50 protein-coding genes, 1 tRNA gene and 1 rRNA gene are annotated in these 57671 nt (G+C 45.0%); 20 read left to right on the top strand and 32 right to left on the bottom strand.

Annotated elements, in window-relative coordinates:
• The first annotated feature begins 56 nt into the window (after positions 1-56).
• The 3 genes from R7Z47_RS04245 (at position 57) to R7Z47_RS04235 (ending at position 3033) form a co-directional block, all read left to right on the top strand.
• On the top strand, positions 57-1445 hold the full coding sequence (locus R7Z47_RS04245) for a cytochrome ubiquinol oxidase subunit I (protein ID WP_318129841.1): 1389 nt from the start codon (positions 57-59) through the stop codon (positions 1443-1445).
• 10 nt (positions 1446-1455) lie between these two features.
• Positions 1456-2454, top strand: coding sequence for a cytochrome d ubiquinol oxidase subunit II (gene cydB / locus R7Z47_RS04240; RefSeq protein ID WP_005374173.1), 999 nt, complete (start codon positions 1456-1458; stop codon positions 2452-2454).
• Between the two features lie 174 nt (positions 2455-2628).
• Positions 2629-3033 (top strand): cystatin, encoded by a 405-nt coding sequence (locus R7Z47_RS04235; RefSeq protein ID WP_213903180.1) that lies wholly within the window; start codon positions 2629-2631, stop codon positions 3031-3033.
• A gap of 47 nt (positions 3034-3080) precedes the next feature.
• Here R7Z47_RS04235 and lhgO read toward each other — a convergent pair whose 3' ends face one another.
• The 3 genes from lhgO to R7Z47_RS04220 all read right to left on the bottom strand — a co-directional run bounded on the left by lhgO (position 3081) and on the right by R7Z47_RS04220 (position 7538).
• Positions 3081-4307, bottom strand: coding sequence for an L-2-hydroxyglutarate oxidase (gene lhgO, locus R7Z47_RS04230; RefSeq protein WP_262606726.1), 1227 nt, complete (start codon positions 4305-4307; stop codon positions 3081-3083).
• An 8-nt stretch (positions 4308-4315) separates the two neighbouring features.
• Positions 4316-6439, bottom strand: a complete 2124-nt coding sequence (locus tag R7Z47_RS04225) for a TRAP transporter permease (RefSeq protein WP_262606727.1) — start codon at positions 6437-6439, stop codon at positions 4316-4318.
• A gap of 88 nt (positions 6440-6527) precedes the next feature.
• Entirely contained in the window at positions 6528-7538 is a 1011-nt protein-coding gene (locus tag R7Z47_RS04220; RefSeq protein WP_017635521.1) for a TAXI family TRAP transporter solute-binding subunit, read from the bottom strand.
• Positions 7539-8373: 835 nt separating this feature from the next.
• Between R7Z47_RS04220 and brnQ the strand changes: the two genes are divergently transcribed.
• Both brnQ and R7Z47_RS04210 read left to right on the top strand, forming a co-directional pair.
• Positions 8374-9684 (top strand): branched-chain amino acid transport system II carrier protein, encoded by a 1311-nt coding sequence (brnQ, locus tag R7Z47_RS04215; RefSeq protein WP_104980348.1) that lies wholly within the window; start codon positions 8374-8376, stop codon positions 9682-9684.
• A 103-nt stretch (positions 9685-9787) separates the two neighbouring features.
• Complete coding sequence (locus tag R7Z47_RS04210) at positions 9788-10996, top strand: GGDEF domain-containing protein (protein WP_262606728.1); 1209 nt, start codon at positions 9788-9790, stop codon at positions 10994-10996.
• 43 nt (positions 10997-11039) lie between these two features.
• On the opposite strand, the gene R7Z47_RS04205 is transcribed toward R7Z47_RS04210, so the two are convergent.
• Positions 11040-12389 (bottom strand): sigma-54 dependent transcriptional regulator, encoded by a 1350-nt coding sequence (locus R7Z47_RS04205; RefSeq protein ID WP_318129839.1) that lies wholly within the window; start codon positions 12387-12389, stop codon positions 11040-11042.
• A 178-nt stretch (positions 12390-12567) separates the two neighbouring features.
• On the opposite strand from R7Z47_RS04205, the gene R7Z47_RS04200 reads away from it, so the two are divergent.
• The 3 genes from R7Z47_RS04200 to R7Z47_RS04190 all read left to right on the top strand — a co-directional run bounded on the left by R7Z47_RS04200 (position 12568) and on the right by R7Z47_RS04190 (position 17566).
• Positions 12568-14640 (top strand): sensor histidine kinase, encoded by a 2073-nt coding sequence (locus R7Z47_RS04200; RefSeq protein WP_262606730.1) that lies wholly within the window; start codon positions 12568-12570, stop codon positions 14638-14640.
• A 215-nt stretch (positions 14641-14855) separates the two neighbouring features.
• Entirely contained in the window at positions 14856-15983 is a 1128-nt protein-coding gene (locus R7Z47_RS04195; RefSeq protein ID WP_262606731.1) for a conjugal transfer protein TraF, read from the top strand.
• 191 nt (positions 15984-16174) lie between these two features.
• Complete coding sequence (locus R7Z47_RS04190) at positions 16175-17566, top strand: glycoside hydrolase family 1 protein (protein WP_262606732.1); 1392 nt, start codon at positions 16175-16177, stop codon at positions 17564-17566.
• A 99-nt stretch (positions 17567-17665) separates the two neighbouring features.
• Here R7Z47_RS04190 and R7Z47_RS04185 read toward each other — a convergent pair whose 3' ends face one another.
• The gene (locus tag R7Z47_RS04185) at positions 17666-19702 is read right to left on the bottom strand and encodes a PhoX family protein (protein ID WP_005384183.1); all 2037 of its coding nucleotides are present in this window, start codon (positions 19700-19702) and stop codon (positions 17666-17668) included.
• Between the two features lie 266 nt (positions 19703-19968).
• Between R7Z47_RS04185 and R7Z47_RS04180 the strand changes: the two genes are divergently transcribed.
• Together R7Z47_RS04180 and R7Z47_RS04175 are read left to right on the top strand one after the other, a co-directional pair.
• A complete protein-coding gene (locus R7Z47_RS04180; RefSeq protein WP_005374208.1) occupies positions 19969-20307 on the top strand; it encodes a YggL family protein in 339 nt (112 codons plus the stop codon).
• A 1337-nt stretch (positions 20308-21644) separates the two neighbouring features.
• Positions 21645-22544, top strand: coding sequence for a LysR family transcriptional regulator (locus R7Z47_RS04175; RefSeq protein WP_053349393.1), 900 nt, complete (start codon positions 21645-21647; stop codon positions 22542-22544).
• Here R7Z47_RS04175 and R7Z47_RS04170 read toward each other — a convergent pair.
• Together R7Z47_RS04170 and R7Z47_RS04165 are read right to left on the bottom strand one after the other, a co-directional pair.
• Positions 22512-22856, bottom strand: coding sequence for a DUF5329 family protein (locus R7Z47_RS04170; protein ID WP_033906240.1), 345 nt, complete (start codon positions 22854-22856; stop codon positions 22512-22514). The two genes, R7Z47_RS04175 and R7Z47_RS04170, sit on opposite strands and share 33 nt — an antisense overlap.
• Positions 22857-22951: 95 nt before the next feature.
• Entirely contained in the window at positions 22952-23965 is a 1014-nt protein-coding gene (locus R7Z47_RS04165; RefSeq protein ID WP_213879698.1) for an MBL fold metallo-hydrolase, read from the bottom strand.
• A gap of 155 nt (positions 23966-24120) precedes the next feature.
• Between R7Z47_RS04165 and R7Z47_RS04160 the strand changes: the two genes are divergently transcribed.
• From R7Z47_RS04160 to R7Z47_RS04150, 3 genes are all read left to right on the top strand, one after another.
• Positions 24121-24735, top strand: coding sequence for a TetR/AcrR family transcriptional regulator (locus R7Z47_RS04160; RefSeq protein WP_025768062.1), 615 nt, complete (start codon positions 24121-24123; stop codon positions 24733-24735).
• Between the two features lie 329 nt (positions 24736-25064).
• The gene (gene rimK / locus R7Z47_RS04155; RefSeq protein WP_005374224.1) at positions 25065-25970 is read left to right on the top strand and encodes a 30S ribosomal protein S6--L-glutamate ligase; all 906 of its coding nucleotides are present in this window, start codon (positions 25065-25067) and stop codon (positions 25968-25970) included.
• Between the two features lie 65 nt (positions 25971-26035).
• Positions 26036-26464, top strand: a complete 429-nt coding sequence (locus tag R7Z47_RS04150; protein ID WP_005374226.1) for an ATP-dependent zinc protease — start codon at positions 26036-26038, stop codon at positions 26462-26464.
• 66 nt (positions 26465-26530) lie between these two features.
• Here R7Z47_RS04150 and R7Z47_RS04145 read toward each other — a convergent pair whose 3' ends face one another.
• Positions 26531-27256 carry an MBL fold metallo-hydrolase gene (locus tag R7Z47_RS04145; protein ID WP_213972892.1) on the bottom strand — a complete coding sequence of 242 codons (726 nt, stop codon included), beginning with the start codon at positions 27254-27256 and terminating at the stop codon, positions 26531-26533.
• 323 nt (positions 27257-27579) lie between these two features.
• Between R7Z47_RS04145 and speA the strand changes: the two genes are divergently transcribed.
• The 4 genes from speA (at position 27580) to R7Z47_RS04125 (ending at position 34504) form a co-directional block, all read left to right on the top strand.
• On the top strand, positions 27580-29490 hold the full coding sequence (gene speA / locus R7Z47_RS04140; protein WP_411913051.1) for an arginine decarboxylase: 1911 nt from the start codon (positions 27580-27582) through the stop codon (positions 29488-29490).
• Between the two features lies 1 nt (position 29491).
• Complete coding sequence (speB, locus tag R7Z47_RS04135) at positions 29492-30412, top strand: agmatinase (protein WP_053307121.1); 921 nt, start codon at positions 29492-29494, stop codon at positions 30410-30412.
• A 409-nt stretch (positions 30413-30821) separates the two neighbouring features.
• Positions 30822-32027, top strand: coding sequence for a multidrug efflux MFS transporter EmrD (gene emrD, locus R7Z47_RS04130; RefSeq protein WP_213867529.1), 1206 nt, complete (start codon positions 30822-30824; stop codon positions 32025-32027).
• A 311-nt stretch (positions 32028-32338) separates the two neighbouring features.
• On the top strand, positions 32339-34504 hold the full coding sequence (locus R7Z47_RS04125) for a S9 family peptidase (protein WP_213867528.1): 2166 nt from the start codon (positions 32339-32341) through the stop codon (positions 34502-34504).
• 218 nt (positions 34505-34722) lie between these two features.
• Here the strand turns inward: R7Z47_RS04125 and R7Z47_RS04120 are convergent, their stop codons facing one another.
• The 19 genes from R7Z47_RS04120 to R7Z47_RS04030 form a co-directional block, all read right to left on the bottom strand.
• On the bottom strand, positions 34723-35718 hold the full coding sequence (locus R7Z47_RS04120) for a porin (protein ID WP_017635534.1): 996 nt from the start codon (positions 35716-35718) through the stop codon (positions 34723-34725).
• A gap of 215 nt (positions 35719-35933) precedes the next feature.
• Positions 35934-36803: a metal ABC transporter solute-binding protein, Zn/Mn family gene (locus R7Z47_RS04115; RefSeq protein WP_033906236.1), complete on the bottom strand. Its 870-nt coding sequence runs from the start codon at positions 36801-36803 to the stop codon at positions 35934-35936.
• A gap of 22 nt (positions 36804-36825) precedes the next feature.
• Positions 36826-37701 (bottom strand): metal ABC transporter permease, encoded by an 876-nt coding sequence (locus R7Z47_RS04110; protein WP_005393560.1) that lies wholly within the window; start codon positions 37699-37701, stop codon positions 36826-36828.
• Positions 37701-38429: a metal ABC transporter ATP-binding protein gene (locus tag R7Z47_RS04105; RefSeq protein ID WP_017635536.1), complete on the bottom strand. Its 729-nt coding sequence runs from the start codon at positions 38427-38429 to the stop codon at positions 37701-37703. Before R7Z47_RS04105 ends, R7Z47_RS04110 begins: the two co-directional genes overlap by 1 nt.
• The gene (locus R7Z47_RS04100; protein ID WP_062730845.1) at positions 38429-39355 is read right to left on the bottom strand and encodes a metal ABC transporter solute-binding protein, Zn/Mn family; all 927 of its coding nucleotides are present in this window, start codon (positions 39353-39355) and stop codon (positions 38429-38431) included. Before R7Z47_RS04100 ends, R7Z47_RS04105 begins: the two co-directional genes overlap by 1 nt.
• A gap of 22 nt (positions 39356-39377) precedes the next feature.
• Positions 39378-39929 carry a DUF6162 family protein gene (locus R7Z47_RS04095; protein WP_318129837.1) on the bottom strand — a complete coding sequence of 184 codons (552 nt, stop codon included), beginning with the start codon at positions 39927-39929 and terminating at the stop codon, positions 39378-39380.
• A complete protein-coding gene (locus R7Z47_RS04090) occupies positions 39926-40246 on the bottom strand; it encodes a hypothetical protein (protein ID WP_005374251.1) in 321 nt (106 codons plus the stop codon). Before R7Z47_RS04090 ends, R7Z47_RS04095 begins: the two co-directional genes overlap by 4 nt.
• Before the next feature lie 42 nt (positions 40247-40288).
• On the bottom strand, positions 40289-41119 hold the full coding sequence (locus R7Z47_RS04085; RefSeq protein ID WP_025768070.1) for a DUF4198 domain-containing protein: 831 nt from the start codon (positions 41117-41119) through the stop codon (positions 40289-40291).
• 15 nt (positions 41120-41134) lie between these two features.
• Entirely contained in the window at positions 41135-41674 is a 540-nt protein-coding gene (locus R7Z47_RS04080; protein WP_033906231.1) for a DUF2271 domain-containing protein, read from the bottom strand.
• Between the two features lie 21 nt (positions 41675-41695).
• Positions 41696-42325 carry a PepSY-associated TM helix domain-containing protein gene (locus R7Z47_RS04075; protein ID WP_171345940.1) on the bottom strand — a complete coding sequence of 210 codons (630 nt, stop codon included), beginning with the start codon at positions 42323-42325 and terminating at the stop codon, positions 41696-41698.
• A gap of 133 nt (positions 42326-42458) precedes the next feature.
• On the bottom strand, positions 42459-43631 hold the full coding sequence (locus R7Z47_RS04070; protein WP_017635539.1) for a tetratricopeptide repeat protein: 1173 nt from the start codon (positions 43629-43631) through the stop codon (positions 42459-42461).
• Positions 43628-44248 carry an energy transducer TonB gene (locus R7Z47_RS04065; protein ID WP_005374256.1) on the bottom strand — a complete coding sequence of 207 codons (621 nt, stop codon included), beginning with the start codon at positions 44246-44248 and terminating at the stop codon, positions 43628-43630. The genes R7Z47_RS04070 and R7Z47_RS04065 overlap by 4 nt, the downstream gene beginning before the upstream one ends.
• Positions 44248-44652, bottom strand: a complete 405-nt coding sequence (locus tag R7Z47_RS04060; protein ID WP_005374257.1) for an ExbD/TolR family protein — start codon at positions 44650-44652, stop codon at positions 44248-44250. The genes R7Z47_RS04065 and R7Z47_RS04060 overlap by 1 nt, the downstream gene beginning before the upstream one ends.
• Positions 44649-45203, bottom strand: a complete 555-nt coding sequence (locus tag R7Z47_RS04055) for a MotA/TolQ/ExbB proton channel family protein (protein WP_017635540.1) — start codon at positions 45201-45203, stop codon at positions 44649-44651. The genes R7Z47_RS04060 and R7Z47_RS04055 overlap by 4 nt, the downstream gene beginning before the upstream one ends.
• Positions 45203-46570 carry a MotA/TolQ/ExbB proton channel family protein gene (locus R7Z47_RS04050; RefSeq protein ID WP_053304674.1) on the bottom strand — a complete coding sequence of 456 codons (1368 nt, stop codon included), beginning with the start codon at positions 46568-46570 and terminating at the stop codon, positions 45203-45205. The genes R7Z47_RS04055 and R7Z47_RS04050 overlap by 1 nt, the downstream gene beginning before the upstream one ends.
• On the bottom strand, positions 46571-47338 hold the full coding sequence (locus R7Z47_RS04045) for a DUF3450 domain-containing protein (RefSeq protein ID WP_053304675.1): 768 nt from the start codon (positions 47336-47338) through the stop codon (positions 46571-46573). It abuts the gene before it with no gap.
• A 74-nt stretch (positions 47339-47412) separates the two neighbouring features.
• The gene (locus R7Z47_RS04040; protein WP_053304676.1) at positions 47413-49512 is read right to left on the bottom strand and encodes a TonB-dependent siderophore receptor; all 2100 of its coding nucleotides are present in this window, start codon (positions 49510-49512) and stop codon (positions 47413-47415) included.
• A 207-nt stretch (positions 49513-49719) separates the two neighbouring features.
• The gene (locus R7Z47_RS04035; protein WP_005374264.1) at positions 49720-51093 is read right to left on the bottom strand and encodes a sensor histidine kinase; all 1374 of its coding nucleotides are present in this window, start codon (positions 51091-51093) and stop codon (positions 49720-49722) included.
• Positions 51093-51758 (bottom strand): response regulator transcription factor, encoded by a 666-nt coding sequence (locus R7Z47_RS04030; RefSeq protein ID WP_005386018.1) that lies wholly within the window; start codon positions 51756-51758, stop codon positions 51093-51095. Before R7Z47_RS04030 ends, R7Z47_RS04035 begins: the two co-directional genes overlap by 1 nt.
• 229 nt (positions 51759-51987) lie before the next feature.
• Between R7Z47_RS04030 and R7Z47_RS04025 the strand changes: the two genes are divergently transcribed.
• The gene (locus R7Z47_RS04025; RefSeq protein WP_054576200.1) at positions 51988-52698 is read left to right on the top strand and encodes a glycerophosphodiester phosphodiesterase family protein; all 711 of its coding nucleotides are present in this window, start codon (positions 51988-51990) and stop codon (positions 52696-52698) included.
• A 35-nt stretch (positions 52699-52733) separates the two neighbouring features.
• On the opposite strand, the gene R7Z47_RS04020 is transcribed toward R7Z47_RS04025, so the two are convergent.
• Entirely contained in the window at positions 52734-53216 is a 483-nt protein-coding gene (locus R7Z47_RS04020; RefSeq protein ID WP_005374271.1) for a murein L,D-transpeptidase family protein, read from the bottom strand.
• Positions 53217-53457: 241 nt separating this feature from the next.
• On the opposite strand from R7Z47_RS04020, the gene R7Z47_RS04015 reads away from it, so the two are divergent.
• Both R7Z47_RS04015 and R7Z47_RS04010 read left to right on the top strand, forming a co-directional pair.
• Positions 53458-54453 (top strand): 2-hydroxyacid dehydrogenase, encoded by a 996-nt coding sequence (locus tag R7Z47_RS04015; RefSeq protein ID WP_033906222.1) that lies wholly within the window; start codon positions 53458-53460, stop codon positions 54451-54453.
• 85 nt (positions 54454-54538) lie between these two features.
• Entirely contained in the window at positions 54539-54895 is a 357-nt protein-coding gene (locus R7Z47_RS04010; protein ID WP_005374274.1) for a YibL family ribosome-associated protein, read from the top strand.
• 163 nt (positions 54896-55058) lie between these two features.
• Here the strand turns inward: R7Z47_RS04010 and R7Z47_RS04005 are convergent, their stop codons facing one another.
• From R7Z47_RS04005 to rrf, 4 genes are all read right to left on the bottom strand, one after another.
• Positions 55059-56090 (bottom strand): hypothetical protein, encoded by a 1032-nt coding sequence (locus R7Z47_RS04005; RefSeq protein WP_005393521.1) that lies wholly within the window; start codon positions 56088-56090, stop codon positions 55059-55061.
• A gap of 103 nt (positions 56091-56193) precedes the next feature.
• Entirely contained in the window at positions 56194-56955 is a 762-nt protein-coding gene (locus R7Z47_RS04000) for a cytosolic protein (protein WP_151515845.1), read from the bottom strand.
• 277 nt (positions 56956-57232) lie between these two features.
• A tRNA-Ser gene (locus R7Z47_RS03995) sits at positions 57233-57323 on the bottom strand.
• A 100-nt stretch (positions 57324-57423) separates the two neighbouring features.
• Positions 57424-57540, bottom strand: a 5S ribosomal RNA gene (gene rrf / locus R7Z47_RS03990).
• Positions 57541-57671 lie beyond the last annotated feature (131 nt).

Here is a 57671-nt window from a genome sequence, read left to right as displayed (position 1 = left end):
TTCTGTCTCCTCTTTAAATCCGGCGAACAGTTTATCCAACGAAAAAGGGACCGCTCATGGACACACTCGCCATTGACCTAGCTAGATTCCAATTTGCCTTTACTGTCTCTTTCCACATTATTTTTCCAGCTTTTACGATTGGTTTGGCAAGTTATCTCGCTGTATTAGAGGGCTTGTACTTAAAAACGGGCAACAAACAGTACATGCAAATCTATAAGTACTGGCTCAAAATCTTTGCCATCAGTTTTGGTATGGGTGTGGTGAGTGGCATCGTGTTGAGCTATCAATTCGGTACTAACTGGAGCGTGTTTGCCGACAAAACAGGCCCAATCCTGGGCCCGCTAATGGGTTATGAAGTTTTTACTGCGTTTTTCCTCGAAGCGGGGTTTTTAGGCGTGATGCTTTTCGGTATGGATAAGGTGGGTAAGAAGCTTCACTTCGCCGCGACTTGTATTGTTGCATTCGGGACGTTTTTGTCTGCGTTTTGGATACTTTCGGTTAATAGTTGGATGCAAACACCAGCGGGCTACAGTATCAACGAAGCCGGACAGTTTATCCCAGAAGACTGGTGGGCGATTGTCTTCAACCCTTCCTTCCCTTACCGGCTCGTTCATATGTTGCTCGCCGCTTACCTTACTACTGCCTTTGTTGTAGCCGGCGTTGCCGCTTATCACTTACTAAAAGCAAACCATAACCCTCTAGCCAGAATTATGTTCTCGATGGCAATTTGGATGGCTGCCATCGTGACACCAATTCAAATCGTTGCTGGAGACATGCATGGTTTAAACACCCTTGAACATCAACCCGCCAAAGTCGCCGCGATGGAAGGGCACTATGAGTCTCACCAAGGCGCGCCATTGATCCTCTTCGGTATCCCTAACGATGAAGAAAAACGCATGGAATACGCACTGGAAATCCCCAAACTCGGTAGTTTGATTTTAACTCATGACCTCAACGGTGAAGTGAAGGGATTAGATGCTTTTCCAGAGGAGGAACACCCTCCTGTCTCTATCGTTTTCTGGTCTTTCCGAGTCATGGTCGCGCTTGGTTTTGGCATGCTTGTTATTGGTTTGTGGAGCCTTTGGCTAAGAAAACGTCGCAAACTTTTTGATTCGAGGGCACTTCAACGTATTTGTGTGCTGTTTGCCCCAGCGGGGTTCATTGCAGTTTTAGCAGGCTGGATAACTACCGAAGTAGGTCGACAGCCTTACACCGTATACGGTCTTTTAACCACAGCCAATTCGGCATCGCCTATTGATGCCGCCGCGGTGAGCGTCTCCCTGACGGCGTTCATCGTGGTTTACTTTGTGGTTTTTGGAGCTGGCTTCTTCTATCTCCTACGTTTGATGCGCAAGTCTCCAACTCGATATGAAGAAGGTCTAGATAGCCGACTTCCTGATGGCACGAAAACTGATGCCATCACACATTCTAACCATCTAACCTAGGAGCTAACTCATGGATTACGCATTAATTTGGTACGCTTTGATTGGGCTCGCCGTTCTGATTTATGTCGTGTTAGATGGCTTTGATCTCGGTATTGGTATCCTATTCCTCAGCGCTAATGACGATGAAGAGCGCGACATGATGATGAACAGCATCGCTCCTGTTTGGGATGGGAATGAAACTTGGCTAGTTCTTGGCGGAGGTGGGCTTTTTGCCGTGTTCCCCCTCGCCTACGCGGTCATTATGCCAGCACTCTATGCTCCTCTGATTTTAATGCTGCTCGGATTAATTCTGCGCGGGGTTTCTTTTGAGTATCGCTTCCGAACACAACGCGGAAAGTTTTTATGGGATAGCGCTTTTTTCATTGGTTCACTCACCGCAGCATTGATGCAAGGCATTATGCTCGGAACCCTGCTCCAAGGTATAGAGGTTAGTGAACGAGCATACGCAGGTGGATGGTTTGATTGGCTTTCACCATTTAGCGTATTTTGTGGCTTGGCGCTTGTTTGTGCTTATATTCTGCTCGGTTCATGCTGGTTATTAATCAAGCTTCCAGAAGAGCTGATGGGGCGCTATTACGTGGTCGCGCGACGATGGGGGCTAGCGATGGTAGCCTGTATATTCATCGCCAGTTTGTGGCTGCCATTGAGCCAAAATATCGTATTTGAACGTTGGTTCTCATTACCAAACTCGCTACTGTTTTTCATATTACCAATTATTGCAGCGGCACTTATTTGGCAGCTATTCAAAGCCTTACTCGACCACAAAGCCGTCCGAGCCTACGTTCTTGCGATCGGCCTGTTTCTTGTGTCCGCGATGGGTTTCGGTGTCAGTACATTCCCTTACTTGGTCCCATTCGCACTCACTTATCAAGACGTCGCCGCGCCAGATAAGAGTTTGGCATTTTTACTTGCCGGTGCGGTGGTATTACTTCCTCTGATCATAGCCTACACGGCTTATTCGTACTGGGTTTTCCGCGGCAAGATGAAACGTGGAGAAGGATATCACTGATGAAACTAAAACCCATTTTGTGGTTCATTGGCATTTGGCTGGTAAGCGTGGTCGCCTTGTTTATCATCAGTTCGTTGATACGAACTGCGATATTGTAGGCCCAGAGTCGACTGCACCACATCTGAAGCCATTGAGGTCTATACTCAAGCAAGAGTAAAACAACGGAGTGTTTTTATGACCTTAAAGCGGTTTCTGGTAACTTTGATTCCTTTGACGGTTCCACTGTTTTCACCAAATGCATTGGCCGTAGACAAGCAGATGTCATCCGCCATGAAAAGTAAAATTCGGTCTATTTGCTCCGCAACAGACGAGCAGGGTCATTGGCAACTTGCTGAAGCAACTCCTGACGCAAGACGCTCACTCAACATGGTGCTTTATCAAATGAATGCCGATGATAAATTGAAAGCAATTCATGAGGTGAGAACCAAAATGGTCGGCGGCACCCATTATGCGTTTGAGTTCGAGTTGCAAGATGGTCAAGTCTGGAATGCAATTGTATTGCACAGTGCCCGAGGCGATTACATGATAGAAAGACACGCAAAGAAAGGGGAACTCTGCCCTAAAGATGGCGACTCCTAATCCCCAGATTCAAATAAAACAAAGGCGACAGTTACGTCGCCTTTGTTTTATACCGTTTTCGCTTCTATCTTCTCATTCACTTTATCGCAAATGTACTCTCCAATAGGCATTGCAGATGTCGCTGCAGGAGAGGGGGCGTTGCAAACGTGTAAGCTTCTTGCGCTCTCGGCAAACAAGAAGTCATGAACCAAGGTTCCGTCGGATAACACTGCTTGCGCACGAATACCCGCAGGATATGGTTTGAGATCTTCTACCTTGATGCTTGGGCAATATTTGTTGACCAACTTGAGATAGCCCGGCTTCCACCACGAGTTCTTAAACTCAGCCAATCCGGTTTTTAGATGCTTTTGTGTCACCTTCCAAAAGCCGGAGAAACTGAGCATTTGCATGGTATCTTGCAAGCTGAAGTTAACCTTGTCATACCCTTCTCGCTTCCAGCCTTGCACCGCATTTGGACCTACGGTCACACTGCCATCAATCATGCGAGTCAGATGGACGCCCAAGAATGGCAAGTCAGGGTCGGGAATTGGATAAATAAGATGATTCACCACTTGGTCGTGTTTGCTATCTAAGCGGTAGTATTCACCACGATAAGGGATGACCTGAAAGTCAGTTGGAATACCCATCATCTTAGTCATGCGATCCGCCATCAAGCCGCTGCAAGTAACCAAGAACTTGGTATTAAGTTGCATGGTTTGCCCGTCTGAAATGCAGGTCAGTTGAACTTCTTCATCCTTCTCTTCGGCAGCCACCACTTTGGTTCTCAGACTGATTTGACCGCCAAGCTTTTTAAACTCTTCCGCCATCTGCTCTGTGACCAAACGATAATCGACAATACTGGTGGTTTTGACATAAATCGCACCCAAGCCTGTGATGTTTGGCTCAGCCAGTTTGAGTTGAACTTCATCGAGTAGCTTTACGTCGATGCCGTTGACATGGCAGCGCTCATAGAGGGCATTCATGCGTTCGACTTCTTGCTCATTAGTCGCAACCAACAACTTGCCACAGTTCTCCACCGGAATATCGTGCTCAGCACAGAACGAAATGGTTCGCTCTACCCCACGCTTACAAAAGTCGGCTTTTAAGCTGCCCGGAGCATAGTACACCCCAGCATGAATCACACCGCTATTGTGTCCGGTTTGGTGCTTGGCAAAACCGGACTCTTTCTCAACCAATAAAATGGATTTGTCTGGGTGACGTTGTTGCAGTTGCCATGCTGTCGATACGCCGACGATACCGCCACCGACAATAATGTAGTCATAGATTGATTTCATACGACCTCTTATAAAACCGATAGTTGAGATTGTTGCAATTTGAACTTGCGACCACTGTAAATGAACACCGCGACAAATACCGCGCAGCTTGCCACACGAACCAACATTGGGATGTCGTGCCAAACCAGCAATGTACCCACCACTACCAACAAGAGACGCGTTAGAATGTTTAGAGGACCTTCCAAGTAACCTTCAATCGCACCAATCAATGCATAGGTACCGATGATGGCAAAGAAGCCTACAGTAATCACTGACGTTACATCCCAACTTACTAAGCCTGTGTAAGCAATCAACAGCGGTACAAGATACAAACCTTTGGCGATTTTCCACGCCATCAAACCAGTGCGCATTGGGGGTGTTTTCGCGATAGTTGCCGCAGCGAATGCGGTCAAACACACTGGAGGCGTAACGTTACTGTCTTGCGATAACCAGAAAATGATGAGGTGAGCAGCCAGCAATGCCAAACCTACCGCTTCCATACCCAGGCTTTGCTCCAGTAGAGTTTCCATAAAGTCCGCAGGTACTAGCGCCACCATTTCTTTCGCGGTTTCCAACGCCATTGGCGCATTAAGCAGTTCCAGCTTTTCTGGCGCCGCCAACATAAAGATGGCTTTTGCTTGTTCTGGCAATTGACCCGACACCATCAATTCAAGCAATTGGTTTTCCGCAATCAACTTGTAAAGCGCAGGGGCAGACAGTGTGCCCAACACAATATACGCCGCTGTAACAGGTAAACCCATCCCCAAAACAAGAGAAGCGAGCGCAATCAGAACGATCATGATGAACAAGTCGCCATTCGCCCAACCGTCGATCATCAGTGAGAACGTGTTTCCGATACCCGTTGTGCTGATCACATTGATCACCAAACCAATACCCACCAGCAATACAGCGGTTGTCGCCATGTTTTTCGCGCCTTGCGAAAGTGCTTCGATGATCGCTTTTGGTCCCATCTTATGATCTTTCGAAAACCAAGACGCCACCACCACTGAAATGATCGACAAGCCCGCAGCGTAAGTTGGCGTAAAGCCTTGAACCAACAAAGTGACCAATACCGCCAGTGGGATAAGGTTGTGCCAACCGCTGATCAACACTTTCAGTAGAGATTCATCGCTGGTCGTGATTTTTTGAACGCCGCTGCGTTTGGCTTCGATACGCACAAAGAACGCCACAGACAAGAAATAGATAAGAGCAGGAATGAAAGAAACGGCAATAATATCAACATAAGGAATTTGCGTGTAAGACGCCATGATGAAAGCACCCGCTCCCATCACAGGTGGCATCAACTGACCACCTGTCGACGCTGCAGCCTCAACACCCGCCGCAAAGCGCGAAGGGAAACCTGCTTTTTGCATTAAAGGAATACTGATAACACCAGTGGAAACCGTATTTGCCACACTAGAGCCCGATACTGAGCCCATCAAACCGGAGCCAATCACCGCAATAAAACCGGGACCACCGATGATTTTGCCAGCCGCAGCACGTGCCACATTGATGATATAATCACCGACACCAGAGCGAACAAGAAACGCACCAAACAGAATGAACATAAATACAAAAGTCCAACTGATGCGCGAGATAGAACCAAACATGCCCTCAGAAGAATAGAAGCTGCGGTAGAGCAAGGTTTCCATGCTCAAACCCGGGAAATGGAAAATACCTGTCGCCCACTTACCCCAAAGCACAACGTAGCTTAAACACACCACAATCAGCACTGGAATAAACCAACCCATGGTGCGTCGGATCAGCTCAATCACGATCAAAATTGCCATGATGGCGAAGACCCAATCGCTGGTCACGAACTTCACACCGCGTTCATATAGCGCATCTTCGGCATAGGGAATGTAGAGCAAACACGCGACCGCGCCCATAGCAATCAACACATCGATGCTGAGTGCAATCTTACTCTGCTTGAGAGAGATATGAGCCGGATACCAAAGCGCACAAATCACCGCAAAGCCAGCAAAGTGGGTCGCGGAAATCCATAACTCTGGTAACGTCGATAAGGTATTAAACCAAATGTGCAAAGCAGACAACACCACGCCAAACACAGTGATTGTAGTGGTTACCCACGGAAAATCAGTGCGCGTGGGCAGCTCAAACTTCTGCAATTCCTTTTCTATTGAGTCGCTCATCTCATACTCCAAGCTCTGGCGGCTTTTTCCATCTTAGAAATCGGTAGGGATAAAATGCCCCGAGCCGAAACTCGGGGCGAAGTTGGCGTTATTTCGCCATTAGGTCTGATGGGATTTCGATGCCCATTTCTTTGTAGTAACGCACCGCACCTGGGTGAAGAGGCACTGGCAAGCCAGCGATCGCTTTCTCAATCGCCATTGCTTTTGTTGCTTTGTGGATGCCTTGTAGGAAAGGCAGGTTCTCGTAGATCGCTTTGGTTAGCTGGTAAACGTCTTCTTCCGAGATATCTTCACGAACTGCCAAGAAGTTAGGCTGTGCAATGGTGGTGATCGGCTTATCTAGACCCGGGTACGTGTTCGCTGGGATCTCGTACTTCGTCCATAGGTTGTAATTGCCGTTCGCCTCTTTGATTTGTTCGTCAGTAAACGAAAGAATCGAAATGTCTTTACCCAACGCAGCAAAAGCTTGAGTGACCGCACCAACAGGTACACCCGCAGGCGTGTTCATGCCGTCAATGGTGCCGTTTTGAAGTGCGCTCGCACTGCCGCCGTAACCCATGTAAGCAAGATTGAATTTATCAGGGTCGACCTTCAGACCTTTCATGATTTGGCGACCAGAGTTCTCAGTACCTGAGTTCTTCTTACCGATAGAGAACTTCTTGCCATCTAGGTTGTTCAGATCAGTCACTGTGCCCGTTTTTGCTAGGTCAGAGCGAACAATAAAGTGCTCAACGTTTTGCCAAAGCATAGAGACTGAGCGCAGTTGTTCTTGGCGACCGCTCTTCTCATAAGGACCTTCACCAGACCAAGCCCACGCACCGTAAAGACCTTGTAGAATCGCGAACTGTGCTTCGTTTTCATTCAGCAGTTTAACGTTTTCACCAGAGCCCGCAGAGCTGATTGCAGAAAGGGAGAAGTGGTGCTTTGGTGCCAACTTCACTTTGCTTAACGTCGCCAACGCTACGCCCACAGGGTAGTAAGTACCACCTGTCGATGCCGTTGCAAGAATATAGCTACGATCTTCTGCCGCAGCGTTAGCAGCAATACCAAAAGAAGTCACAGCGACAGCCAAAGCTTTTACCAGCTTATTCATTTTCATTATTACTCTCCGTGTAGTCGTTTCACATTGGGGATTTACATCATGTTAAACCTTTATTAACAACACATTCCCTAGAGCAATTGAAATGCCAACTTTTAGCCCTTTGTATTTATTGAACTAAGTACTGAAAGACATCAAAAATGAGCAAAATCATGCTGATTTGATAGCAAAGTAATGAGCAAGATCTTGCTCATTGAAGAGGAGAAGGTTGCACGCCTAGAACGCAAAAGGTTAATAAAATGTGATCAAGACAAAATAAATGCACGATTCACTAATAAGCAATATTTTGCCGATGCAATTTTGGATTGAATTGCAACTAATGAGCGTCTTAACAATAAGAAGAAAAAGCGCATCATTCTAAACTGCTCAATTTATCAGCTGAGGTTTATAGCCTAAACGACTACAAATAGCACAAAAATACAGCAAAGAAAGCCATGTTACAAAAATGAAAAGTCATTTATTCTAATTTTTAATTTAAAAAGCAGCTCGATCCACCAGTTAAGAAATAAACATTGACCGTATCAACTTATTTTCTACTTCGGGGTTGTGCCAATGGCCCTATGTTCGTTAGTGTAACAACACGCCAAGGCAAACGTATTCCTTGGTATTTTTTCGTCTTTAAGGATCACCCATGTCAGCAACTGCGCAATTACAATTCGCTTTAAAACGCCCATCTGGCGTTGCTGCTGCGATCCTCCTGCTCTCTCTGGAACTGATTCAGAGCTGACAGGCTATATCTAAACTTTCTGTCAGCTTGAGAAGAAGCTGACGGGAACACCACATACTCCTCCCATTCCTTTCAGTTTCTTCCAAGCGAAACATAAGAGGAATAACAATGTTAAGCGCACGCAATATCGCCGCTTTGGGCTTCATGACTTTCGCCATGTACTTAGGCGCGGGTAACCTGATCTTCCCTCCATTTTTGGGTTACCAAGCAGGTGAAAACTTTCTGAGCGGGATGTCTGGCTTCCTCTTAACGGGCGTAGGCCTGCCTGCAATGGCATTGGTGATGGTGGCTATAGTAAACGGTTCAGACAAACTAACCGCCGCCCTACCTAAACCTTTGGCGACCAGTTTTTGGGTGATGGTATTTATTGTGATTGGTCCTGCGTTCGTGATCCCACGTGCGATTACCGTAGCTTACCAATTTAGCTTTGCACCAATGTTTGGTGATGCCGCTTTGGTGCCTTTCACTATTGCCTTCTGTGCTATCACCATTCTATTTGCCCTATATCCGGGTAAGTTGGTCGACAACCTAGGCAAGATCTTAACGCCTGCATTGATGGCGATCTTAATCATCATGTCTGTGACGGCTTTGGTTTCTCCTGCAGGCGAGCTAACTGCCGCAACGGGACCATACGTATCTGGCGCATTTGCTGAAGGCTTGACCCAAGGCTACATGACCATGGATGCGCTAGGTTCTATCGGTTTTGGTTGGATCATCTTCCGTGCGATTCGCAGCATGGGTGTAGATTGCCCGAAAGCGACCGCAAAATACACGCTAATTGCAGCTTTGATGTACGCGGTTGCCATGGCATTTGTTTACATCTCATTGGCTTACATTGGTTCGACAAGCTCATACTTGGGTTCTGAGTTCAGCAATGGTGGCGACATTTTAACGGCATTCACCTTCAGCCACTTCGGCGCATTTGGCTCACTATTACTAGGTGCCGTGATGGTATTGGCGTGTTTGACTACTGCTATCGGCGTAACCACAGCAGGCAGTGAGTTTTACGACAACACTTTCAGCAAAGTGAACTACAAAGGCTGCGTTATCACGACCATGGTATTGGCTGGTTTGATCGCCAACGTAGGTCTAGAGCAACTATTGGCTATCACATTACCAGCGGTTGTGGCGCTTCACCCAGTAGCGATTGCGTTGATGATCATGGCACCGGTGCGCGACAAGATGTCGCAAATCATGGTCGTCGCAACCGCGTTCACTGCTCTAATGTTTGGTTGTGTTGATGCGCTGCACATCCTAGGTTACATGCCAAGTTCCACTGATGAGTGGATGGGTAATTACATGCCTCTGTACAATGACTTTGCTAGCTGGATTGTGCCTAGCGTATTTATGATGATTGTTGGTCTGCTGTTTACGACGAAAACCAACCAAACCGAACAATTCGAGCTGGTGAATGAATAGCCGTTTAACATAAGACATCGCTCAATAAGTGCGTTACTATGTAGCTCGCTTATTGATATCAGGCAAAGGAGTTGCCTGAATGAAAGATTGATATGGGTCGCCTATGGATAATCAGTATCTAGACATCAGAACACTGAACTTTATCGTTATTCTGTTCTCTTGCATTTACTCTATTAGTCTGCTTTGTTATCAATACACTCAGGGTAGAGTCAAAGGCCTAAAAACCTTCTCGATATCACTACTGTTTATTGGTTTAGGCCCTTTTTTACTTGGCTTTAGAGGCTCTGCGCCAGACTGGCTGACCATCGTCATAGCCAACACTCTCATATTAGTCGGCTTCTTGCTTACGCTATATAGCGTAAGCATTTTTCGTCAATACCCTTTAAAATTGGCTCACTGTCTTACCTTGTTAACACCTGTTTTCAGTGGTTCATTTTACTATTTCACCTTCCATGACCCTTCTATCAAAAGCCGCATTATTTATCTGAGCATGTATATTTGTATCGTCACCTTCTTTAGTGGTGTCGCCATGCTTAAAGGTACCCAAAAGGACTTAAAGCTCCCTGTTAAAGCAATGGCTTACTCTTTCTTTGGATTTAGTTTTTTTATGGGATTTAGGGCGCTTTGGAGTACTTTTTCAGGTGAGTTACCAAGTTTTATGGTCGCAGGCCTTATCCATCAGCTGACTTTCTTATTTAGCATCTGCCTGATCGTTGCTTTGAGCTTTAGTATGCTATGGTTAATTAACGGACGCTTGGTGCAATCCATTAATGATCTCTCTCATTTAGATGCACTCACAGGGCTATATAATCGTCGAGCCATGGAAGAAATCGTTCCAAACTTGGTTAGTAAAGCACATAAAAAAAGCCAAGCAATCAGCATTATTATGACTGATGTAGACAAGTTCAAAGCGATTAATGATCACTATGGTCACACGGTTGGCGACTCCGTCATGGCAACGATCTCCACTATTTTTAAAAAGCATCTTCCTGAGTCCGCCTGCATTGTGCGATTTGGTGGTGACGAGTTCATGATTGTTTTGCTCGAAAAAGCACAGCAAGCCAAAATTGTCGCAGAGCAAATTCGCCTTGCGGTCGAAACTGAAACCGCTTTGCAATCATTTAAAACTGAAGTGACCATGAGCGTTGGTATCAGTCAGTTATCTGAAGGGCAATCACTTCAAGAGGCGCTTGCTGAAGCAGACGAAGCGCTATATAGCTCTAAACATACTGGAAGGAACCTCGTTACCTTGTTTGGAGAAGGTAAAGACCTAAATTATAAGTTTGTCCCAGCTCCAGCCAAAAGCGCATAACGTGTTTGTTATGCCAGTGATTTCGAATTAGCTAGAAATCGCACTAAGTATAGTCGGAGCGATTCAAACCAAACTTCTGCATCTTTTGGTTAAGGGTTCGACGTGGTAAATCCAACTCCTGCATCACCTCATTGATGCGTCCATGATGCCTGACTAAAGAATCATGTAGCACCTTACGTTCAAAGTTATGTAGCTGAATCGCCAACGGCACGCCCGCATGCGTCTCTTCGGTCGTAGAAGATGGTCGACTGGAGAGAATTTCCATCACGGAGACGGTTTCATCCAATGCAAAACGCATCGCAACATTCCTAAGCTCACGTACGTTACCGGGCCAAGAGTAAGCAAGAATGGCCTTTCTATCGGCTTCACTCAGCGGACGACTCTCAGGATTACTTTTCAGAGCAAAGTGTTCGAACAAGATCAACACATCTTCTTCTCGCTCACGTAGCGGTGGCAAATAGATCTGCGCCACATTAAGACGATAGTACAAATCCTGACGAAACTCGTCATGATCATTGAGATCTTCTTTCGCGGCGGCGATCACTCTTAAATCAACCGAGATCTGTTGGTTACCCCCAACGCGCTCAACCGTATGTTCCTGTAATGAACGCAACACTTTCACCTGCATCGACAGCGGCATACTCTCGATTTCATCAAAGAATAAGGTGCCTTTATCCGCGTATTCCAATTTACCAATGCGCTTTTTACCCGCTCCAGTAAATGCCCCTGCTTCATGCCCAAACAGCTCACTTTCAAACAAGTTCTCAGGAATAGCACCACAGTTAATTGGCACAAAATGATGGGTTCTACGTTGGCTTTCATTGTGCAAACTGGTCGCTACCAGCTCTTTACCACAACCTGTCTCACCGTAAATGATCACGTTGGTATCAATGCGTGCTAACTTGGCTACTTGTTCTCTAAGCTGTTGCATCACTCGGCTTCGCCCAATCAACACCTCTTCTAAGCCGCTAACGCTAGATAGGTACTCTTGGCGATCTTGAGTAGACGTTTGTGCGCGATAACTCTCGACCGCTTCGGTCATTCGTTGGGATAAACGCTCTGGCTGAAAAGGTTTCTCGATAAAATCGAATGCACCTTTTTGTAATGCGCCTACCGCCATATCGACGTCACCATGTCCGGTGATCAAAATAACTGGCGTTGGAATGTGATTGGCAATCAGGCTTTCTAGTATCGACAAGCCATCGGTGTCTGGCAGGCGAACGTCACTGACAATCGCATCAAATTCTTGGCTAAGAATGGCCGCTTTGCCCTCTTCGCCTAAACTGAATGCGGTCACATCGAACCCAGCCAGTTGCAGCCATTGGCTGGTAGCCTGACGAACAATGTCATCGTCTTCGATAAGTGCAATTTTAGGGGTGTCGTCAAAAGCCATGAGTTACTGCCTGCTTTATGGGGTGGGAAAGAAATCGCTCTTTATTAACGGTAGCAAAAACCACTGAGGAGAAAAGGAGCTAGATCTCACTTCTTGCTTACAAGTCTTTAACATCCAACCAGTTAGGCGCACTCTTTAATGACTGTCGATGAGAACGCATTAGCTGAATGGAGTCAGTATGCAGCGCAAAAGGAATGGCAAAACATGGCTTGTGGTCGCAATTGCGGCAGTGCTGATGTTGTCTTGTTATAGCGCCAGTAGAGAAGTTGCCCGTCAGTGGTTAAGCGTACAAACTCAAATCGAAGCTCAACAAAAACTGCTCGACTATATTGGTGAAGTTCGCCGTGCACTAAAACGCTTCTATCACCTGCCTTACCTCGTCACCAATAACCCTGAAACCATCGCGTTTGTGAAAGGGAATCTGACTTATTACGAGCCATTGCAAACCCAACTGACTCAGCTAGATAAAGCCGCCAATACGGAAGGTTGGCTAATCCTGTCTAACTCTGGCGAAGTATTGGTCTCGAGTTTAATCGAAGAGCGCTTTAGCCTATCTGACCGAAAAGCCATTGTGGAACAAATTCACAATCAAGGCGGCGGTGTTTCCTTGGTGAACAAAACCAAAGGTTCGAGTCCGTTGTATTATCTTGCAGCCCCTATCTACGACGGTCTGGATATAGCAGGCATTGTGGTGGTGCAAATCAACCTCAGCTTATTGACCGAACAGACTATTACTAGCCAAGACATCATTACGTTGCAAAATCGCCAGCAACGCTTTTTCCTATCGAGCAGCTCGCTCTATAACGCTGACTGGTTTAACGAACCGAGCAACACCGTTCAGTTAGAAACGCAGCGCTTATACGACAACACCAATATCAGTGTGTGGACGCTCAATCAGCAACGCTATTTTGCGCACACCGTAAAATTGGATGATTTGAATTGGTACGTAAGCTACCTCACCCCTTCTAAGCCGATTCAGCAAACCATCAACGTAATTGGTTGGAGCGTAGCAGCGCTACTCTTATTGGTTATATTACTCGTCATCATTGGTCTACAACGTCGCCAAAAGCACATCAATCAACAGCGAATTCAAGCCCTGTTGGAAGAGTCTCAACGCCGCTTGAAACAGATGATCAATAAGACCCACGTAGGTTTGTTATTGATTGATGAACAAGGGCAACTATTCGATCTCAACCCAATGGCGAAGCGTTTGTTCTGTTTACCAGAAAGCGTCAATCGACATGCTTTTGCTTGGGAGTTATTCGATGCAGGCAATCCCAATTCCACCACACTCAAGTTGCTTAAGGATTTACCTAAACATAAAGAGCTCGCAGAGATCAGTACGGTCGAAACCATTGCCAGACGCAGCGATGGTAGCGTCTTCCCTGTCTTGTTCTCACTGACCAGTTTCCCTTGGCATGGCGAGCAGTATTTCCTTGCGACGATCATCGACATCAGCAAGCGGAAAAAAGCCGAGCAATCACTGCAACAGGTCAACCAAGAGCTGGCGCAGCGAGTAGAAGAGCGAACTCAAGCGCTAAAAGAAGCGCAAAGCCAGTTAATTGAATCGAGCAAAATGGCCGCTTTGGGTCGCATGTCGAGCGCGATTACTCATGAGCTCAATCAGCCACTGACGGGCTTGCGCACCCTGCTAACCACGAACGAGCTACTAGCAGAACGCGGTGAAACCGAGATGATGAAAGCTAACAACGTATTGGTCCAGAAGCTGATTGATCGCATGGCAAGCATGACCAGCCAGCTAAAGACGTTTGCCTATAACAAACCAGAAAGCTTGCAGGCAATTTCTCTTACCTCCGCACTCGAAGAGACCTTACGCGTTTATCAATCCCAATTAGACAAGGTGGATGTGCGTGTTCGAGTTCCTCATGACTTACCTAACATCATGGGTGAAGAACAACGACTGCTTCAGGTGCTCGGTAATCTTGTCTCGAATGCGCTAGACGCAATGAACAACACCACCAACCCGCAGCTCAACTTGATCGTCAACCCAACTGGCAATCGGGTCGAACTGATCGTCAGTGATAATGGCTGCGGCGTGTCGGATGAGATGCTTGAATCCATGTTCGAACCCTTCCAAACCTCAAAGAAAATTGGTGAAGGATTGGGGCTGGGTTTAGCGATTACGGCCAACAATATGCGTGATATGCAAGGGAAAGTCAGCGCACAGCTCAACACTACTGAAGGAATGTCCTTCATCTTAGTATTTAAACTCGCTCCTCACCGAAGCTGACCTAACTTCTCCCATCTCTCAATCCTTTTCTCTCAATAAGAGAGCAATATAAATCCTGTTCAACTTTATAAAGCGAGTTGCCTAACCTACGCTTAACTTGATGAATCGCCACATACCATTCATCAGAACAATTTTTTTGGTGGTTGACACCAGTTTTAGCTCCCACCGTCTAATTTAATGATAAGTAATTATTTAAAAGTAAGAATGGATGCGTTATGAGAAAAATAACTTTAGCTGCAGCAGGAGCGCTTTTTGTATTATCACCTCACGCTTTTTCTGCACCTTACGCTGCCGACGCTCGAAGTCATGGTATGGGAAATACAGGCGTCGTTTCTGCTGACTATTTGACCGCGCCCCTACATAACCCAGCCTTGGGTGCACTCTATCGAGAAAATGATGATATCGGTCTGCTCATTCCGGCTGTCGGGGTCAATATCCACGACGAGGATGAAGCGTTGTCAGCCGTAGATGACGCCCAAGACCTTTATGATAGTATTCAGGGCATTCCTACTCCAGCGAACGAGGCCGAGCTTAATCGCCTCCTCGATCAGCTGGATAAGAGCGTACCAGTTGTCATTAACGGAGGGCTAAGCCTCGCAATTGCTATTCCGACTCGCTACATGTCTGTAAACCTGTTTAGCACTGGTTATGTGGAGATACTTGCTGCACCCGATATCTCAGATTCAACAAACACCGCAGATCGATACCTCAATTCTGCCGTTAACCTAGCTGCTTTCGGTAATGTGGAATATGGTATTGCTCTATCTCGTGCTTACACTATAGGCGAACAACAATTCGCATTTGGTATTACACCAAAATACCAACAACTTAAAACCTACACACAACGTACAACACTAGACGACTTTGATATCGAGGATTACGACAAAAGTGAAGTATCAAAGAATACTTTCAATATGGATCTTGGGCTCGCTTGGTATCACAACGCATTTAGAGCAGGCCTTTCATTAAAAGACGTCTTCGAGCAAGATATTGAAACAAAACTGGGCAACTATACCTACGAACTCACACCACAAGCGACAGTTGGCATCGGTTATGTCGGGAACTATGTAGCTCTGAGCTTAGACGCCGATCTCACCAAACAAAAGCGCTTTAAAGAGCTCGACGATGACACTCAGTTTATTCGTGTCGGTATCGAGGGGAATGCTTGGGGGTGGGCACAACTTCGCGCTGGTTATGAAATTGACCTAGAAAATAATCTCGATAACTCAGTGACAGGTGGCATTGGCATCAGTCCTTTTGATGTGATCAGTTTAGACCTCGCTGGCTCTTACGCTGGCGATAACCAGTTTGGTGCGGCGGCGAATTTAGCATTTACGTTTTGAATATGAATGCCAATCTAAATTCACTTAGGTTGGCATTGTTAACAACCATCCTATATATCAATGTTTATCATTACTGACGTTTGGTGATGAACTGATAAAAATACGATCTCGATACAAGTATCGAGGTGTCTCCTACACTATTCTCAAGCAATAAATCCACAAACATTTCCTAAATATAAAGAGTGAGAAGCATGATTAAGTTTCCTGAACATTTTCTTTGGGGTGGTGCCATTGCTGCAAACCAAGTAGAAGGGGCGTACAACCTTGGGGGTAAAGGGTTATCGACATCAGACATGCTGCCAAACGGTATTTTGAGTCCGCATCAAACCCGTGAAGAGCGTACACCGGGTATCAAAGACGTGGCGATCGACTTCTACAATCGCTACCCAGAAGACATCGCGCTGTTCAAAGAGATGGGCTTTAACTGTCTGCGTCTCTCTTTGGCATGGAGCCGCATCTTCCCGAACGGGGACGAACTAGAACCTAACGAAGAAGGTTTGGCGTTCTACGATAAAATTTTTGACGAACTTGCCGAGCACAACATCCAACCTTTCGTGACCTTATCTCACTACGAAATGCCTTACGCACTGGTTGAAAATTACGGCGGTTGGGGCGATCGTCGCGTCATCGAATTCTTCGAACGTTATGCTCGCACCGTGCTTGAACGCTACAAAAACAAAGTGAAGCTGTGGTTAACGTTCAACGAAATCAACATGTCTCTACACGCACCATTTACTGGTGTTGGTTTGCAAGAAGACGCCAATGAACAAGAGATTTACCAAGCGATTCACCATCAGCTAGTCGCAAACGCAAAAGCGGTAAAACTGTGTCAGCAAATCGTACCAAACGGCAAGATTGGTAACATGCTGCTTGGCGCAATCAACTACCCATACACCTGCAATCCTGATGACGTGCTGGCAGCAATGCATGAAAACAACAAGTGGTTGTTCTTCGGTGATGTACAAACACGTGGTCAGTACCCTGGCTACATGAAGCGTTACTTCCGTGAAAATGGCATTGAAATTCAGATGGAAGCAGGCGACTTAGAAGAGATCGCATCGGCAAGTGTCGATTTCATCTCATTCAGCTACTACGCAAGTGGCTGTGCAAGTGCAGACCCGAAACAGAAAGAAGTAGGTAACATCGTCGATAGCGTACCAAACCCATATCTTGAGAAGAGCCAATGGGGTTGGTTGATCGATCCAAAAGGCCTTCGCGTTCTGCTGAACTTCCTTCACGATCGCTACCAAAAGCCACTGTTCGTCGTAGAAAACGGCTTAGGTGCACGTGATGAAATCGATGAAAACGGTGAGATTCAAGATGATTACCGCATCGCTTACTTGAACGACCATCTTGTACAAGCACACGAAGCGATTCTGGATGGCGTTGAGCTGATGGGCTTTACCAGCTGGGGGCCAATCGATTTGGTCGCAAACTCAACCGCTGAGATGAGCAAACGTTACGGCTTTATCTATGTCGATCGTCATGATGATGGGCAAGGAACGCTAGAACGTAAACGCAAGAAAAGCTTTTTCTGGTATCAAGACGTGATTCGTACTTCAGGCGGTTCATTGAAAAGCTAAGCCTGTTGTCTAGGTATAAAGTGCAACTAGGCATTCGCCTAAACCATCAAGCCCTGCAATTGCAGGGCTTGAATTTTAAGGTGTTTATTCATTTAGAGATTAAACTGCAATCTCTCCACCGTCTTCACGGCGAATAACCACTGTCGCCGCTCGTGGGCGCACAGAAACACCAGCAGGCGTTTCTTCGGCTGCATCTTCACTGTATGGCCAGTTACCTGGGTGCTGAATATTTACAAACAATGATTTGTAATCAGGGCTGATGGTAAAGCCTGTTACTTCACAACCATTTGGTCCGACAAAGAAGCGTTTCAATTCAGCTTGATTATCCGCACCAATCACAGCTTGATCACCATTCTCATCTGTTAGCTTAGATGGAACAACAGCCAACATTTGATCATTGGTGTAAGACGTGACTTCATCTGCGCCGTTATCAGTCTGAATCCACAAAATACCACGGCCATCAAACGCTAATCCGTCTGGGCTCGCAAACTGGTTTAGCTCATTCAAGCCAGAACGGTTGGTATCTGCATCACCATTTGCTGGCGAACCGAAGACAAAGATATCCCAAGTAAAGTCAGTTGCTGAAGCACCTTCATCCCAACGAATAACATGACCAAACTTGTTATTCAAACGTGGATTCGCAGGGTTGGTTTCATCTGTACGGCGCGTATTGTTCGTCAATGTTAAATATACTGAACCCGTGAATGGATCAACCGTACACCACTCAGGTCGATCCATTGGTGTTGCCCCAACTAAATCCGCCGCGCCAGCAGTATTGATGATAATTTCAGCCAGTGAGTTAAAGTGATCCGCTAACGTACCACCAGCGGTTGTTACGCTATCAAGCGTTAATGGTAACCAAGTACCTGTGCTGTCTTCATTGAAGCGCGCCACATACAGTGTGCCTTCGTCCATGTACTTGTCACCCATCGCCAAGCGGTTATCAGGGTTAGCATCTGCTGGATCCCACGCTGCCGCAGATTCAAATTTGTATAGGTATTCAAAGCGAGAATCGTGACCAGAATAAAATACCACTGGTTTGCCTTCTTCAAGCTTACCGAAAGTACAGCCCTCGTGACGGAAACGACCTAGCGCAGTACGTTTCTTCGCACGTGAGTTTTGCGTGTAAGGGTCAATCTCGACAATGTAACCGTGACCATTGGCTTCATTACGGTAATCATCCATCGCACTTGCTCCTGTTGGAGCCACATTAAAGCGAGAGAACTCATCAAGACGCTCTTCTGCATTACCTGCTAATGTCTCCCACAAGTAGCGTGTGCTTTGGTCATCAACACCAATGCGATCTTGCTCTTCTGTACGAGTCCCGGCGTTAACAAAGTAACCAGGCCAGTTCTCTTCACACGTTAAGTAAGTGCCCCACGGCGTGTAGCCGTTGCCACAGTTGTTTAACGTACCACGCGCTTGGCTGCCATCTGGTGAGAAACGAGTGACAGTTAAAGATGTGTGGGCTACCGGGCCAGACAAATCCATGACTGTCGCACCAGTATAACGACGGTTTAGTGGGTCGGTATCAACCAACTTCCACATGTTATCTTCCAGTTGAATGCGAACCACTGATACACCGTGCGCGTTAATCTCTTTGCGCACTTCATCTACAATGGTACGTACGCCATTTTCAACCGTCGGACCGTTTGGATGCAGTGCTGATGTGTCGATGTACTCGTGGTTAATACATAGCAAGCCATCTGTAGTGCTATCGTTCAATGGGAAAAAATGCATGCCGTCATGGTGCATGCCTAGCGCATTTAACTGATCGGTACTGGTGTTGGTACCATCATTTTGCCATGCGCTGCCTTGTGCATTAAGTGGTGTTCCCCAAGGTACTAGTACTTGTGCGGTGTAGCCTTGTGGAATTGAAACTGCGTCAGTGAGTGAGCCTGGGATAGATTCAAAGTTAAGAACGGCTTTAGATGCGCCCGAACCACTGCTTACTGTACTCCCTGAGTCAGACGAGTTACAACCAGCCAATCCGAAAGCACCAAACGCTGTCATCGCACTGATACCTAAACCACCTTTCAGAATGCTGCGTCGAGATAGGCTCGCTTCTAATACTTCTTCAAATGGTTTGTTTTCACTTTGGTTATAACGCGTCGCGTCAAAGGTTTCCTTGCTCATTTTTACTTTCCCGATCTTATAGTTTAATTAATAAATAAGTGATTAGTTGAACGGCAAGAAGTTTGGATAAGAAAAATGACAAAAGTGCTTAAAACATATGAAACTTGTGTTTCAACAATACTGCAAACCAACCAACACAGCTAACGAAGCAATTAAATTCTGGTCACATAATCACCAACTGTATCGCTTCATTCTGATTTTACTTGGGCTAAAGTGTGATAGAAGGTATAAGGTGTACGAAATCAAATCATCTACGAGAGATAATCATGAAATTAGACAAGATCGATAACAAGAGCCGTCGTATCCGTAAAAAGCTGTTCTTAGGTGAGTTCGCAATCCTAGGTTTCGAGATCAGCTGTGAAACAGACATTAACGACTTCGACCGTTACGATGCATTCGTTGATGACTTTATCGACTACATTGACGAGCTTGGTCTTTGCTTCGGTGGCGGTGGTCTAGAACTGTTTGAAGGCTTCCTATGTTCTACTGACCGTTACGGCAGTGCGACTGAAGAACAGAAAGCGCAAGTTATTAAATGGTTAGAAGCACGTCCAGAAGTGAAAAGCGCGCAAGCGGGCGAACTAGTTGACGCCAACTACCTGTAACTAAAGGGCAACCTGTAATACGCAGAGCTCAGTAAATGGTAGAGAAAGCTGGTCTTAAGACTGGCTTTTTTATTTTTTGAAGAATGCGATAGTAAAAATAGGGGTTTGGGAAGTTGCGCGGAGTGAATGTGATTGTGGTGTTTTTGAGCTGGCAATCAACGGGAAACTGTGTTCCACAGCCAGCTCGTGCCTTTAGGTATAATTAACTATGATTTTTTAGCTGGGGCGTCTTTCGTGTCTTTCCAGTATTGAATACGCACACGATGTAGCTGAGCTCTTCTAGTCTTTTTCATAGTAAAGTCCCTCATCTTATATAAGTAACGCTCCTCATGGAGCTTATTGTCTAAGGTCGTATCCCCTTCAATCTATAAGGGAATCAATCATTTAACCGTGACCAATTTCACAACATAATGATAATTACCGATTTCTTGCAGCCTGTTTTTACTGGCAAACGGCATATTATCTATCTGACACAGTTAACTTACTCACCAGATATGACAGAAAAATGGCAATCAAGTTCCCTACTTATACTGTCATTGAATCTTAATAAGGATTAACAAGGTGGGCATTTCAGATTTACCATACTGTTTATAAAAACCGCAAGAATTTTTATTTCTTTTCAAACAAATCTCTACTCAAGATCAATTCACTTTCATCTTTATCGTCTCCCTTTTAACGCATTGTGATCCAGTTCAATCCACAGAACTCGGAACAAAAAGCGCACATTAATACATTCACCACCAAACTTGTGCGAGATCTCTTACAAGAGTTGTAAGCAAATAGATTAATCACCTCTAAGAGCAATGCCAGAAAAAACATTAAATATATGATTTAAAAGTAATATTTAAATTCACTTAAAATAATCAGTAAAAATAATTTAGAAAAGTTAATTGAGTCAAATCAGCAAAACATCAATACTCAATTTGTCGACAGGATGTTGGCGGGAACAGGAAAAAAGCCTAAAGGATTGGGTATCTTCAGGATGAAGATTTGATAACTTAGGATGAGTTGTCAGCAAGGATGTAGTTAAGCTCTAGGATAGAGTTCGCCCGTCAGGATGATAGGCAAGAATGGACACCGCTAGGAAGGCGATGAACAAGGAACTCGGTTAAAGGACTTAGCCACAATCAAGGATAGATGCAGGGAGCACCTATTAGTAGCTGGATTGCTGCGAAAAAGAATAAGCCCCGTCTGGGAAACCAGGCGGGGTTTTATTTTGTCTGTAATGTATTGATAACGATTCATCTTTTATCGTTTAAGTCTTCTCTGTTTTCATAAAACACCGTGCTATCATTTTCTTTACGTCTCCCAACAAAGCTCTCAGAAAATCACACACTATGCTTAATCCTGTTTGGTTACATACATTTAAGACATTGATTGAAGTCGGTCATTTTACGCAAACGGCAGAAAAACTTTTTATGACTCAGCCTGGCGTCAGCCAACACATCAAAAAATTAGAGCAAAGTTGTCAGCATGCCTTGATCAAGCGCGAAAACAAAAGCTTCGAATTAACCGAGCAAGGCAGGATCGTCTACGCATATGCGCTCGAGTTAGAAGATAGAGAAAAGAAGCTGCTCGAAGAGCTCAGTTTTGATGATGCGTTTTCAGGCCATTGTAAACTGGCTTGTTCTGGTGCAATGGCGTTAATGTTGTATGGGCCCATTTTGGAGAAGCAAAAACAGCACCCGAGCTTATCGTTACATTTAGAAGCCGCGCCAAATCAATCTATTCTCAACGCCATAACGCAAGGGCACATTGATATTGGTATCGTGACTGATGTTCCCAACAAAGGTCTGTTTCACAGTGAGCGAATTGGTAAAGAGAGGTTGTGCTTGGTTCTGCCAAAGCAATATCAAAATAAGCAGATAACGCCACAACTCTTGCATGACTGTGGTGTCATTAGCCACCCTGATGCCGAGCATTACATGACACTTTTTTTTGACCAATGTGAAGAACCACAGCTCCAAGAAATTAAGATGAGCGATTTACCATTATCCGGCTACGTAAATCAATTGAGCCAAATTTTGCTGCCTGTCAGCAAAGGACTTGGCTTCACCGTGCTGCCTCAAAGTGCGGTCGACAATTTTCCGCTAAAAGACACGTTACACATTGCTCAATTGAAAAACACTGTATGTGAAGAGCTATTTCTAGTTCGTAAGCGCAGTCGTGCTCTACCTCTGCGCTATCAGACCATCAAAGAAGTGTTATTGGATGTGATCGGTGGCGCGCATCAATGATGTTAGCCACTCTTCGCTGGTAATGCGTTCCTCTTGGCAATCCACCCAATATGGTTTGCCAGATAACCAGCTCTTTGACGCGACCTCTTTTATAAACACATCCACGGAATCAACGTCATCTTTGGCGTAATCCCATTTATTGCGCATGTGTTCTGCCGCTTCTTGATTAGTGTACGCCTTGCCGTTGCGGATAAAGGTGCAAGAGGATTGCTCAACTCGTTTTATCAACGTCGAGATATCTTGCTCTACCCCTGCTAGTGCAAAGGTCGGCAGAATGCTTAATGTAAGTAACAACGTCCACTTTGCTTTCATCGCACCTTTATCCTTATCCCTGACCACGTAACTACTAATAGTAACTACTGATAAGTGACTTAACTATTCTGGTGTTTGGCTGTTTAGTTCAGCAATTATTGCCACCATGCCTGAGCAGGCTGAGGCTCCGCAATCGCCAAGCGTTGACCGATCTCAGGGCTCACCAACGTTACACCGCGCTCTTCACTGATGTCTAACGCGCGTTGCATTGGCTCATTCCAATCGTGCATTGATAAATCAAACGTGCTGTTATGGATCGGCATCATCACTTTGCCCTGCACATCGATGTGTGCTTGAACGCTTTGTTCTGGGAACATGTGAATGTCTGACCAGAGTTCATTGTACGCACCTGTTTCAATCATGGTGAAGTCAAACGGACCGTACTTTTCGCCAATCTCTTTAAAGCCATTGAAGTAACCAGAGTCACCACTGAAGAACACTTTGTGTTGTTGTGCATTGATAACCCAACTGCCCCACAGCGTCGTATCGCGGTCTGTCAAACCTCGACCAGAGAAATGCTGAGTCGGAGTTAGTGTATATTCAATGCCGTCAACAGAGTGTGACTCCCACCAGTCTAGTTCGATCACTTTCTCTTTGGGTACACCCCAATTCACCAGTAATTGGCCAACTTTTAACGGCACCAAGAAAGTGCCCACCTTGTCGCCTAGCACTTTAATAGAAGCTTTATCTAGGTGATCGTAATGGTCATGACTGATCACCACCACATCGATAGTTGGCAAATCTTCTATCGTGATGGGGGTTTGGTGAAAGCGTTTTGGCCCTGCCCATTGTACAGGAGACGCGCGATCACTGAATACAGGGTCAGTCATCACCAGTTTTCCATCGAGCTTCATTAATACGCTTGAGTGACCCAGACGATAGATGACGTCATCTTGCTCTTCTAACAGTTGCCGCGCTGTGATCGCATGCACTGGAATTTCAATCGTTGGTGTTGGGTTAAGGCGCTCAGTCGTAAAATACGCTTTCATGATTTCGAACATGTCGCCCAAACCGCTTTTGTATTCCAACTCTGTATTTGCAAATTTGTCCGGGTATGTTGGCGCTTTTTCAGTATCAACATTAGAACAAGAAATCATTGATGTACCCATCGCGAACGCTCCTACTGTGGCTAGCAAAGTTTTTTTCATAAAAAGTTAACCCGAACAAAAGTAAACTACACGGTGCAGTTTACATTCTAATTATCAAAAGTAAACTACTTAGTGTAAAATAGCTCAAGAAATGATCTTCTTAACTTAGCAAGCTTATGAATGTAAAAAGAAAAAGTCGTAGTGAAACCAAAAGAGAAGCCATCTTGTGCGCGGCAAGGCAAGCGTTCCAAGAGTTTGGGGTGCAAAACACCAGCATGGATAAGCTCTCTGCAATCGCACAAGTCTCTAAGCGCACGGTCTATAATCACTTCCCTTCTAAGGAAGCGATCGTGACGGAGTTGCTGACTGAGCTTTGGCGTTCGTCAATGATGGAAAGCGATATTAAACGCTTGGCCACTCTGCCACTCAAAGATCAATTGATTGAATTACTCTACAGCGAGATCATTGTGGTAACGGAACCAAACTATATTGAGCTGGCAAAAGTGGCATTTGGGCACTTCTTATTTAAGCCGGAAGATCTCAAAGAACAAGCAGAACAAATGTCGAAACAGGAAACCGCCCTATACCGCTGGCTTACTGAGAAATCGAACAGTGGCGCTTTGCAAATTGATGATGTACATATAGCAAGCACTCAATTGCACAACTTACTTAAAGGCAGTGCATTCTGGCCGCAGTTAATGGGAATTCGCCCCTCTTTGTCGAATGAAGAATCTAGGCTGTTAGCTACCCAAACGGCGGAACTTTTTTTAAGTCACTATCAAAACAGCTAAAAACAGCGGTCAAATTGGCCGCTTTTTTAAGCGATAATTCGTGACAAAGCGATGAAATTTTTGCTCAATTTTATTTATCTCACCCTTGACAGTCTCATACCGCAAGGCGTGAGCGTTCGATAAAATATTTTTGTCGTGTCGACGATGCTTTTTCGTTTTCATCTCACAAAAAAACGCCCTAAGGTGCGCACCTCTGACGACGTGGTTGTTCAACCACAATTCTAAATCGTTGAAGTAAGTAGGTTATGTCATAACATGATCACCTGCCTACTGCATTCTATGCTCTATACTTATATTTTAATTTGGTACTGACTTACTAAGGAATTGCCATGCGTATTGCTATTCTCTCTCGTAATGAGAATTTATATTCAACCATGCGCCTAAAACAGGCGGGTGAAGAACGTGGGCATCAAATCGATGTGATCGACACGCTTCACTGTTATATGGACATTACGAGCAACAACCCTAAGATCCGCTACAAGGGTGAAGAATTACCGCAATACGATGCTGTTATTCCGCGTATTGGGGCATCTATTACGTTTTACGGCACTGCTGTTGTACGTCAGTTTGAAATGATGGGTACATTTTGTGTCAACGAATCTGTCGCGATCAGCCGCTCTCGTGACAAGTTGCGCTCATTACAACTGCTATCACGTAAAGGCATCGGTTTGCCACGCACTGGCTTTGCTCACCATCCTGACAATATTCAGGACGTGATCAAAAACGTTGGTGGCGCACCTCTAGTGATTAAATTGCTAGAAGGCACTCAAGGCATTGGTGTTGTACTTGCTGAAACAAATAAAGCGGCAGAAAGCGTGATTGAAGCTTTCATGGGTTTGAAAGCTAACATCATGGTGCAAGAATTTATCGAAGAAGCAAAAGGCGCGGACATCCGTTGTTTTGTTGTCGGAAATAAGGTGATTGCCGCAATGAAGCGCCAAGCGAAAGAAGGCGAGTTCCGTTCTAACCTTCACCGTGGTGGCTCTGCACAACTCGTACGTTTGAGCAAAGAAGAGCGTGCGACCGCTGTAAATGCTGCGAAAGTGATGGGCTTGAACCTTTGTGGTGTGGATATCCTTCAATCTAAAAATGGCCCAGTGGTAATGGAAGTGAACTCTTCCCCTGGTCTAGAAGGCATCGAACTAGCAACGGGTAAAAACATTGCAGGTATGATCTTCGATTTTATCGAGAAAAACGCTAAGCCAAATTCAAACCGTACTCGCGGTAAAGGTTGATTTTTGTTTAACGCACAAGAGAGCCAAAAATCGGCTCTCTTGTTACTCGTCGCTAGGATGACACTATGAATCAGAAAATGATCATTGGGAATGCCGAAGCTATTTGCTTGCCAGAGTTAGGGATTACTCACCTTGAAGCGCGTATTGATACAGGCGCTCAAACCTCTTCATTACATGTAGACAATATTGATTGCTTTGAAAAAGATGGTCAGTCTTATGTTGCATTCGATCTGCACCCAGATGTATACCATTTAGAACAAGTGGTTCGCTGCACAGCGAAACTAAAAGCAAACCGTAAGGTTAAATCTTCTAACGGTACTTTTGAGCACCGCTGCGTGATCACAACGATACTGCGTATGGGCGACCAACAATGGCCAATCGACATTACGTTGACTAACCGTGAAAAAATGACTTACATGATGTTGTTAGGTCGTCAGGGCATGGCAGACAAAGTGCTCGTTGATCCTAGCCAATCTCACTTATTGGCATCTTAACCCCGTAGCTTCAGATGAGTGATCGAACGTTTTTGTTGAGCATCACTCGTCTGGCTTTATCCTCGCCTACTTCCTACGAAATAACGCAAACAACAATCCCTTCGCTTTAACTTTTGTCACTCGCCAGTGCGTCATTGGCTTAGTCGGCGCTGTATTCAAAATGTGCTGATACGCTTTTTCATCCAAAGTCACCTCTCCCCCATGTGCCAAAAGCAAACATTGCGGATTCATCTCAAACACACGCTTTAATGATTGCCGATATTGATTCGGATGAAATATGGGAAACGGCGCAATCAGATGCTGTTTCACCTGCACCATTAAATCCGCCACATACAGTACATCTTGTTCAGAATGATAAACCGACAGATCTCGGTCGGTATGCCCTAGTGTTTCTAGCACCTGCCAATCATCAAATCCAGGAATAAACTCTCCATCAATAAGTTCAATATCTGGCTTTAGCTTGCGGGAATACCACAGGTTTTGCTTTGGTTTACGCATCCGATTCGCCATCCAGCGTGCTAACATCAAATCGGTCAAATGCATTAGCCAACCGTCTACACCGCTATACCACTGGTTCTCTCGCTTTGCGGCCAATAGCTTGCATCCTGTTAAGTCACGTAGTTTGTGCGCACCACCAGCATGGTCTGGATGCATGTGGGTCACAACAACCAACTTTAGATCAGAAAAAGGACGATGGAGTTGATGTTCAATAAAGTCTTTAAGATGAGGAACGTCTGCTCGACTGGCACCATCAAGCAACAATAATCTATCGGGATATTCGGCGAGATACATGGTCTGAATGTACCCCTGAATTCTGTGCAGCTGCAAAATATGTCCTTATTTTAGTGAGATGCTTCATGACCGAATCCTTACTGGTCAGACCAACTATAACAGCAGAATGGACGCTTCGGTAAACAAATATTCACACGTAGCGACGACAACAAATCATAATCGAGATGATAGATTTTAATCATTAGACTCAAGGGCCCTTTTATCCGTTAATGCGCGCACACGGAGTTCGTGTCAGGGTATGAGGTAAATGCCTCATGATTTGCTTTTTTGTACTTTTCCTTCTAATTAATTAAGGAGTTAAGTACATTTTTGTGAGAATCGAGTTGGAAAAAGCAACTAAATTAGACCGCATCCGCGCGGACTACAACGTTCACTACTGGAGCCAAGGTTTCTACGGCATTGATGACCAAGGCGAAGTATATGTATCACCACGTAGTGATCGTGCACATCAAATCCCTTTCAGCGCTATTGTAAATGAGCTAGAAGCGAAGCAGTTAAATCTGCCTGTATTAGTACGCTTCCCGCAAATCGTGCACCAACGTGTGCATGGTATTTGCCACGCATTCAACCAAGCAATTGAAGAATACCAATATCCAAACAAATACTTGTTGGTGTACCCAATTAAAGTAAACCAACAACGTGAAGTGGTGGATGAAATTCTAGCGAGCCAAGCTCAACTAGAAACCAAGCAGCTTGGTCTTGAAGCGGGTAGCAAGCCAGAATTGTTGGCGGTACTTGCATTGGCTCAACAAGGTAGCTCCGTAATCGTGTGTAATGGCTACAAAGACCGTGAGTATGTGCGTCTTGCACTGATCGGTGAAAAGCTGGGTCACAAGGTATTCATCGTACTAGAGAAGCTTTCTGAGCTGGATCTGGTACTAGAAGAAGCGAAAAGTTTGGGCGTAAAACCGCGCCTTGGTTTACGCATTCGCCTCGCCTCTCAAGGCGCAGGGAAATGGCAAGCAAGTGGCGGTGAAAAATCGAAGTTTGGTTTATCAGCATCGCAAGTGCTTAGCGTTATTGAACGTCTTAAACGCGAAGGCAACCTAGACGCGATGCAACTGGTTCACTTCCACCTTGGTTCACAGATGGCAAACATCCGTGATGTACGCAATGGTGTGAACGAGTCTGCACGTTTCTACTGCGAACTACGCGCACTCGGTGCAAACATCGAGTACTTCGATGTGGGCGGCGGCTTGGCAGTGGATTATGACGGCACACGCAGCCAATCATCGAATTCGATGAACTACGGCCTTGCAGAATACGCACGTAATATCGTGAACACAGTGGGCGATGTGTGTCTGCAATACGAACAACCAATGCCAGTGATCATTTCGGAATCGGGTCGCTCGCTAACAGCGCACCACGCTGTATTGATTTCTAACGTAATTGGTACCGAGTCGTACCTACCGGAAGAAGTACATGAGCTTGATGATGACGCTCCGCTTTTGCTAAAAAACATGTGGCGAAACTGGGAAAACTTACAAGATGGTACAGACGCTCGTGCGTTAATTGAGATTTACAATGATACCCAAAGTGATTTGGCAGAAGTGCACTCTCAATTTGCTACAGGCGTGCTTAACTTGGAACAACGTGCGTGGGCAGAACAATTGTCACTACGCATTTACTTCGAATTAAGCCGAAAGATGAGCACTAAGAATCGCTTCCACCGTCCGATTCTGGACGAGTTGAGCGAACGTCTTGCAGATAAGTTCTTCGTGAACTTCTCTCTCTTCCAATCTCTACCAGATGCTTGGGGTATTGATCAGGTGTTCCCTGTTCTGCCACTTTCTGGTCTTGGCGAGGCGGAAGAGCGTCGTGCAGTGATGTTGGACATCACATGTGACTCTGATGGCGCGATCGATCACTACGTTGATGGTCAAGGCATCGAGAGCACGCTACCTGTACCTGCTTGGAGCAAAGACAAACCGTACCTAATGGGCTTTTTCCTAGTAGGCGCATACCAAGAAATCCTTGGTGACATGCACAACCTATTTGGTGATACCCACAGTGCTGTAGTCAATGTTGATGAACATGGTCAATTTGAGATCAGTTACATCAACGAAGGTGATAGTGTAGAAGACATGATGCGCTACGTTCATATCGACGTGGATGCGATTCGTGACAATTATAAACAATTGGTTTCACAGCGAGTTGAAGCCAATGAACAAGCACAAATCCTAGCAGAACTAGAACAAGGTCTAGCAGGATACACCTATTTAGAGGACTTCTGATATGAATGATTTGTTTACTAAAACTGATTATTCGCTTTACTCCAACTCTATGTCGTTTTTACGTCTGCCGTACATTCGTAACCCGGTATCGGCAGACGCAGACGTTGTGGTGTTGGGAGTCCCTCTGGACATGGCAACATCTGGTCGTCCAGGTGCGCGTATGGGTCCAGATGCAATTCGCCGTGCCTCAGTCAACTTGGCATGGGAAGGTAAGAAGTTCCCGTGGAGCTTCAACGTATTGGATAAACTGAAAGTGATCGACGCAGGTGATCTCGTGTTCGATTGCGGTGATGCGGAAGATTTTACTTACCGCCTTGAAGCGGCAACCAGTGAAATTCTAAAAAGTGGTAAAACCATGTTGGGATTGGGCGGTGACCACTTCATCACGCTACCTATCCTACGTGCCTATGCGAAGCATCATGGCCAAATGGCTTTGATTCACTTTGATGCTCATACGGACACCTATGCAAATGGCAGTTCATACGACCACGGTACGATGTTCTACCATGCGCCGAAAGAAGGTTTGATCTCAGCGAAGAACTCAATACAAATCGGCATTCGTACGGAGTACAAACAGCAAGATCACGGCTTCAATGTGATTAATGCGATGCAAGCGAATGACATGTCGGTGAACGAGATCCTAGAAGAAATTCGTCGCACCGTCGCAGACAAGCCAATATATGTCACTTTTGACATCGACTGCTTAGACCCGGCCTTCGCACCGGGAACTGGTACACCAGTTTGTGGTGGCTTGAACTCAGACAAAGCGCTGAAAATTATTCGTGGTTTAGCCGGCATGAATATCGTGGGTATGGATGTTGTCGAAGTATCGCCTCCATACGACCACAGTGATGTTACCGCACTAGCGGGAGCAACCATCGCACTAGAAATGCTTTACGCATACGCATCTGAGCGCGAATAGACATAATCATTTCTAAGGGAGCTTCGGCTCCCTTTTCTTTCTGATGCTTTCCTCTACCTTTTATTCACTCGTTTCATCGTGAACTCAGCTCAACCGAGCAGACGCTTTATTTTTGCACTTTAACCATTAAAACCAGTTACCTATAAGGCTCATTCTATTCACGAAAAGTAAAAAATTTAACGTAATTAGACAAAGAAATGCACCGCTTTTTGAAAACAAAATCGGATTAGTTTTTCTAATTGAAATCATAGATTTTTATCTTGCTCAACTTCACACTTTTCGATTGCTAATTATACAAGCAAGCACTATTATCTCGCGCAAATACCCCCGCAACACAAGAATTCAGTTGGCACTCTGTAAAAGAGCGCTAAGGGTTTTTACGTCTTAAATTTTTTGGAGAGATACGCAAATGTCTGCTTCGTTTCCATTAGCGAAACTTACCTTTTTAATCGCTATATTGACTGCCGTGGGTCAAATGACCCAGACAATGTACGTGCCTTCAATCGGTCATATGGCGGGCGAGTTTTTGGTATCTGCGTCATCACTTCAAGCTGTGATGGCTTGTTACCTAATCCCATATGGCTTGTCGCAATTTGCGTATGGCACACTATCGGACCGCTTGGGACGCAAACCGATCATCATCGTCGGGCTGCTTATCTACATCGCGGGTACACTGGTAGCATTATTTGCACATCAATTTGAATGGTTCTTGATTGGTAGCTTTATCCAAGGCTTAGGTATTGGCTGCGGCGGTGCGATGTCACGCACTCTGACTCGCGATTGCTTTGAAGGCTCTGATCTACACAGAGCAAACAGCTTAATTAGCATGTGTGTGATTTTCTCACCATTAATGGCACCAGTATTAGGCGGTTACCTAACAGAAGCTTTCGGATGGCGGTCGAGCTACTTGTTCTTAGCGCTATTTGCTATCGCGGTTGTGATCACCATGATGACAAGCATGATGGAGACGCTACCAAAAGAGAAACGCAAATTCGAACCAGTAGCCAAAAGCTACAAACACGTTTTGTCTGACCGTCGCTTTCAAGGCTTTTTGATTTGCCTGGTTGCAACATTCGCTGGTGTGGGTGTATTCGAAGCGGCGGCTGGGGTGTTGTTAGGTGGGGTATTAGAATTACCAGCAACAACGGTAAGTTTGCTGTTTATATTGCCGATCCCAGGTTACTTGGTGGGTGCAGGCTTATCTAGCTACATCGCAAGACATCGCTCTGAGCGTCGTGCTCTAAATGTAGGCTTGGTCTCTATTTTTGTAGGCTCTGCTATTGTGCTCATCCCAGGCTTGTTTGGTTTAACCACGGCATTAACGCTGGTTGGAGGCGCAACCGTGTATTTTTTGGGTGCGGGTATTCTCTTCCCAGCAGCAACAACTGGAGCGATTGCGCCATTCCCATACCATGCAGGAACAGCAGGCGCGACATTGGGTGGCATGCAAAACTTGGGGGCAGGTGTCGCAACTTTGCTCGCGTCACTATTTCCAGCGCATAACCAGATGCCTTTGGGCATTTTGATGATGGTAATGTCGGTAATTGCAATGCTTGGGTTAATGTGGGTGAATCGAGCACACAATCACTCAAACGAAGTACCGCAAGTTATCTGATCATTATCAGCTTACTTTCAAAATCCAAAAGGGACACACTCAACAAGTGTGTCCCTTTTTTCATATCACACTATATCGATTTCCCGATGAGAATGATTTAACTTTCGAATTGATATTTGTTAAAAATAACAGCTGCTTACACAATGTGTTTTCAGCTTCCTTCAAATTGAGTATCCAACTCGGAAATATTGAGGATTCTCACTTTTTCGGTATACCCCATAACAAAGAATGGACAACTGAAAACCACTAACAAAATGAAAGCCCAGCCCTCAGGATGAGGCCACTTGGGTGTACAATAAGGATAAAATCAGATGCGTTTCACTTTAACTACGTTGGCCGTCTCGGTCGCGCTTGTCGCCGGATGCAGCAATCAAGGAATCCCCAGCATGACTCAATACTCCCAAGCACAGATCGTTGCTCAACAAACTCAAGCTCCGGTTGCGAAAAAAGTCCCTCACGCGATGACTATTCATGGCGATACCCGCGTTGATAACTACTACTGGATGCGTGACGACGAACGTAAAGACCCTGAAATTTTACAGCACCTAGAGAAAGAAAATCTGTACGCAGAAACCGTTCTAAAGCACACTGAAACATTTCAAGATACGCTATTTGAAGAAATTAAAGGGCGTATCGCAAAAGACGACAACTCAGTACCTGTTCGTAAAGGAAACTACTTCTACTCAAGTGAAGTGACCGGAGATAACGAGTACGAAGTCCATTTGCGAGCTAAAGACTTTGCAGGCAAAGACAAACAAATCATTTTAGATGTCAATGAACTAGCAAAAGAACATGAATTTTTCAGTATCGGCGGCCTATACGTTAGTCCGAATGAAAACTTATTGGCGTATGGCGAAGATACATTAAGCCGCCGCGTGTACACCCTTAAGATCAAAGACCTGACAACAGGCAATTACCTACAAGATGAAATCGAAGGGGCCTCAAGCGCTGTCGCATGGCAGAACGATAACAACGCCTTTTACTACATCAAAAAAGATCCACAGACCTTATTGGGCTACCAAGTTTATCGTCATGTATTGGGCACACCACAAAGCAGCGATGAGCTGATTTTTGAGGAAACCGACAGCGCCTATTACACCTCACTAAGCAAAAGCAAAGATGGCGAAGATATTTATATCTGGCATTCGAGTACAGAAACCAGTGGGGTCTCTATTATTGATGCGAACAACCCTAAAGCAAAGGCGAAACCGTTCTATCCTCGTGAAGATGGCATTGAATACAGTATTTCTAAGCTAGGCGATTGGTACTACATTTATACTAACTATCAAGCCGTCAACTTCCGTTTGATGAAAGTTCATCAAAATGACATGCATGACCGCTCTAAATGGCAAGATGTGATTGCCGCAGACGACAACACTCAACTTGTCGACTTCGAGTTATTCGATGATCACATCGTCTATGAGCAGCGCTCTAACGGCCTAGCAAGCGTCACTGTACGTCAGCTTTCAACAGGAAAAGAACTCCCCCTCACATTTAATGACGATGCGTTTGCTGCCTATTTGACAGGTAACCTAGAGCTGGATAACGAGAAAGTTCGTATTTATTACAGCAGTTTAACCACTCCAGGAACCTACTACGATTTCGATCTAAAAACGGGCGGGTCAGAAATCATGAAGCAAACACCTGTACTTGGTGATTTTAATCCTGACAATTACCAATCAGAACGCATCATGGTCACAGCCCGTGACGGTAAAGAAGTACCCGTTTCTTTGGTGTATCGTAAAGACTTATTTAAGAAAGATGGTACGAATCCACTCTACCAATATGGTTATGGATCTTATGGCGCAACCATTGAGCCAACTTTCCGCTCGACACGTTTGAGTCTATTGGATCGCGGCTTTGTTTACGCCATTGCTCATATTCGTGGATCTGAAATGCTTGGCCGCCCTTGGTATGAAGACGGTAAAAAACTAACCAAGCAAAACACATTCAACGACTTTATTGATGTGACTAAAGGTTTGGTTGAACAAGGCTACGGCGCGAAAGATAAAGTCTTCGCTGTTGGTGGCTCTGCAGGAGGTCTCTTAATGGGGGCTATCATCAACCAAGCACCAGAACTGTACCGCGGTATCGGTGCACATGTTCCGTTTGTGGACGTGGTAACCACCATGCTCGATGAATCGATTCCATTGACCACCAATGAGTATGATGAATGGGGTAACCCAAATAACAAAACATACTATGACTATATGTTGAGTTACTCGCCTTACGACAACATCAAGGCGCAAAACTACCCGAACATGTTGGTAACGACTGGCTTGCACGACTCTCAAGTACAGTACTTTGAACCAATGAAGTGGGTCGCCAAACTTCGTGAAATGAAGACAGACGATAACGTCTTGTTGTTCAAAACCGATATGGAAGCCGGACACGGCGGCGCATCTGGTCGATTTAAACGCTTAAAAGAAGATGCGCTAGAGTATGCCTTCTTCCTCGATTTACTCGATAAAAAATAAGCGTATTAATAGAACTGCATCTCTTCTAACAACAAAAATGCCCGCAAGTTGCGGGCATTTTTTATAGACGCACTCTCTAAACAAAGAGTGGGGTTACCTAAGCACAGAATGACTAGCGTCTCTTATAGCCAAAGGATAGCAGAAAGAAAAACGCCTACTCACAACGAGTAGGCGTTAACACAATAAATGTGTTTAGGCAGTAGAAACTGGCCTATTTATTAGAAGTAGTAACGAGCACCTAGAGTCCAGTAGTCGTTCTCTTCATTGTTGTAGTCGTTACCTAGATCAAACTGGTAAGCTGCAAACGTTACGAAAGCAGGAGTTACAGCGTACTCTGCTTGTAGCGCAGTTTCGCTTGAAACTGTCTTATTGTCTTCTTCGTCTTCTACGCCTTCGTAGTTAACGCTGAATGTCCAATCGTTTACGCCGTATGCCAAAAGAGCTTCAAGTTGAGAAGTGTCTTTACGCATTTGGTAGAAGTACTCGTTCATACCGTATACTACTGCTGCGTATAGACCTGAACCGTACTGACCGTAGTTTACAGAGAATAGGTGTGATTCAGCGTTCTTAGTACCTAGAGTCGCGTTTTTAACATCACCACCGCTGTATACGTAGCCTAGACCAAAGCCAGCTACAGAACCGCTCAATGCAACTTGACCACGTTGCTCGTATGTTGTTGCATCTGAAGTTTGCTCACCTTGCCAACCTAGACCTAGGTTGAAAGCAAAACCTTCACCAAATTCAAAACCTTTACGGTAGCTAAGCATTTTATCAGCACGAGCTGAGCCTAGGTTGCCGTGGTTGTCGTACAAAAAGTCGTTCGCAAACGCGATTGGTAGATCCGCAACGCCAGCGACATCGTAGTAAGGTGACCATTGAGTACCTGCTACTAAACGGCCAAACTGCTCATGAGTAGCACCGATGTAACCTAGACGAGTTTTGAACGATTGCTCGCCACCGTTTAGGTAGTTAAGCGCCCATTCACCTTTAGCGTCGATAGTAATACCGTTGCCAATGTCTTTCTTACCCGCAACGTTAATACGTGGAGACACTTGGTGAACTTTTACATCTTCTTCGAAATACTCACCCACGCCAACTGAAACGTGACCGCCGATCGATAAAGATGTACCATCGCTGTTGTAAACTTCTGCTGCGAAGGCCTGTGAACCACATGCTAGTGCCGCCACTGCAACGGCTAGAGTTTTCATTTTCATTGTTAACATCCGTATAGTTGTTTGTACCGGTTCGCTTAGAAACAGATTAAATCCGAATCAATCGCAACGAACACATAACAAAGTAGTAATGAAATAGAAATGAAACAAACACTTTCTTATGCAACCAGTGGTATTAATGCTCACATTTTGAACTGAGTCACAAAAAAATAGGGAACTTTTCATTCCCCATCATAAAATCTGTGGCTTTTTACGTGTCACATCTCCCAACGTGCGAGTGGCTTCTCAGTTTTGATACCCTTACTGCCCCAGCGGTCAATAACATCAATTTGCAGTATGCGGCTCGGTTTAATAAGCGATGTCAAGGTTTTCGACGGTCGTTTATCCGTCACTAACCATAGCGTTTTATCTTGTTCAAACTGAGCTTTTAAAGATAATTTGTCTTCTTCTGTCCACTCGAGTTCCGGCTTAAATTCGCGCCCAACCACAAACAATTGGTTGCCAGAGGCAAAGTCCTCTAATGACTCACTCATCAGTACCACTGAATCGATGCCTTTATCGAAGATCTCTGCCTGTTGTTGGTTGATCAGTTCACGCACATTGAGCATAAGAGCCTGTTGATTCGTTTGAATAGCCTTTTGGTGTTCAGGATATACACGTTGTAGATCCTCTCCAACAATGCCCGCCATTCGGATTAAGTTTGTAGGGTTCAGCCATGCGTACTTCGATGTTGACCCGTTTTCCAATGTCAGTACTGCAACTCCTTGAGCTCTAGGAGAAATGGCCTGCGATGCATCGATTTCAATCAAGTGAATGTTGCCCTGTCGAGCGTAAACATAAGTCGGGTCTTGTTTCCAAATCGCACCAAGAGTAACAGCAACCGTCGCGGCTTGACCCGCTTGCTTAACTTGCTCTGTACCTTTATTTGCGAACCAGTTCTCAAGACGCTCAACGCCGTAACGCTTTGGAGGCAGATACTGAGTCTCTATCCCTGTACCTTTCATGAGTTGCTCAGACAACATGTACGTGACGGGAGTGCTGGTTAAAATGTCTTTGGCGCCTGCCAACGATGGAAGTGTCGTCGCTATAACCAAACCAAAAGTTATCGCTAATTTTTTTATCTTCATGTTCATTACTTTATAAAAAGGGTTACGCTTTTTGGATAATTCGGTAAACCGTTGCTGTTAGGAAAAATGCCGCAGAAACAATGATGATGGATGCGCCTGATGGCACTGGTAGCTCAAGCTCCATCGGCAGTATGGTTCCTACTAAACACGCAATGGTTGCCAATAAAGAAGAAAGGAGAACAAAACTGCCCATGCGTTTAGTCAATAACCTAGCCGTTGCACCAGGAATCAGTAGCAATGCACCAACCAATACCGCGCCAATAATCTTTACCGCGGCGATGGTGACCAAGGTGATCATCATGACAAATAAGTAATCATAAAAGCTGGTATTAAAGCCGCGTACACGTGCAATATCCGGGCTGATACAAGTTAGCAAAATGCGGTTAAACGTTGGAATAAGAAGCAGTAATATGATCAAACAACTGATCGCTAAAATAAGGATATCGTTGTCCGTCACAGTCAAGATCGAGCCAAACAACACGTTCTCCAACATGTGAATGTTGATCTTGCGAGCAACGTACATTAACAGCGCAGCACCAACCGCTAACGCTAGTGCAAGAAAAACCCCAACCAGTGTGTCGTAAGGTACATTCGTACGATTACGAACAAAGTGAAGCAACAGCGCAAAAATCATACAAAAGCTAAACAATCCGATGATCGGATTCTCTGGCGGCTCACCGAGCAACACACCAATCGCGATTCCGGTAAGCGCAGCGTGCCCAACCGCTTCAGAGAAAAAAGCCAGTCGCTTGGCGATGACTAATGTCCCAAGACCACCAAGTAATGGTCCTAATATCAGCGCTGCCACAATTGCGTTCACCATGAAAGCATAAGAAAAGCTATCGCTTAACCATCCAGCTTCAACGCCGCTAACCGCTAACTCTCGCAACCAATCCATTATGCAGCCTCCACTTTTGCTGTGTAGTGCTTAAATAATGTTTCTATACGATCAGGGCTTAGCACATCTGAATGGTGACCTGACGCCACAATTTGACGATTTACGACATGGACCTGCGCATCTAAACGGCGCACTGCGGTCACGTCATGATGTACTGCCAGCACCGTTTTGCCTTCTCCAACGACTTCATGAATCAAACCTTCAAGATATCGAACACCTTGCTCATCCATGCCAGTTGTAGGTTCGTCTAAAACCAATAAATTGGGCTCATCCAGTAAAGCTTGCGCAAACAAAACACGCTGTTGCTCACCGCCAGAGAGTTGCCCCATACGACGGTCGCTACGCGTTGCCATACCCACGCGATCCAGCTGGGCCAGGGCATGTTGAGTTTGTTTCGTTTTACGTCGCCAAAATAGAGGGATACGAGTTTGGTTAAGCAGTACAAAATCCATCACGGTTAACGGGAGGCTTGCTTCAAACATCGCTTTTTGTGGCACATACCCTATCTTCCCCGATGCAGCTGATGGTTCTGGCCAATTGAGCGCTATGTTTCCCGAAAATGGCGTGAGTCCAAGTACCGAACGAAGCAAAGAGGTTTTACCACCGCCGTTCGGTCCCATAATCACGTGACATTTCGCGTTCTCGAATTCGGCGCTGATGTTCTGCAAAATGATATTGTCGGCGTATTTTAGGCCCACGTTACTTAAGGAAACGGAAGGTCCAGTCATTACGCCTTTTCCCCTGCTCGCTTACTCGCCACAAATTTCATGGCTTCGATTAGTGTTTCCACATTATCTCGCATCTCAACCTCGACTTTATCAGCCTCATACTCACCGTGAGTCATGTGAGAAAAGCGATAAAGCTGCACCCCAGTCGCCTCTTCGATGGTATCAACAAAGCGATTCGGCATATTGAGCTCATAAAACAGAACATCAATGCCCGATTCACGAATTTTCTCTATCGTTTCCTGTAGCTGACTTGCACTTGGTTCAACGCCATGAGCAGGCTCAATGACAGCGGCAACGTCAACACCAAACTCCTGAAGGATATATCCGTAAGCATTGTGGGTTGTCGCCACCTTCATACCAGCCGTGTCCAACTCACCAAGAGACAACATTGCATCACGCTTCATCAGGCGAAATGTTTTCGCGTATTTACGAGCATTTTGGCGATAGAACGTAGCATTGTCTGGGTCCAATTGGCTTAGCTCACTCGCGATGGTGTAAACCTTTTGAATGGTTGTTGATAGACCGACAAAGGTGTGAGGGTTCACTGCTCCTTGACCAACAGACTGCCCCATAGCGGGCAATAAAGGCACTTCTTTGTTCGCTTCGATAACCACGAGATCATCACGCTGAGAAGCCTTGATCACTTTCAGTGCAAAATCGTCATGACCAATACCATTGATCACTATTACGTCCATTTCATTTAAGCGCTTAAGATCATTAGGTTGTGGCAAATAGTTGTGAGGATTAAAACCGGCATCAACCAAAGGAATGATGTCCGCCTTCTCACCAACAACGGCTTTAACATAGCTGTAATAAGGTTGTAGCGTAATACCAATACTGAGTTTTTCGGCAGCAAAGCCTGTAGAAGACACCGCCAATAACGCGGTGGCTGTAAGAATACGACGTAAAAGAGAGCGTTTGATCATAGTACTTATCAATTATGTTGTCTTAATGGGCGTGAGAGTGAGAGGAAGAGTCTGACAGAACGATTTGTTTCCAACCGAAATCGTGGCGTTTAGCTAGATCGCTTAGTCCCTCCACATGTAACGAACGGCTAGAATCATTAAACCAAATATCAGCTTGAGAACTGCGGCTATCCAACAGCATGGAAGCAGAGCCTTGGGCACTGGTTTTCACGCCAATGTAGGCACCATCATCAATTCGTTGCCACTGATGAGAACCTTTACGCTTCCAGTTTTGGTCTTTCACGAATGGAGCAATCCAAAGCGCCTCCATATCAGAGATCTCAGGCCAAGTTCCGGTATCTAACTGCAAATCACGAATCTCTTCATGAGCGAGCTTAAGTTCAGCGATCAACCCCAACTCATTTTGATGTAAATCCGTGATTAACACTTGATGAGACTGAATGTCTGGCTTTTCAGCCTCGACCTGATGGTAGGGCATAAGTATGGCTGCTGAACTGAGAATTGCTGCGATTGTCAGTGCGACCCACTTTCCTTCTCGGTTACCATCATCAGGGCGAACTTTCTGTACACTCATTTCTCTTTCAGCTCAACGATATCCACTTCCACCGGGCTTTCATGTCCGGCATCAAATACCAAATAGAAATCTGTTTCAGGGTGAGTAAATTCTGCGATGGAACGCTTATCTGTTTTTTCTTTGGCGATCAGATTGTCGTCGTAATCGTACATTTCGACATCGTAGTCGACCGCTGTGGATCCATCCGAGTAGCCCGCTTCACAAATCACTTTATCTTGCGCCAAGTGACAGCTCATCAGAGGAAAATGTGCAGCAGCGTGAAAGGACGCAAATCCAGAAAAAAGCAAAACCGCTTTTAGAAGAGAAGTGTTATTCATGATAATTCCAAAATGGCCCAGCAATTGCTGAGCCTAATTCGATTAGTTAAGTTGAGTTTCAAACGTTAGGTGAACATTGGCACTCGCTTTATCCGCCAATGGATTATCTTTCAATTCACCTTTGTAGTTCGCTTTCATTAAGTAGCGCCCGGCGACTTCTGGCGTGAAAATCACTTTGCCATCTTTATCGCTCACCACATCGATTTGTTCTTGATGGTTTCGGTACATGGTCCCTTCACGTGTAATCTCAGCAGTAACGCCCTCTTGTGGCTCTCCGTTAAAGAAAAACTGGAAAGTCACAGGCTCACCTTCAATGATGTCCGATGGATGCGTGATCGGTTTCATCTCTAGCATTTTGCCTTCAATCTCCAACGCTTTGTCCGTTGGCATACCAACCGTAATGTAGCTTTCTGCTCGGGTGTAACTTAGTTGAGTAACCACATCACGCGCTTGCTCGGGAAGCACATCACCACGCTCAGCTTTGCTTGCTCGCGCCCATTTCACCGTATCACGACGGCCCGCTTTGTATTGTGTGTAGTAGCTCGGCTGATTATTAATCGCGACTTTGTGCGTGCCTTCTTCTGTAAAAAAGAAATCAAACATAGAGCGACGCTTGCCACGAACAACAAAGTTAGGACGCTCAGAGCGGCCATCCGGCATCACCACAAATGCCTGGTCACTACCCGCAGGCTTATCAAAAACAAACGTTCCGTGAGAGGCAGTAACATCAAATGTCAGCCAGTCACCGCCTTCTTTAGAAACCGTAAAGTGAGAGGGCAGAACCCAACGTGGATGTGCTTGTGCGGTGGTGGTTACAGCCAATCCCATTGCCATTACACTCGCCAATGCCACTGCTTTCATTTTGGTTTTCATTGTTGTGTCCTTTAATCACTTAACTTGATAATTGACGGTGATGACACCCGTCTCTTGTGTTGGTTTAAGCTCATAGCGCACGTCACTGTCCGCTAGCGTTATTTTTTGACGTAAGTAGTTTCGCCCACCGTGTTCACGAACGACCTCGACGTACAACGTGTAATTTCCTTGTTCCAAACGCTCCCCTGCGTCATTGGTTCCATCCCAGACAAAGCGGTATTGACCAGCAGGACGTGTTGCAGAAGTCACCGCATCAACAAGTTCACGATCATAACGACCCGCTTTTCTCCACCAGCTGCGTAGATCTTTTAACCATTCGTCTTTCCCTACCCATAACTGGATGGTTTTAACCGGTTTACGCTGATCGTTTTCAACCCAAACCGCCACATAAGGGCGTGCATACATTGAGGTATCTATCTTTGGAAGTTCGAGTTCGAAGTCGACCTTCGCGTTATCTGGTAGAGGCGCCGCGGAAAGAGAGAAAGGAGCAAAAGCCGCGATCAAAGCGGCTTTACAAAAGTGATTACGGCGGAAAAATCTTCCTGTGTTCAACATAAGTGTTCTCTAAAAAAGCTGTTATGGAACAGCAACAAAATAAATTACGAGCGACAGTAACGTACCAAAGCTCATCCATTGCATTGACGTTCTGAGCGTCTTCTTCTTAGGCAGTAACAAGCACACGCCTGTAAGAACAAAAAACACCATCAAAAGCGCAGTGACGTCGATAAACCACTTCCAAATCCCACCACTGTTGCGTCCTTTATGTAGATCGTTCAGCAGCGCAACAATACCGTAGTGCGTCGTTTCGACGTCTGCTGCACCAGTAGTCATATCAATAAAGACCGTAGCGTTATAACCCGGGCCTTTAAAATCCATAGAAAGCTCTCCGAGTAACAACTCACCTTGCTCAACTTCGGTATACACATCTAGTGCGGAGGGAGTGCCGCGAAGCTCGGTTTCTTTAGTCAAGAAAGCCACCAGCCCTTCACGATTAGGTTGAAAGGTATCTGAATGTGAGAATAGAACTGAGTGCGGAACCGTCAGAGTATGTTGTTGAATGATAGGTTCACTGCGTTCAAACAATTCGGGGCGATTGAGGGTAATACCAGTTACTGCAAAAAACAGCGTAACTAAGAGAAGAGCCATCGAAATATAGGTATGTAGGCGGCGAGCCCAAGTTTGAACACCTTTGCTTTTAAGCAACATAGAAACAATCATCACCAATAAATGTGGGGCATAATTTAGGTGATAATCATTCGTATTGGCATTTAATTTACATTGTTTACTTTAGACAAAAAAATACCCGAGACTGAGCTCGGGTATTTAATAAAAATGTTCGCTATGAGTTCTGCGTCGATTCTACTTTGCGTAGCTGAGATAGATACTTAACCCAACTTTTTGCCTGATTCGATGGCTTAATCTCATTCGCTCTTTTGGCATTAGCGAGCGCATCGTCAAACCGCTTAAGTTTGTAGTAAGCGCGAGTTTTGATAAGTGCAACATCCGCTTTACGACCTCTGACCTTATCGAGCGCGGCAATGGCATCTTTATAATGGCCTTCTTGCACCAACAGTTGAGAATAGTTCCAGTAATACTGCCTATCTAGCTGAGCTGCAATACGCCAGCTATCAATAGATTCTTCCCACTCTTTTGCCATTTGCCAATACGTTGCTTGCTGAGCTTTTAGCTTACTATTCGAGTTTACATCCTCTAGCTCGTTCATCACCAATGCAGCTCTCTCAGGAATACCTCGTTTCGCGTACAATTGTGCCAGCAGCTTTAAGTCATCTTGGCTAAGTTGTAACCCTTTCAGTTTTGCCAACGCCAAAGAGTCTAGGGCACGTTTGTTGTCATCAACCCGTAGATATAGAGCAACAAGCTGACGCCACCATTCAATTCGCTCAGGTTCAATCACGATTAAGCGTTTGATGGTCGAGATTGCTGGCTTCCACTTTTTCAGTTCTAGCTCAGCAGAAAGCTTTATCGACAATGCGCCAAGCTTGTCTGGCTGCCCAAACTTCTCATAACGAGCCATTGCTGAAAGCACTTTTTGCCACTGACTCAGTTGATAATGAGATTGGGAAATACGCAGCCATAGCTCATGCGCTTTTTGACCTTTAGGAATGTTTTTGCTCAAGGCATAGTAATGAGGTAACGCCTTAGAAAAACGTTGCTCGTTCAGCAGTATATCAGCCAACATTTTTCGGGTTTGCCATGCTTGCTCATCTTGTAGCAAACCACTATTGACTGCCAACTCAAGTTGCTTAATCGCCGCTTGAGTTTGCTCATTCTGCCAGTAAAAAATACCTAACATTCGAGCGACATAAGCTTGGTCATATCCACGAGAAAGCTCCATAGCTTCAAGAGATGAAATCGCTTCTTTCAGTTTCTCTTCTTGAGCCAAATTATGTGCTCGTTGAACTCTCGCTGCGGTGTATTGGCTTAACTCACTGGCAATGGTTGAGAGTGCACTCAGGCTTAATACCGTACCGATTAAGAATTTTTTCATCATTTGGCTAACTTGAACTCCACTTTAGCGGTTTGTCCGAACTGCTCAATTGACACACCATCCTCAACTTTTGGCTGATACTTCCATTTTTTAAGCGCACGGATTGCTTCCCTTTCAAACATGCGCTCGGGCTCAGCCTCGATCACTTCAATATCTTTTGGTCGTCCAGTTGCATCGATCGTGAAACGCATAATGACATAACCTTCCACTCTACGTTTCAGCGCCTTACTTGGATAGCGAGGATCAACACGATACAACGGCAGTGCTTGCTGGTTGCCCATTGTTCCCTTCAAGTTTGGTGCACTAATCGCGATGCCTTCAAGGGCAGTGTTTAAACCTAAAGCACTGACTGGCGTCATCTGACTCATTGGTTCCATTTGAGTGTCAGCTTGAGACAGATCCATTGGCTCCGGCGCTTGAGGTGGTTCTGGTTGCTCCGGCACTGAACGTTGACGACGCTGCACGTCTGCTTCATTCTCTACCATCACCATATCAAAACGAACGGCTTCTGAAGCTTCTGGTGCACGCTGGTTGCCTTTATCAACCATCCACGCCATAAAGCTAAACAAGCTCACAGAAATTAACAGTGATGCTGGTAGTGCAAGTAACAGCCTGCCCATTAAGGTTTCTCCGCCGCCAATGCAATGTTCTTCACACCTGCTGCCTTTGCAGCGTCCATCACTTTCACGACAGTGCCATTGTAAGCATGCTCGTCAGCTTGGATAACTAACGAAGCATCAGGCTGATCAAGTAACAGGTGCTCAATAGAGGCCTCAACACGCTCAATATCAACCACTCGTTTGTCAATGTACACATCATTCGCTGCCGTTACTGCGATAAAAATGCCCGCGTCTTTTTGACTTACTACATTAGAAGCCTGAGGGCGATTCACTTCTACACCGGATTCACGTACAAACGAACTGGTCACAATGAAGAAGATCAACATGATGAAGACGATATCAAGCATCGAGGTTAAATCGACTTGAGCTTCATCTTGTTGGTTAGGTCTGCGTCCGAGTCTCACTTTTGACTCCTTAAAGATTGTTCTAACTGGATAGCTTTTCGTTCACACACTTTGCTAAGGCGAGCATGAATAAACATGCCCGCAAGCGCTGCTACCATACCTGCCATGGTTGGCAGCGTAGCAAGTGAGATACCAGAAGCCATCAATTTCGGATTGCTGCTGCCTTGCGATGCCATTACGTCAAACACCGTAATCATGCCTGTCACCGTCCCTAACAACCCTAGCATTGGGCAAACCGCCACAAGTAGCTTAATAGTCGATAGGTTTTGGCGCAGTTCGATTTGCGCTTTTGCAATCCATCCTTCACGGATTTGATGCGCGTACCAAGAGTGGTGCTCTGATCTTGCTTGCCACTGCTCACAAAGCTGTTTTTTTACCCCAGGGAAAACCGTTGTGAGATAAATAACTCGCTCCATAACCAACAGCCAGCACACCGCCACGACGGCGGCCAGCCACCATAGGATTTGACCACCTTGCTGCATAAAGCTCATCAAGGTTGTGGCCCAATCCTCACTGATCAAACCCAATGTGCTGAGTAGGATCTGCTCCATTACGCTGCGTTCTCCGCTAAGGTGTTAGAGTGACTTTTGTTACTCGGCATATCACGCTCAGCTTGTTCTGCAACTAAACCGATGCCTTGTTTTTCTAAGATACTGCGAATATTTTCTGCTTGAGAGCTCAATACGTTGTGCGCTAATAGCAAAGGCATGGCTGAAACAAGGCCAAGTACGGTAGTCACAAGTGCCATTGAAATACCACCCGCCATTACTTTCGGATCACCATTACCAAATTGAGTGATGACTTGGAAGGTTTCGATCATACCCGTTACCGTGCCTAGTAGGCCAAGCATAGGAGCTAGAGCAGCAAGAAGCTTAAGCATCGACAACCCTTTTTCTAGGTGGGTTTGCTCATCAACAACAGCTTCCAAAAGACGTAGTTCTAACGCTTCTACGCTGCGATGCTTGTCTTTCTGGTATACCGCAAGCACGCGACCCAAAGGGTTGTCTCCTGGCTGCACTGGGGTTTTCAGTTGCTTCATGATTTTCTGGCGCGAAATCATCAGTGATGCACCACGTACGAGCGCAATCAATAGGCCGATAGCCAATAAACCAAGGATGATTTTACCGACAACGCCACCCGCATTTAGGCGATCAGCCAAAGTCGGTGAGTTTGCAAGCTGTTCAAGAAGAATGCCACGTGACGGATCAATGACAAGTGCATCAATGTCACCAGAGGAAATAGTATTCGCTGTTGGACCGTTCTCAGGCTGACGAAGATAGTTTACCGCGTCTCCGCGTTGACCATTCCACTTAACGTAGCCAGTCTTATCCAGCAGCGCCATAGAACCAAGACGAACACCATTAACCGTTTGTTCACGACCTTCGCCATTTAGCAGTGTGAAAGAGACGTTTGCCATTTCACCGCTTGCTTTGATTTGTTCTTCCATGCTGCGCCACATCGCCTGAAGTTGGGTCAACGTTGGCAGTGATTTAGCCGCAACAATAGCATCGATATCTTTCTGATATGAGTTTGCATCAACACCGGTTACTGAGCTTTTTAGCTCAGACTCTAGCTCTTTTGCGTTCTGGCGAACGACGCCAAATAACTCACCTAGGCTCCCGGTTTCTAGACGCAACTTTTCTTCTAGCTGTGCCAGTTCTGCTTCATTTTCACCGAAGGTAACACTTAATGAGTCCGCTTCTGCTTGAAGAGCAGCCCGCTCTGCCACCAATTTATTCTTTATAGCCTGTAGCTCTTGCTCTGTTTGCTTAAAACCTGATTCACGCGCGACATTGTGCGATTGCTGTTGACGATTTTCTTGCTGCGCCTTTTGTAACAACGCATCACTAGCAAAAGTTGTATGAGGCATTAATGCGGCTGTCGAGATTAATGCAACCGATAACCATTTTTTCATCATTTATTTGCCCTCCGCAGCGGTTAACGACACTGGCAGAGTTAACATACTCGGCGCGATCTGTTTATTCGCCATAGCGAACGCTTTGTCTAGCTCTGATTTTTGCTCAGAACCCACTTGTTGCCATGCTTGTTGTTGCTGTGACCAGCTCCAAAATGTGTCACCAGATAAGCTACGCGCTACCAAAGACAAACGCCCTAAATAGAGAATGTCCGCCTCCACAGCTTCATTGTCACCCAGGTTAATCTTGCCTTGGTAAACGCCAAGCTTGGTGCCATAATCCATTTCAATTTGGTACGCTTCTAAAATACGACGAAACTTCTCTGCATCTGCAACGTCTGCACGCGTCATCATGGAATCCAGCTTTGCAATTCGCTCCTCACGCTGCGTTTTGCGTATAGGCTTGTCGTTAGCGACGAGCACTTTTAAGCCCTCAAGCATGTGATACATCAAAGGCACGACACCTTGACGAGTTTGAGCAATCTGCTCAATTTGCTCGTTCAAGCTATCAACTTCTTGATTTTGGCTCTCAACAAGGCTTGCAAGATGATCGCGATAAATCTTCAAGTTACCGACTTCCTCTTGCAGCTGCTCAATTTCAGCTTCTAGAGTAAGTGATTTTTCTGCGCTTGCATCAATACGTTTTTGGCTTACCGCCGACGACTGGTTTGTTTTACTCTGCACAGCTTGTGCATCGTTTAAGTTCGCCGCGTGAGCGGGAATCAAAACCGATGATATCAACAGAGCGATACTTGATTTCATTAGATTCATACGAGTTATATTTCTGTGTTCCAAAAACGACCAAAGGGGAAGACTACCCTTCCCCTCTAATAATCAAATTGTTATCAGTACTTGAACTGGATTGTTGCCATGTAGTTGCGGCTTTCTCCAACCACAACCCCACTCGCACCTTTTTGCTCGCTATTCGTGCTACCACCACCTGCGAAGTAGTCGGTATCGAATAAATTCTCGACATTGAATCGAGCAATGATATCCAAGTTTTCATCGTACTTATGTTTGTATGACACGCCCATATCAACGCGAGCGTAGCCATCTTTCTTGAAGGTGTTCTTTGCATCACCGTAGCGATCACCTTCATAAATCAAACCAAGGTTTAAGTTAGTGTTGTCTTGAACCTTGTAGCTAGACCATAGACTTGCCGAGAACTCTGGCACGTCTACAGGGCGGTTACCCTCGAATTTTTTATCCGCTTTCGTCAACTCTGCATCCAAATACATTGCAGAAGCCGTTAGCGACAACTCTGGGGTCACAAAACCTTGAGCCATTAACTCAGCACCTTTGTGAACTTGCTCACCACCTTGCGTTTTCTTGTGTAGGAGATTGCCGCCCGCGTCTTTGCCGCTTTCAACATCCAGCGAGATGTTCTCTAACGTGATATCAAACACTGCACCAGATACAAATAAGCGCTGATCAAACAGTTCCCACTTAGTTCCGATCTCGTAAGAGATACCACGCTCTGCGTCTAGCTTCTCACCATCATTGATATACTTTTTGCCACGACCACTGCTGACTTCACCTTGCGGCATAAAGCTTTCAGAGTACTGAACGTAAACCGAGCCATTCGTCGCTGGGTGGAAAATTACACCAAATTTTGGAGAAACCTGGTTTTCGGTCAGGTCATCATCACGCTTTTCGTCATAACGAACACCTGCAAGCACTTGCCAGTAATCATTAATCGTCATCATATTTTGCGCGTAGATACCCCAAGTATCGTGCTCGCTTGTGGACTGTTTAACTTTCCCTGAGTAGCCAGGACGAGGCACTGTCTGACCGGCTTCTATACTTATAGGGTTGTAATACTTTTGGAAACGGTCATAGGTATACTCTAGATAGTTCGCACCTACCAAAAACGTGTTATCTGTACCAAACAGAGAAAAGTCCGTCGTCACATCTATATATGCAGTATCAAACACCCAATTATCTTTGCGTTCGTTACCAGAATGGTCGATCTTAGTATCTTGGTCATAAGTTTCGAAACCTGGGTAAGACTCCACATCAAAACGCTTAAAGTCTTGACGGTTGTAACCTGCTTTTACGTTCACGTTATCCGTGACTTGCGCATTAATATCGACACCGTAGTTTTCTACTTCGTTATCAATTTCAGACCACTGCGCATCCCAAATGTACTTATCACCGCGAACCGCTTTGCCATCAACAATGTATGCGCCAGAGTCCACGCTACCATCGTCTTTCGTGCGATCGTAATGAGCCGATACCATAAAGTTGTCGGTGATGTCGTACTCAACCACTAGGCCCGCTACCGTACGATCTGTTTCTGGCTCTGTACCATCGCCGTATCTGCGCCAAGAGCCGTAGCTTTCTTTGGCAAAAATTGCGCGCGCACGCAGTGTCTCTGCATCATTTAGTGCGCCACTCACATCAAGCACAGTGCGTGAGTGATCATTCGAACCTAGATCTTGACTCAAACTTGCTTGTGTTTGAGTTGTTGGTTTTTTCGAAACCATGTTTACCAAGCCACCCGGCTCAGATTTGCCGTATAGCAGACCTGATGGACCTTTAAGCACTTCAACACGCTCTAAAAGCTCAATTGGCTGACGGTAATGTGACCAGTGTTGACGACCATCACGAAGAAAACCGTCTGAACTGCTAAGTTCAAAACCACGTAGAGAGAAACGTTCGCGGTTACGGCTTGTACCACCCGCGCTAACACTTGCATCGTTACGTAGCACTTCACCAAGTGTACTTGCACGCTGCTCATCAATTACCGTTTCATCGATAACCGCTACTTGTCCCGGCGTTTCCAGCTGCGTCATTTCCATGCGCATTGCTGTACTGTTTGTATCTGCCTTGTAGCCGAACTCTCGACCTTCTACAACTACATGTTCGTCTGTTTGAACTTCCGCCACTGCAGGTGTTGCTAACACTGCACCGATCACTAACGCCAAATGGCTCTTAGTAAACATATCCTTTCACTCCGATTATTATTTTTCGGGTCACATACTTGTTGAATGCGATTCCCTCTTAATTATTTCGCGGGTGAATATAAGTGATAAGTATTACCATTTGCATTAAATTTACATTCTTTGCATTTGCAAACTTTTGTAAAGTACTCTCTGATGATGCGCCATGATAATGTGACATTGATCACAAAAATTACGACTTAATCATACTTATTGCTTGAACACTAAAGTAACCCTCAGACCACCTTGCTCACGGTTTTTCGCCGTAACTGCTCCACCCATAATACGCATGGATTCTTTGACAATCGCAAGACCTAAACCGTAGCCACCAAGCTTTTTATCTCTAGAAGCATCTAAGCGCGTAAACGGATCAAAAATATCGACCAGCTTGTTATCTGGAATACCAGGCCCATCATCAGATACTGACATGATGGTGAACTGCTGCCCTTCTTTGACATAATTTTCCAGAGAAACTTCTATCTGAGATGCTTGTCCTGAATATTTAATGGCATTACCAATAAGATTGTTCAAACAACGAATGACGAGCGTTTCTTCACAAAAAGCTTTAGCACATACAGCTTCTGAGCGGAAAGACAACGTCTGTTCTGACTTCAAATCTATTTTGCAACGTTCTACTTGCGGGGAGAGCAAAACTTCTAAATCACAGCGTTTCGTGGCTTTGTCGAAACGCGCATTTTCCAAGCGACTGAACTCCAATATATCGCTGATCAAATGGTTTAGCTCTTTTGCTTCATCTTCTAGCCTTGTCACTAGACTTTGCTCACTTTCTCCAACACGCTTTCGCAAAAGATGCAGAACCAAGTTCTGCCTCGCTAACGGCGTTCTCAATTCGTGAGAGACATCTCTTATAAGCAGTCGCTGCTTTTCAGCGAGAGAATGAATCTGTTGCGTCATGTGATCGAAATCTTGCGCTAACTCGTTAAACTCACGCGTGCTCGACTTCAGTTCTTTCACGACACTGACATTAAAATCGCCATTAGATAGCTTTTTGCTTGCTTCTCTCAATCGATCCAATGGTTGCTGTAAGTTACGTGCCATTAGCAGTGAAAAGAGCGCCAAAATAACCACTGCAATCACGACTTTGAGAATAGAGAAATACAGAATGAAGTCATTTGCAGGGTGCAGTCGATGTGGCAACTGAATCACTAAAGTATTGCCATGAACTAAAGGAATATTGATGATGGGGCGATTCACTTTCCCCTCAAGTTGATCATCAATGCTTCTCTTAAATTGAAGTTTGAACTCGAAGTGCGGATGCATCAGACGGTGCGTAACTGGTTGCTGATGTTCATTCAACACAAATAAATAAAAGTTTTGCGCATTTGCCCAGTCAGCAAGTTCGTCCATGTCTCCGTGCTCAATCAATACATTGGCTTGATGTGCAAGGTCTAGCATTTCTTCTCGCACACTATCGGGCACTTTCAACATGGCTTTCACCAGAGCTTGTTCCGCTAAGGATTGCACGACCAAAATACTAATTACAATTGCGGTCATGCAACTAAATAACTTGAACGCTAAGCTATCTTTACGTTTTGCAATAAAAGGTGGACACCGGAGCTTCATTAACGGTTTACAGCCTCTAAATAACTGTAACCTTTGCCACGGAAGGTTTTGATATGTTGCTTGGAAAGCCCCGCTTCAACTAACTTGCGACGTATGTTACTGATGTGCATATCAAGGTTGCGATCAAAAGGACTCAGCTCTTTCTTTAACACTTCGGTTTGAAGCTCTGCTTTTGAAATCACGACTCCTTGGTTTTTTACCAAGTAGCTCAATAGTTCAGCTTCCGTACTTGTGAGGGGTAAGCTATTAAGCTGGTCACTGATCGTTTGAACGGTACTACACATCGTCTGACGTTGACGTTCCAAGCCAACACGACGAAGAATCGCTTTGATGCGCATTAGAAGCTCAGCGACATTAAAAGGCTTTCCGATATACTGATCGGCCCCCGCTTGGTAACCATCAAGCATCGAGTTTTCATCGTTGAGAGCGGTAAGCATTAGAATAGGTGTCGCGAAGCGCTGACAGATCCTACGAGCAACTTGCATGCCGTTAAGGTTTGGTAACATGACATCAAGCAATACAAGATCTACAGGCGTTTTTTCCATATATTGCAGCGCACTTTCACCGCAATGTACAGAAGAGACGATGTAGCCCTCCTCTTGCAAAACCGCTTCTAACAGCTCACACAAAGGAACGTCATCATCGACTATCAAAACTCGTGACATTACCACTCACCATTCAAATAAAAATGGTTCGCATTTTATTACTCATTTACCAATTAAACAACTAACACTCTAATGCTTTAAGTCCACAGGACTCAGTCCAAGAAGCAGCAACGTGCCATTAGAGTTTAATGTTCACTTTTACTAAAGGTTCCTAACAATATGCACCTAGATATATCTTCATAGAAAAAACGAGTACAATCTGGCAACCGCAAAGCAAAAGATAAAGCGAATGGAAACGTTATTAATTGGTCACCGTGGCGTGGCAGGTTCATACCCTGAGAATACAAAAATAAGCATTCAGGCAGCCATTGACCTGGGGTTGAAGTGGGTGGAAGTGGATATACAGCCTACCAAAGATAATGTTTTAGTGGTTTGCCATGATCATACCGTCAATCGATGCAGCAATGGACAAGGGCGTGTTGATGAGCTCACCCTGGAAGACTTAAAAGCATTAGATTTCGGTAGTTGGTTTAGCACAGACTTTTCAGGCGAGAAGATCGTGACACTAGATGAACTGCTCACTTTAGCTACTGAGAATAAGCTTAACTTGAATATCGAAGTTAAAGTAGACAACCATCCAGCGGAAGAAGTGGCGCAGACTCTAGCCAATGCGTTAGCAAAAAGTCCAATGCCGCAAGAGAATGTACTCCTATCGAGCTTTAGTCATGACGTCATTAGAGCGATGCACAAATACTGCAGTGGCTACCGATTGGGTGTGTTAAGTGAATTCTTTACGAGAAAAGATAAACGCCTTTTGGAAGAAGTTAGTGCCTATAGCTGCAACCTAAACATTAACTGGGTTCGTACTCGCCAGATAAACAAACTCCAACAAGCCGGTTACAAAGTGATGTGCTATACGGTGAACAATCCAAATAAACTGAAATACCTGCCTCAGTTAGACGGTATTTTTAGTGATCATCCACAGCGCTTTATGCCATAGCCTATAAGAGCCAGAACATTAAAGGGGACCTTTTGTTACCACTCAATCTGAATTGGTGTCCCCATCTCGACAAGCTGGATAAATTCGTCCATCTCCTCGTTGGTAATCGCAATACACCCATTAGTCCAATCAAAACTTTGGATGTAAATCGGCAACTGACTCTCACCGTTTTTTAAGCCATGAATTTTGATGTTCCCTCCAGGGGACACACCTCGGCGCTTCGCTTCCAACGTATCAATCGCATCAGGGTAACTGATATGCACAGAACGATAAAAAGCAGAGTCCTCTATAACATAATCTAGAGTGTATTCGCCCTCTGGTGTGCGATTGTCTCCCTCTTCTTGTTTATGTCCTTGAGGGTTCGCTCCTAAAGCAATTCGGTATTCTTTTAGCACTGCTCCTTGTTCCATCAAATACATTCGACGCTTAGACTTGTCGACTTTAACGAGGTCAACAGCTGCGTGAGTGCCAGAAGCAAACACACAACACAAGAACATAGAGAACCATTTTACTGACATTGTCGTAACGCCTAAGCTAATAAAGTGAACAAGAAAAGAGCGATAATGCTAGTCAGTTAATGCTCGTAAAGCAAACAGTATCTAATGCGGAACCATAAGATAGACTCGCTGAAAGGCGTACTTCTTATCGTTATTTGATACAACAAAAGTCAAAGAGAAGATTTCTCTATTCATTGCGGCTAAGTTGCATTACTTTATAAGCATATTTATTTATAAAGTCCGCACTTTTTGAGAGGGAACCATGATTAACATTGCTTTTTTTAGTGCAAAATCCTACGACGAAGCCTCTTTTAATAAAATTAAAAATAACCGCGATTTTGAATTCCACTATCACGACTTCCGACTAACCGAAAAAACAGCCAAGATGGCGCACGGCAGTGATGTTGTATGTGCGTTCGTTAATGATGATCTTTCAGCTCCCGTTCTTAAACAGCTTTCTCTAGGCGGGACCAAGCTTATTGCTATGCGCTGCGCGGGATTTGATAAAGTTGATCAACAAGCAGCCAAAGAACTAGGCTTACAAGTGGTTCGAGTTCCTGCTTACTCACCAGAAGCAGTGGCAGAGCACACGGTTGGTTTAATGATGTGTCTAAACCGCCGTCTTCACAAGGCCTACCAACGGACACGTGACGCCAACTTCTCGCTAGAAGGTCTTGTTGGCTTTAACTTTTTCGGAAAAACCGTTGGTGTTATTGGTACGGGTAAGATTGGTATCGCGACGATGCGTATCTTCAAAGGGCTTGGCATGGAACTGCTTTGCTACGACCCCTACGAAAACCCATTAGCACTAGAAATGGGAGCCCGTTACTGTTCGCTTGAAGAAATCTACGCTAATGCGGATGTTATCTCTCTCCATTGTCCAATGAGTGAAGAAAACTATCACTTATTGAACGAAAAAGCCTTCGCGCAAATGAAAGATGGTGTAATGATCATTAACACCAGTCGAGGCGAGTTGCTAGATTCACTAGCGGCGATAGAAGCGTTGAAACAAGGTAAGATTGGTGCGCTTGGCCTAGACGTGTATGACAATGAAAAAGACTTATTCTTCCAAGATAAATCTAACGATGTCATTGTAGATGATGTTTTCCGCCGTTTATCGGCTTGTCATAACGTGCTGTTTACTGGCCACCAAGCATTCTTGACTCACGAAGCACTTAATAATATTGCCTCTGTGACGCTTGATAACGTCGAAGCCTTTTTCTCTGGTAACGTATCGGGCAATGAACTGATTAACTAAAGCCAGACAATCGAGAAGTATAGTAGAGCGTGTGATCTCAGCTATGCTATACTTCTCGACTATTTAAAATTTGAGCCAAATTACCATGAGCATAAAAACTGATATTCAAAAGCTGCACAACCGTTTAGATACATGCCAACGTAAACTTGATGCGGCACGTTCTCGTGGTGATCACGAAATGATTACAAAGTTCACGGATGAAGTAGAACAGCTTACCAAAAAGCTTAACCAGTTAAAGCACAAGCAAAACTATGAGCTGAACAAAGAACGTAAAAGCTTACTTGATATGCCTTTCTCTCGTGAAATCACCAAAGCAGAACAAGCGGACATCGGCAAACTGAAAAAACGCGTACGCGGCTTAGTAATCGTTCACCCATTAACAAAAGTTGGTAAAGAACTTCGCCTTGATGTGATGACAGGCTTTGCGCCAAAAGAGTTTTAAAACTCGCATTAACATTTATGGAGCCCAAGCATTTGCTTGGGCTTTTTATTTTGTACTGCTTCATTAGATTTCATCGAAATATCAATCCATAAGCTATTAAAAAGGCCAGCGACAAAAGCCACTGACCTATTTCGACCAATATCGTCCGCATTATATCTCAACGTTACGACAGTTGCTGCAACTTGTGCTCCACAACGGGGTCATTCGGAACTAACTGCTGAGCCACTTCCAAAAGTTGTACTGCATCTTGCGGATTGTCATGCTCATGCTTCATCGCAATATCAACAAGTGGCTGAATATCGATTTGCGCTTGATGCTCCTTCACATGTTCTTTCTTTTCTTCAATTAGTACATTATGAGCGGTACTCAGTAAGTTTAAACGATGCTGTGAGCTCGCATTCGCCTTGTTAAGGCACTGATAGTAATCTTCTTTTAAGCGCAGCGTTTTGGTCTGATGACGAAACTGCGCTATATCTATCTTCTGATAACGTATAAAGTCTACGGCCACTTGCTTATAAAAACCGAATTTATTCAAATACGTCGCGTGGGTACCATGTCCCATCCCGAAGACTCTTAAGTGAGTGAGCTCTGGGTAGCGTTTGGCGTGAAGGCGGTCGATTTCATTAGTTGGATCATAAATGATGTAGCCTTTTGCATCGCCAAGGTCAAGGTCATGATACTTTCCTTCCCAATCAAATTGTTGGGCTAGTTCAGTACTTGGCCTATCATCCCATGGCACCAAAACTTTGTTTTTTGTGCTGACCGGGTGAAACATCAATACTTGATCCAATTTTAATAGATTAGAAAATGCACCAATAGCAAAACCACCGCGGCTAAGTCCATAGCCTAAACGACATTCAAAGGGCTCAAGTAAAGTCGACAGTTGCTCTAGAAAGAAAATCAAATTACGGCTGCGAAACCAGTTACTTTTCCCAAGATGCTGAAATGAAATAATATTTACTTTTTGTTTCTGGGCTAAGCGATAACCCCAAGGCGCAAAGTCTGAGTGTAAGTCCTGTACTTGTAGATTCGTACCAGCAGGGGAAAAGGTGAACAACAACGGTTTATTGCGGTCGACAAACTCATACTTAACAAATACATCATCAAGTAAGTCCTCCCCGGACATCGGTAGCCTGGTTTGCTGTTCTTCACGAGAAAGAGCCAGCCATTCATCCAACCAGTACAGTAACTTCATTAATCCTCCATCTAAATTGCGCCTAGCAATTGTGTTAAAAATCTAGTTTTTAGTGTGTGATCATCTCCCCCTGGTTACAGGGGACTCTGATATCAGTCCTCTTTTAAAACAAAGCGTGAATTTGCTTATTAAATTGGTCAATATCTAAGGTTTGATGGCGAACAAACTCCTGCGCCACCAGATTAAAAAATTCTAATTTATCTAATTGTGTGGATTGAGTGCCGTGTCCCATACCGACGACTTTTAAATGGGTAAGCTCTGGATAACGTTCAGCATGAAGACGATCAATGCGATTGGATGGGTCATAAATAATATAACCTTTGGCATTGCCCAAATCTCGATCATGGTAGCCGCTTTCCCAAGCAAACTGCTGAGCAAGCTCAGTACTCGGCCGATCATCCCAAGGCACTAAAGCTTTACTTTTTGTGCTAACAGGATAAAACAACAAAAGATGCTCTAATTTCAGCAAGTTAGCGAACGCGCCAATTGCAAAACCACCTCGACTTTGCCCATAACCCAAACGACATTTGAAGGGATGAAGTAACTCAGATAGCTGCTCCAGAAAGAAAATCAAATTCCGACTACGGAACCAATTACTTTGTCCTAAATGTTGAAAGGCAATAATGTTTACTTGTTGTTGTATTCCGAGCTCGTAGCCCCAAGGAGAAAAATCCGGAGTTAAATCTTGTACCTGCACATCAGTACCGGAAGGAGAAAATGTAAACAACAATGGCTTGTTAAGATCGACGAGTTCATACTTCACAAACACATCATCAAGTAAATCGTAGCCAGAGATAGGTAAAGCCATCTCTTGTTCTTGTTGAGTAAGAGCTTGCCATTCATCTAACCAGTAAAGTAGCTTCATTTTTTCTCCAAGTGCATCCGCAGTATTTAGACTGGAACTCTATCAAAATGCGTTTAAGCATCCCACGTTGAGACTTAAGAAAGCTCTATTTGAAGCCCAAATGAGACGTATGGAAATGTCTTCGATTGAAGGTATTACTGCGTAAACTAAACCCAAAGTAGGTACGCAAAAACTTGGAGAAAGAGCTAGAGAAAAATCAATTAGAAGTTTCGATAACAGCGGTTAAAAAACAGCAGATACAAAAAAACCGCTGTAAGAACAGCGGTTTTTTTAAAAGTGGCGGAGAGATAGGGATTTGAACCCTAGATACGCTATTAACGTATGCCGGTTTTCAAGACCGGTGCTTTCAACCACTCAGCCATCTCTCCACAAATTGTCACTAAAACTTAGTCTTATACTATCGATGCTAATTTTTAGTTTTGCCTTCAGTTATCTCAATTAAAAGGAAACTTGAAAGCGATGTTTAAAGCCTGGCGATGTCCTACTCTCACATGGGGAAGCCCCACACTACCATCGGCGCTATTTCGTTTCACTTCTGAGTTCGGCATGGAAATCAGGTGGGTCCAAAACGCTATGGTCGCCAAGCAAATTCTTTAATCTGGAAAGCTGTTTTTTAATTCTCGTTCTTACACATTCAATGTTCTTTCATTGAGTCCATCAAAACCCCTTGGGTGTTGTATGGTTAAGCCTCACGGGCAATTAGTACAGGTTAGCTC

The organism is Vibrio sp. 1641, assembly GCF_033339995.1.
Lineage (GTDB): Bacteria > Pseudomonadota > Gammaproteobacteria > Enterobacterales > Vibrionaceae > Vibrio > Vibrio alginolyticus.
This window is presented reverse-complemented; position numbering and strand designations above follow the sequence as displayed.

Excerpts from the sequence above, each read along its gene's own strand:
- rimK (WP_005374224.1), top strand. The coding sequence starts at position 25,065 with ATGCGTATTGCTATTCTCTCTCGTAATGAGAATTTATATTCAACCATG.
- R7Z47_RS04160 (WP_025768062.1), top strand. The coding sequence starts at position 24,121 with ATGAATGTAAAAAGAAAAAGTCGTAGTGAAACCAAAAGAGAAGCCATC.
- R7Z47_RS04125 (WP_213867528.1), top strand. The coding sequence starts at position 32,339 with ATGCGTTTCACTTTAACTACGTTGGCCGTCTCGGTCGCGCTTGTCGCC.
- R7Z47_RS04235 (WP_213903180.1), top strand. The coding sequence starts at position 2,629 with ATGACCTTAAAGCGGTTTCTGGTAACTTTGATTCCTTTGACGGTTCCA.
- R7Z47_RS04225 (WP_262606727.1), bottom strand. The coding sequence starts at position 6,439 with ATGAGCGACTCAATAGAAAAGGAATTGCAGAAGTTTGAGCTGCCCACG.
- R7Z47_RS04145 (WP_213972892.1), bottom strand. The coding sequence starts at position 27,256 with ATGTATCTCGCCGAATATCCCGATAGATTATTGTTGCTTGATGGTGCC.
- R7Z47_RS04150 (WP_005374226.1), top strand. The coding sequence starts at position 26,036 with ATGAATCAGAAAATGATCATTGGGAATGCCGAAGCTATTTGCTTGCCA.
- R7Z47_RS04030 (WP_005386018.1), bottom strand. The coding sequence starts at position 51,758 with ATGTCACGAGTTTTGATAGTCGATGATGACGTTCCTTTGTGTGAGCTG.
- R7Z47_RS04080 (WP_033906231.1), bottom strand. The coding sequence starts at position 41,674 with ATGTTGAACACAGGAAGATTTTTCCGCCGTAATCACTTTTGTAAAGCC.
- R7Z47_RS04005 (WP_005393521.1), bottom strand. The coding sequence starts at position 56,090 with ATGAAGTTACTGTACTGGTTGGATGAATGGCTGGCTCTTTCTCGTGAA.
- R7Z47_RS04110 (WP_005393560.1), bottom strand. The coding sequence starts at position 37,701 with ATGGATTGGTTGCGAGAGTTAGCGGTTAGCGGCGTTGAAGCTGGATGG.
- brnQ (WP_104980348.1), top strand. The coding sequence starts at position 8,374 with ATGTTAAGCGCACGCAATATCGCCGCTTTGGGCTTCATGACTTTCGCC.
- R7Z47_RS04175 (WP_053349393.1), top strand. The coding sequence starts at position 21,645 with ATGCTTAATCCTGTTTGGTTACATACATTTAAGACATTGATTGAAGTC.
- R7Z47_RS04180 (WP_005374208.1), top strand. The coding sequence starts at position 19,969 with ATGAAATTAGACAAGATCGATAACAAGAGCCGTCGTATCCGTAAAAAG.
- R7Z47_RS04020 (WP_005374271.1), bottom strand. The coding sequence starts at position 53,216 with ATGTCAGTAAAATGGTTCTCTATGTTCTTGTGTTGTGTGTTTGCTTCT.
- R7Z47_RS04010 (WP_005374274.1), top strand. The coding sequence starts at position 54,539 with ATGAGCATAAAAACTGATATTCAAAAGCTGCACAACCGTTTAGATACA.
- R7Z47_RS04085 (WP_025768070.1), bottom strand. The coding sequence starts at position 41,119 with ATGAAAACCAAAATGAAAGCAGTGGCATTGGCGAGTGTAATGGCAATG.
- R7Z47_RS04000 (WP_151515845.1), bottom strand. The coding sequence starts at position 56,955 with ATGAAGCTACTTTACTGGTTAGATGAATGGCAAGCTCTTACTCAACAA.
- R7Z47_RS04015 (WP_033906222.1), top strand. The coding sequence starts at position 53,458 with ATGATTAACATTGCTTTTTTTAGTGCAAAATCCTACGACGAAGCCTCT.
- R7Z47_RS04050 (WP_053304674.1), bottom strand. The coding sequence starts at position 46,570 with ATGATGAAAAAATGGTTATCGGTTGCATTAATCTCGACAGCCGCATTA.
- R7Z47_RS04055 (WP_017635540.1), bottom strand. The coding sequence starts at position 45,203 with ATGGAGCAGATCCTACTCAGCACATTGGGTTTGATCAGTGAGGATTGG.
- cydB (WP_005374173.1), top strand. The coding sequence starts at position 1,456 with ATGGATTACGCATTAATTTGGTACGCTTTGATTGGGCTCGCCGTTCTG.
- R7Z47_RS04090 (WP_005374251.1), bottom strand. The coding sequence starts at position 40,246 with ATGAATAACACTTCTCTTCTAAAAGCGGTTTTGCTTTTTTCTGGATTT.
- R7Z47_RS04035 (WP_005374264.1), bottom strand. The coding sequence starts at position 51,093 with ATGAAGCTCCGGTGTCCACCTTTTATTGCAAAACGTAAAGATAGCTTA.
- R7Z47_RS04170 (WP_033906240.1), bottom strand. The coding sequence starts at position 22,856 with ATGAAAGCAAAGTGGACGTTGTTACTTACATTAAGCATTCTGCCGACC.
- R7Z47_RS04165 (WP_213879698.1), bottom strand. The coding sequence starts at position 23,965 with ATGGGTACATCAATGATTTCTTGTTCTAATGTTGATACTGAAAAAGCG.
- R7Z47_RS04245 (WP_318129841.1), top strand. The coding sequence starts at position 57 with ATGGACACACTCGCCATTGACCTAGCTAGATTCCAATTTGCCTTTACT.
- R7Z47_RS04120 (WP_017635534.1), bottom strand. The coding sequence starts at position 35,718 with ATGAAAATGAAAACTCTAGCCGTTGCAGTGGCGGCACTAGCATGTGGT.
- R7Z47_RS04025 (WP_054576200.1), top strand. The coding sequence starts at position 51,988 with ATGGAAACGTTATTAATTGGTCACCGTGGCGTGGCAGGTTCATACCCT.
- R7Z47_RS04220 (WP_017635521.1), bottom strand. The coding sequence starts at position 7,538 with ATGAAAATGAATAAGCTGGTAAAAGCTTTGGCTGTCGCTGTGACTTCT.
- emrD (WP_213867529.1), top strand. The coding sequence starts at position 30,822 with ATGTCTGCTTCGTTTCCATTAGCGAAACTTACCTTTTTAATCGCTATA.
- R7Z47_RS04045 (WP_053304675.1), bottom strand. The coding sequence starts at position 47,338 with ATGAATCTAATGAAATCAAGTATCGCTCTGTTGATATCATCGGTTTTG.
- R7Z47_RS04100 (WP_062730845.1), bottom strand. The coding sequence starts at position 39,355 with ATGATCAAACGCTCTCTTTTACGTCGTATTCTTACAGCCACCGCGTTA.
- R7Z47_RS04065 (WP_005374256.1), bottom strand. The coding sequence starts at position 44,248 with ATGGGCAGGCTGTTACTTGCACTACCAGCATCACTGTTAATTTCTGTG.
- R7Z47_RS04185 (WP_005384183.1), bottom strand. The coding sequence starts at position 19,702 with ATGAGCAAGGAAACCTTTGACGCGACGCGTTATAACCAAAGTGAAAAC.
- lhgO (WP_262606726.1), bottom strand. The coding sequence starts at position 4,307 with ATGAAATCAATCTATGACTACATTATTGTCGGTGGCGGTATCGTCGGC.
- R7Z47_RS04205 (WP_318129839.1), bottom strand. The coding sequence starts at position 12,389 with ATGGCTTTTGACGACACCCCTAAAATTGCACTTATCGAAGACGATGAC.
- R7Z47_RS04200 (WP_262606730.1), top strand. The coding sequence starts at position 12,568 with ATGCAGCGCAAAAGGAATGGCAAAACATGGCTTGTGGTCGCAATTGCG.
- speB (WP_053307121.1), top strand. The coding sequence starts at position 29,492 with ATGAATGATTTGTTTACTAAAACTGATTATTCGCTTTACTCCAACTCT.
- R7Z47_RS04075 (WP_171345940.1), bottom strand. The coding sequence starts at position 42,325 with ATGTTGCTTAAAAGCAAAGGTGTTCAAACTTGGGCTCGCCGCCTACAT.
- R7Z47_RS04190 (WP_262606732.1), top strand. The coding sequence starts at position 16,175 with ATGATTAAGTTTCCTGAACATTTTCTTTGGGGTGGTGCCATTGCTGCA.
- R7Z47_RS04095 (WP_318129837.1), bottom strand. The coding sequence starts at position 39,929 with ATGAGTGTACAGAAAGTTCGCCCTGATGATGGTAACCGAGAAGGAAAG.
- R7Z47_RS04070 (WP_017635539.1), bottom strand. The coding sequence starts at position 43,631 with ATGATGAAAAAATTCTTAATCGGTACGGTATTAAGCCTGAGTGCACTC.
- R7Z47_RS04115 (WP_033906236.1), bottom strand. The coding sequence starts at position 36,803 with ATGAAGATAAAAAAATTAGCGATAACTTTTGGTTTGGTTATAGCGACG.
- R7Z47_RS04040 (WP_053304676.1), bottom strand. The coding sequence starts at position 49,512 with ATGTTTACTAAGAGCCATTTGGCGTTAGTGATCGGTGCAGTGTTAGCA.
- R7Z47_RS04195 (WP_262606731.1), top strand. The coding sequence starts at position 14,856 with ATGAGAAAAATAACTTTAGCTGCAGCAGGAGCGCTTTTTGTATTATCA.
- R7Z47_RS04210 (WP_262606728.1), top strand. The coding sequence starts at position 9,788 with ATGGATAATCAGTATCTAGACATCAGAACACTGAACTTTATCGTTATT.
- R7Z47_RS04105 (WP_017635536.1), bottom strand. The coding sequence starts at position 38,429 with ATGACTGGACCTTCCGTTTCCTTAAGTAACGTGGGCCTAAAATACGCC.